Source organism: Streptomyces sp. DSM 116795, from assembly GCF_055792905.1.
Genome location: NZ_CM147707.1, coordinates 1774318 through 1831988, shown reverse-complemented (window position 1 = coordinate 1831988; position 57671 = coordinate 1774318). Strand labels below are relative to the sequence as shown.

At 70.8% G+C, this 57671-nt stretch carries 52 protein-coding genes and 3 tRNA genes (2 of these 55 only partly in view); 42 read left to right on the top strand and 13 right to left on the bottom strand.

Annotated elements, in window-relative coordinates:
* On the top strand, positions 1-698 hold the 3' portion of the coding sequence (locus ACSMXX_RS07755) for a proline dehydrogenase family protein (protein ID WP_473183291.1). The gene continues 232 nt to the left of window position 1, outside the view; 698 of the gene's 930 nt are visible here — the last part of the coding sequence; the start codon falls outside the window, past its left edge; its stop codon occupies positions 696-698.
* A gap of 41 nt (positions 699-739) precedes the next feature.
* The gene (gene pruA, locus ACSMXX_RS07750; RefSeq protein WP_473183290.1) at positions 740-2371 is read left to right on the top strand and encodes an L-glutamate gamma-semialdehyde dehydrogenase; all 1632 of its coding nucleotides are present in this window, start codon (positions 740-742) and stop codon (positions 2369-2371) included.
* 129 nt (positions 2372-2500) lie between these two features.
* Here pruA and ACSMXX_RS07745 read toward each other — a convergent pair whose 3' ends face one another.
* The gene (locus ACSMXX_RS07745) at positions 2501-3208 is read right to left on the bottom strand and encodes a nitroreductase family protein (RefSeq protein ID WP_473183289.1); all 708 of its coding nucleotides are present in this window, start codon (positions 3206-3208) and stop codon (positions 2501-2503) included.
* 326 nt (positions 3209-3534) lie between these two features.
* Between ACSMXX_RS07745 and ACSMXX_RS07740 the strand changes: the two genes are divergently transcribed.
* Positions 3535-3675, top strand: a complete 141-nt coding sequence (locus ACSMXX_RS07740; RefSeq protein ID WP_171904280.1) for a hypothetical protein — start codon at positions 3535-3537, stop codon at positions 3673-3675.
* Positions 3676-3768: 93 nt separating this feature from the next.
* Here ACSMXX_RS07740 and ACSMXX_RS07735 read toward each other — a convergent pair whose 3' ends face one another.
* A complete protein-coding gene (locus ACSMXX_RS07735) occupies positions 3769-4956 on the bottom strand; it encodes a cytochrome P450 (protein ID WP_473183288.1) in 1188 nt (395 codons plus the stop codon).
* Between the two features lie 297 nt (positions 4957-5253).
* Between ACSMXX_RS07735 and ACSMXX_RS07730 the strand changes: the two genes are divergently transcribed.
* The 5 genes from ACSMXX_RS07730 to ACSMXX_RS07710 all read left to right on the top strand — a co-directional run bounded on the left by ACSMXX_RS07730 (position 5254) and on the right by ACSMXX_RS07710 (position 12719).
* Entirely contained in the window at positions 5254-6291 is a 1038-nt protein-coding gene (locus ACSMXX_RS07730) for a 3-isopropylmalate dehydrogenase (protein ID WP_473183287.1), read from the top strand.
* Positions 6292-6522: 231 nt separating this feature from the next.
* Positions 6523-7626 (top strand): branched-chain amino acid aminotransferase, encoded by a 1104-nt coding sequence (locus tag ACSMXX_RS07725; RefSeq protein ID WP_473183286.1) that lies wholly within the window; start codon positions 6523-6525, stop codon positions 7624-7626.
* A 912-nt stretch (positions 7627-8538) separates the two neighbouring features.
* Entirely contained in the window at positions 8539-10149 is a 1611-nt protein-coding gene (gene cimA, locus ACSMXX_RS07720; protein WP_473183285.1) for a citramalate synthase, read from the top strand.
* A 679-nt stretch (positions 10150-10828) separates the two neighbouring features.
* Positions 10829-12463, top strand: coding sequence for an acyl-CoA carboxylase subunit beta (locus tag ACSMXX_RS07715; RefSeq protein WP_473183284.1), 1635 nt, complete (start codon positions 10829-10831; stop codon positions 12461-12463).
* Positions 12464-12494: 31 nt separating this feature from the next.
* Positions 12495-12719, top strand: a complete 225-nt coding sequence (locus ACSMXX_RS07710) for an acyl-CoA carboxylase epsilon subunit (RefSeq protein ID WP_473183283.1) — start codon at positions 12495-12497, stop codon at positions 12717-12719.
* A 160-nt stretch (positions 12720-12879) separates the two neighbouring features.
* Here the strand turns inward: ACSMXX_RS07710 and ACSMXX_RS07705 are convergent, their stop codons facing one another.
* Positions 12880-13062 carry a hypothetical protein gene (locus tag ACSMXX_RS07705; protein ID WP_473183282.1) on the bottom strand — a complete coding sequence of 61 codons (183 nt, stop codon included), beginning with the start codon at positions 13060-13062 and terminating at the stop codon, positions 12880-12882.
* Between the two features lie 607 nt (positions 13063-13669).
* Here ACSMXX_RS07705 and ACSMXX_RS07700 point away from each other — a divergent pair.
* The 11 genes from ACSMXX_RS07700 (at position 13670) to gltX (ending at position 31007) form a co-directional block, all read left to right on the top strand.
* On the top strand, positions 13670-17242 hold the full coding sequence (locus ACSMXX_RS07700) for a sensor histidine kinase (protein WP_473183281.1): 3573 nt from the start codon (positions 13670-13672) through the stop codon (positions 17240-17242).
* A 9-nt stretch (positions 17243-17251) separates the two neighbouring features.
* Positions 17252-17665, top strand: a complete 414-nt coding sequence (locus tag ACSMXX_RS07695) for a roadblock/LC7 domain-containing protein (RefSeq protein WP_028435354.1) — start codon at positions 17252-17254, stop codon at positions 17663-17665.
* Positions 17666-17739: 74 nt separating this feature from the next.
* Positions 17740-18150, top strand: a complete 411-nt coding sequence (locus ACSMXX_RS07690) for a DUF742 domain-containing protein (RefSeq protein ID WP_028435355.1) — start codon at positions 17740-17742, stop codon at positions 18148-18150.
* On the top strand, positions 18131-18751 hold the full coding sequence (locus ACSMXX_RS07685) for a GTP-binding protein (protein WP_420856152.1): 621 nt from the start codon (positions 18131-18133) through the stop codon (positions 18749-18751). The genes ACSMXX_RS07690 and ACSMXX_RS07685 overlap by 20 nt, the downstream gene beginning before the upstream one ends.
* A 384-nt stretch (positions 18752-19135) precedes the next feature.
* Positions 19136-22360, top strand: a complete 3225-nt coding sequence (locus ACSMXX_RS07680) for a sensor histidine kinase (RefSeq protein ID WP_473183280.1) — start codon at positions 19136-19138, stop codon at positions 22358-22360.
* A gap of 10 nt (positions 22361-22370) precedes the next feature.
* Positions 22371-22784, top strand: coding sequence for a roadblock/LC7 domain-containing protein (locus ACSMXX_RS07675; RefSeq protein ID WP_037975732.1), 414 nt, complete (start codon positions 22371-22373; stop codon positions 22782-22784).
* A gap of 135 nt (positions 22785-22919) precedes the next feature.
* On the top strand, positions 22920-23600 hold the full coding sequence (locus tag ACSMXX_RS07670; protein WP_473183279.1) for a DUF742 domain-containing protein: 681 nt from the start codon (positions 22920-22922) through the stop codon (positions 23598-23600).
* Positions 23581-24165 carry a GTP-binding protein gene (locus tag ACSMXX_RS07665; protein WP_028435360.1) on the top strand — a complete coding sequence of 195 codons (585 nt, stop codon included), beginning with the start codon at positions 23581-23583 and terminating at the stop codon, positions 24163-24165. Before ACSMXX_RS07670 ends, ACSMXX_RS07665 begins: the two co-directional genes overlap by 20 nt.
* A 394-nt stretch (positions 24166-24559) precedes the next feature.
* Complete coding sequence (locus ACSMXX_RS07660; RefSeq protein WP_473183278.1) at positions 24560-28009, top strand: NB-ARC domain-containing protein; 3450 nt, start codon at positions 24560-24562, stop codon at positions 28007-28009.
* Between the two features lie 702 nt (positions 28010-28711).
* Entirely contained in the window at positions 28712-29494 is a 783-nt protein-coding gene (locus ACSMXX_RS07655) for a fumarylacetoacetate hydrolase family protein (RefSeq protein ID WP_473183277.1), read from the top strand.
* A 1-nt stretch (position 29495) separates the two neighbouring features.
* Positions 29496-31007 carry a glutamate--tRNA ligase gene (gltX, locus tag ACSMXX_RS07650; RefSeq protein WP_473184683.1) on the top strand — a complete coding sequence of 504 codons (1512 nt, stop codon included), beginning with the start codon at positions 29496-29498 and terminating at the stop codon, positions 31005-31007.
* Between the two features lie 75 nt (positions 31008-31082).
* On the opposite strand, the gene ACSMXX_RS07645 is transcribed toward gltX, so the two are convergent.
* Complete coding sequence (locus ACSMXX_RS07645; protein WP_473183276.1) at positions 31083-31412, bottom strand: hypothetical protein; 330 nt, start codon at positions 31410-31412, stop codon at positions 31083-31085.
* 393 nt (positions 31413-31805) lie between these two features.
* Entirely contained in the window at positions 31806-32042 is a 237-nt protein-coding gene (locus ACSMXX_RS07640; RefSeq protein ID WP_473183275.1) for an alpha/beta fold hydrolase, read from the bottom strand.
* A gap of 129 nt (positions 32043-32171) precedes the next feature.
* On the opposite strand from ACSMXX_RS07640, the gene ACSMXX_RS07635 reads away from it, so the two are divergent.
* From ACSMXX_RS07635 to ACSMXX_RS07620, 4 genes are all read left to right on the top strand, one after another.
* Complete coding sequence (locus ACSMXX_RS07635; protein ID WP_473183274.1) at positions 32172-32402, top strand: DUF397 domain-containing protein; 231 nt, start codon at positions 32172-32174, stop codon at positions 32400-32402.
* 133 nt (positions 32403-32535) lie between these two features.
* A tRNA-Gln gene (locus ACSMXX_RS07630) sits at positions 32536-32607 on the top strand.
* Positions 32608-32656: 49 nt separating this feature from the next.
* Positions 32657-32729 (top strand) — tRNA-Glu (locus ACSMXX_RS07625).
* 32 nt (positions 32730-32761) lie between these two features.
* Positions 32762-32834 (top strand) — tRNA-Glu (locus ACSMXX_RS07620).
* A gap of 65 nt (positions 32835-32899) precedes the next feature.
* Here the strand turns inward: ACSMXX_RS07620 and ACSMXX_RS07615 are convergent.
* Entirely contained in the window at positions 32900-33547 is a 648-nt protein-coding gene (locus ACSMXX_RS07615; protein ID WP_473183273.1) for a MerR family transcriptional regulator, read from the bottom strand.
* 143 nt (positions 33548-33690) lie between these two features.
* Between ACSMXX_RS07615 and ACSMXX_RS07610 the strand changes: the two genes are divergently transcribed.
* Positions 33691-34161 (top strand): DUF4188 domain-containing protein, encoded by a 471-nt coding sequence (locus ACSMXX_RS07610; RefSeq protein ID WP_473184682.1) that lies wholly within the window; start codon positions 33691-33693, stop codon positions 34159-34161.
* An 89-nt stretch (positions 34162-34250) separates the two neighbouring features.
* On the opposite strand, the gene ndgR is transcribed toward ACSMXX_RS07610, so the two are convergent.
* Complete coding sequence (gene ndgR, locus ACSMXX_RS07605) at positions 34251-34970, bottom strand: IclR family transcriptional regulator NdgR (protein ID WP_070010751.1); 720 nt, start codon at positions 34968-34970, stop codon at positions 34251-34253.
* Positions 34971-35146: 176 nt separating this feature from the next.
* Between ndgR and leuC the strand changes: the two genes are divergently transcribed.
* From leuC to ACSMXX_RS07585, 4 genes are all read left to right on the top strand, one after another.
* Positions 35147-36571, top strand: coding sequence for a 3-isopropylmalate dehydratase large subunit (gene leuC, locus ACSMXX_RS07600; RefSeq protein ID WP_473183272.1), 1425 nt, complete (start codon positions 35147-35149; stop codon positions 36569-36571).
* Between the two features lie 15 nt (positions 36572-36586).
* On the top strand, positions 36587-37180 hold the full coding sequence (gene leuD, locus ACSMXX_RS07595; protein ID WP_473183271.1) for a 3-isopropylmalate dehydratase small subunit: 594 nt from the start codon (positions 36587-36589) through the stop codon (positions 37178-37180).
* Positions 37181-37318: 138 nt separating this feature from the next.
* Entirely contained in the window at positions 37319-37573 is a 255-nt protein-coding gene (locus ACSMXX_RS07590) for an SCO5555 family protein (RefSeq protein ID WP_028435369.1), read from the top strand.
* A 125-nt stretch (positions 37574-37698) separates the two neighbouring features.
* A complete protein-coding gene (locus tag ACSMXX_RS07585; RefSeq protein ID WP_473183270.1) occupies positions 37699-38370 on the top strand; it encodes an HU family DNA-binding protein in 672 nt (223 codons plus the stop codon).
* A 156-nt stretch (positions 38371-38526) separates the two neighbouring features.
* Here the strand turns inward: ACSMXX_RS07585 and ACSMXX_RS07580 are convergent, their stop codons facing one another.
* Together ACSMXX_RS07580 and cofC are read right to left on the bottom strand one after the other, a co-directional pair.
* On the bottom strand, positions 38527-38730 hold the full coding sequence (locus ACSMXX_RS07580) for a hypothetical protein (RefSeq protein ID WP_028435371.1): 204 nt from the start codon (positions 38728-38730) through the stop codon (positions 38527-38529).
* A gap of 171 nt (positions 38731-38901) precedes the next feature.
* Positions 38902-39570, bottom strand: coding sequence for a 2-phospho-L-lactate guanylyltransferase (cofC, locus tag ACSMXX_RS07575; protein ID WP_473184681.1), 669 nt, complete (start codon positions 39568-39570; stop codon positions 38902-38904).
* Positions 39571-39861: 291 nt separating this feature from the next.
* On the opposite strand from cofC, the gene ACSMXX_RS07570 reads away from it, so the two are divergent.
* The 3 genes from ACSMXX_RS07570 (at position 39862) to ACSMXX_RS07560 (ending at position 43048) form a co-directional block, all read left to right on the top strand.
* Positions 39862-40716, top strand: coding sequence for a lysophospholipid acyltransferase family protein (locus ACSMXX_RS07570; RefSeq protein WP_473183269.1), 855 nt, complete (start codon positions 39862-39864; stop codon positions 40714-40716).
* Positions 40713-41714, top strand: coding sequence for an NAD(P)H-dependent glycerol-3-phosphate dehydrogenase (locus ACSMXX_RS07565; protein WP_473183268.1), 1002 nt, complete (start codon positions 40713-40715; stop codon positions 41712-41714). The genes ACSMXX_RS07570 and ACSMXX_RS07565 overlap by 4 nt, the downstream gene beginning before the upstream one ends.
* A 197-nt stretch (positions 41715-41911) precedes the next feature.
* Positions 41912-43048 (top strand): D-alanine--D-alanine ligase family protein, encoded by a 1137-nt coding sequence (locus tag ACSMXX_RS07560; protein ID WP_473183267.1) that lies wholly within the window; start codon positions 41912-41914, stop codon positions 43046-43048.
* Between the two features lie 122 nt (positions 43049-43170).
* Here the strand turns inward: ACSMXX_RS07560 and ACSMXX_RS07555 are convergent, their stop codons facing one another.
* Together ACSMXX_RS07555 and ACSMXX_RS07550 are read right to left on the bottom strand one after the other, a co-directional pair.
* Positions 43171-43653, bottom strand: coding sequence for a DUF3515 domain-containing protein (locus tag ACSMXX_RS07555; protein ID WP_473183266.1), 483 nt, complete (start codon positions 43651-43653; stop codon positions 43171-43173).
* A 20-nt stretch (positions 43654-43673) separates the two neighbouring features.
* Positions 43674-43907: an Lrp/AsnC family transcriptional regulator gene (locus tag ACSMXX_RS07550; protein WP_473183265.1), complete on the bottom strand. Its 234-nt coding sequence runs from the start codon at positions 43905-43907 to the stop codon at positions 43674-43676.
* A 179-nt stretch (positions 43908-44086) separates the two neighbouring features.
* Here ACSMXX_RS07550 and ACSMXX_RS07545 point away from each other — a divergent pair, with 179 nt between their 5' ends.
* Both ACSMXX_RS07545 and thiD read left to right on the top strand, forming a co-directional pair.
* On the top strand, positions 44087-45115 hold the full coding sequence (locus ACSMXX_RS07545; RefSeq protein WP_473183264.1) for a thiamine-phosphate kinase: 1029 nt from the start codon (positions 44087-44089) through the stop codon (positions 45113-45115).
* Between the two features lie 121 nt (positions 45116-45236).
* Complete coding sequence (gene thiD / locus ACSMXX_RS07540) at positions 45237-46133, top strand: bifunctional hydroxymethylpyrimidine kinase/phosphomethylpyrimidine kinase (protein WP_473183263.1); 897 nt, start codon at positions 45237-45239, stop codon at positions 46131-46133.
* A gap of 109 nt (positions 46134-46242) precedes the next feature.
* Here the strand turns inward: thiD and rpmB are convergent, their stop codons facing one another.
* Positions 46243-46428 (bottom strand): 50S ribosomal protein L28, encoded by a 186-nt coding sequence (rpmB, locus tag ACSMXX_RS07535; protein ID WP_028435377.1) that lies wholly within the window; start codon positions 46426-46428, stop codon positions 46243-46245.
* 311 nt (positions 46429-46739) lie between these two features.
* On the opposite strand from rpmB, the gene ACSMXX_RS07530 reads away from it, so the two are divergent.
* The 9 genes from ACSMXX_RS07530 (at position 46740) to mutM (ending at position 57336) form a co-directional block, all read left to right on the top strand.
* Complete coding sequence (locus ACSMXX_RS07530; RefSeq protein ID WP_473183262.1) at positions 46740-48512, top strand: DAK2 domain-containing protein; 1773 nt, start codon at positions 46740-46742, stop codon at positions 48510-48512.
* Positions 48513-48644: 132 nt separating this feature from the next.
* Positions 48645-51764 (top strand): helicase-related protein, encoded by a 3120-nt coding sequence (locus tag ACSMXX_RS07525; protein WP_473183261.1) that lies wholly within the window; start codon positions 48645-48647, stop codon positions 51762-51764.
* Between the two features lie 156 nt (positions 51765-51920).
* On the top strand, positions 51921-52526 hold the full coding sequence (gene rsmD / locus ACSMXX_RS07520; RefSeq protein ID WP_473183260.1) for a 16S rRNA (guanine(966)-N(2))-methyltransferase RsmD: 606 nt from the start codon (positions 51921-51923) through the stop codon (positions 52524-52526).
* Between the two features lie 53 nt (positions 52527-52579).
* On the top strand, positions 52580-53059 hold the full coding sequence (gene coaD, locus ACSMXX_RS07515) for a pantetheine-phosphate adenylyltransferase (protein ID WP_070010738.1): 480 nt from the start codon (positions 52580-52582) through the stop codon (positions 53057-53059).
* Between the two features lie 126 nt (positions 53060-53185).
* The gene (locus ACSMXX_RS07510; RefSeq protein ID WP_473183259.1) at positions 53186-54388 is read left to right on the top strand and encodes an ATP synthase F0 subunit B; all 1203 of its coding nucleotides are present in this window, start codon (positions 53186-53188) and stop codon (positions 54386-54388) included.
* A gap of 198 nt (positions 54389-54586) precedes the next feature.
* Positions 54587-55141 (top strand): YceD family protein, encoded by a 555-nt coding sequence (locus tag ACSMXX_RS07505; protein ID WP_473183258.1) that lies wholly within the window; start codon positions 54587-54589, stop codon positions 55139-55141.
* Positions 55142-55143: 2 nt separating this feature from the next.
* A complete protein-coding gene (rpmF, locus tag ACSMXX_RS07500; protein WP_028433405.1) occupies positions 55144-55317 on the top strand; it encodes a 50S ribosomal protein L32 in 174 nt (57 codons plus the stop codon).
* Positions 55318-55336: 19 nt separating this feature from the next.
* Positions 55337-56170 carry a ribonuclease III gene (rnc, locus tag ACSMXX_RS07495; RefSeq protein ID WP_473183257.1) on the top strand — a complete coding sequence of 278 codons (834 nt, stop codon included), beginning with the start codon at positions 55337-55339 and terminating at the stop codon, positions 56168-56170.
* A 233-nt stretch (positions 56171-56403) separates the two neighbouring features.
* On the top strand, positions 56404-57336 hold the full coding sequence (gene mutM, locus ACSMXX_RS07490; RefSeq protein ID WP_473183256.1) for a bifunctional DNA-formamidopyrimidine glycosylase/DNA-(apurinic or apyrimidinic site) lyase: 933 nt from the start codon (positions 56404-56406) through the stop codon (positions 57334-57336).
* 135 nt (positions 57337-57471) lie between these two features.
* On the opposite strand, the gene ACSMXX_RS07485 is transcribed toward mutM, so the two are convergent.
* On the bottom strand, positions 57472-57671 hold the end of the coding sequence (locus ACSMXX_RS07485) for a CAP domain-containing protein (RefSeq protein ID WP_473183255.1). 595 nt of this gene lie beyond the right edge of the window; only the last 200 of its 795 coding nucleotides appear in the window; its start codon lies off the right edge, out of view; it ends in the stop codon at positions 57472-57474.

The following is a 57671-nucleotide window of genomic DNA, read 5'->3' as shown; positions in this document are numbered from 1 at the left end:
TCGCGCTCGCGCACGCGCTGGCGGCCGAGGGCATGGGCGCCCGTGCCGAGATGTCGGTGAAGCTGTCGGCCTTCGGGCAGGCACTGCCGGACGGCGGCCACGACATCGCGCTCGCCAACGTGCGGCCGGTCGTCGAGGCGGCGGCCGAGGCGGGCACCACCGTGACGCTGGACATGGAGGACCACACAACCGTGGACTCCACCCTCGCCGTCCTCTCCGAGCTGCGCGGAAGCTTCCCCCAGACCGGGGCCGTGCTGCAGTCCTACCTCTTCCGCACCGAGGACGACTGCCACGCCCTGGCAGGGGAAGGCTCGCGCGTACGGTTGGTGAAGGGGGCATACAAAGAACCGGCGTCGGTCGCACACCAGCAGAAGACCGAGGTGGACCTTGCGTACGTGCGCTGTCTGAAGATCCTGCTCTCCGGCAGGGGCTATCCCATGATCGGCACCCACGACCCGCGGATGGTGACCGTCGCGCAGGAACTGGCGCGGCGCCTGGGGCGCAAGCACGACGAGTTCGAGTTCCAGATGCTCTACGGCATCCGCGAGAAGGAGCAGCTGCGGCTTGCGGCCGAGGGCCACCGGATGCGCGTATACGTCCCCTACGGGACCGACTGGTACGGATACTTCATGCGGCGCCTCGCGGAGCGTCCGGCCAACCTCGGATTCTTCCTCCGTTCGCTCGCCACCCGCGGCTGAACACCCTGACAGTGCCCTCGTAAGAAGGAGATTCGGCAGCCATGGACGCTGTGACCCAGGTCCCCGCCCCGTACAACGAGCCGGTGCACACCTACGCGCCCGGCAGCCCCGAGCGCTCCCGGCTGGAGCGCAAGCTCAAGGAGCTCGCCGAGAACCCGGTCGATCTGCCCATGACCATCAACGGTGAGAAGCGGATGGGCGGCGGCGCACGCGTCGACGTCGTGCAGCCGCACAATCACAGCAAGGTCATCGGCACCTACGCGAATGCCACACGGCAGGACGCGCAGGACGCGGTGGACGCCGCCCTCGCGGCCGCGCCCGCGTGGCGTGCGCTGTCCTTCGACGACCGTGCCGCGATCATCCTCAAGGCGGCCGAGCTGCTGTCGGGTCCGTGGCGCGAGACGATCGCCGCCTCCACCATGCTCGGCCAGTCCAAGACCATCCAGCAGGCCGAGATCGACGCCCCCTGCGAGCTGATCGACTTCTGGCGCTTCAACGTGCACTTCGCGCGCGAACTCCTCGCGGAGCAGCCGCCGATGCAGCCGAAGGGCGTGTGGAACCGCCTCGACCACCGGCCCCTGGAGGGCTTCGTCTACGCGATCACGCCCTTCAACTTCACCGCCATCGCCGGGAATCTGCCCACCGCTCCCGCACTGATGGGCAACGTCGTGGTCTGGAAGCCGTCCCCGACGCAGACCCACTCCGCGGTGCTCCTGATGGAGATGCTGGAGGAGGCGGGCATGCCCAAGGGCGTCATCAACCTCGTCACCGGCGACGGCAAGGACGTCTCGGAGGTCGCGCTGCCCCACCCGGACCTGGCGGGCGTGCACTTCACCGGTTCGACGAAGACGTTCCAGTACCTGTGGCGGACGGTCGGCGAGAACATCCAGCGCTACAGGTCCTATCCGCGCATCGTCGGCGAGACCGGCGGCAAGGACTTCATCGTCGCCCACCCGACCGCCGACGCCGCGGTGCTGAAGACCGCGATGGTGCGCGGCGCCTTCGAGTACCAGGGCCAGAAGTGCTCGGCAGCCTCACGCGCGTACATCCCGCGTTCGCTGTGGGACGGCGGGCTCAAGGACGAACTCCTCGCCGAGACCGAGGGGCTGGCGATGGGCGACGTCAGCGATCTGTCCAACTTCATCGGGGCCGTCATCGACGACCGTGCCTTCGCGAAGAACAAGGCCGCCATCGACCGCGCGAGGCAGGACCCCACCTGCGAGATCCTCGTCGGCGGCGAATACGACGACTCCACGGGCTGGTTCGTGAAGCCGACCGTCATCGCGTGCACCGACCCGGAGAACGAGATCTTCTCCGAGGAGTACTTCGGCCCGATCCTCGCCGTGCACGTCTACGAGGACGGCACCTGGCCGACGATGCTGGAGCAGATGGAGTCCGTCGCGGCCTACGCCCTGACGGGCGCCGTACTCGCCAAGGACCGGGCGGCGCTGGCCGAGGCGAGCGAGAAACTCCGCTTCGCCGCGGGCAACTTCTACCTCAACGACCGGCCCACCGGCTCGATCGTCGGCCAGCAGCCCTTCGGCGGCGCCCGCGCCTCCGGCACCAACGACAAGGCGGGCTCGAAGTTCAACCTGCTGCGCTGGATGTCGCCGCGCGCCATCAAGGAGACCCAGGTGGCGCCGACCGACTACCGCTATCCGCACATGGGTTGAACCGCTGAGCTGCTGAGCTGCTGAGCCGGTGAACGCCTGAGCCGGTGAACGCCTGAGCCCCGCCCGCACCGGCGATCGCGCCCGTCACGTGTACGTCTGCACGTACATGTGACGGGCGCGTTCGCCGTGTCACCAGCCGTCCCGGTGGATGACCTCCTGGACCGGACGGCGGCGCACGGGCCCGAAGTTGCCCGCGGGCCGGCCCACGGGGATCACCGCGAAGGTGTTGACGTCCTTGGGTATGCCGAGCACCTGCTTCCACTCCCGCTCCAGCATCAGATGCCAGACGGTGATCGTGGCCGCGAGCCCCAGCCCGCGCGCCGCGAGCAGCAGGTTCTGAACGCCGGGGTAGACGCTGGAGGTCTCCGCGACGGTGCTGAAGACGCCGTTGGTCATCAGCCGCAGCAGTCCGCTCGTGCCGAGCGATCCGTGCAGGGCCTTCAGCCCGTCCATGTCGCCCTTCGGCTGGACGTAGCGGTAGCAGGGAATGATCAGCGCGGGGGTGTCGGCGAAGTGGTCCCGCTGGTGTTCGATGGCCGCGACCATCCGCCGGTACGCGCCCTCGTCCATGCTGGGCGGCGTCGCCTTGCCGGCCGAACCGAGATACGCGTTCACGCAGCGGCGCCACAGCGGTTCGAGCCGTGCGATCACATCCCGGTCGGTGACGACGACGTAGTGGAACTGCTGGAGATTCGAACCGCTGGGCGCCCATACGGCGGCCTGTACGAGCCGCTCCAGCAACTCCTCAGGCACCGGGCCGGGTTCGAGGCGGCGCATCGCGCGCATCGTGGACATGGTCTCGAAGAGCAGGGGCTCGGCTTGCTGATCATCAGTCATGGCCGCGGAGTCTAGGGCTCCGCTTCGACGAGCCGCACCGTCCGGAGGCCGGGCTTCGAGGGCGCTGTCCGGACGGCCGGTGGCCTGAATCGAGTGGTGTTCGTCTCAGATAGTAGGAAGGCCAACTAATTGGCGAGACATCACGGCGATCGGGTTCTACCTTTGTGGAGAGCCGAACGTCTCGCTCATCCAGCGAACGGCGGATGAGGCCCGGTGCACGAGCGCAGGTGATCCCTGCCGCACCGTTGCCGCCCCCGCCCATTCCGGCATCACGAGCCCCCACCTTCCCTTCTTGAGACCTTTGCGTGCAGAAGGAGTTGCTGATCATGGATGAGACCGCCCGCCGCCGAGCCCGGCACACCGCCCGTACGGCCCGCATCAACCGCGACGCCGACCGCCGGAACGCGGCCGCCGCCCTCCAGCGCGCCCTCGACCGCCGCGACAACGGCGGCGCCACGGGCCACTGAGGCCAAGCCCGCAGGCAGGGCGGGTGGGCCTCGACGGTCTGCCCGCTCCCGCGTGTACGTGCGCCTTTCAGCTGTTCACCGGCAGGCGTCCGTTCACCATTCGACGTTGAGTGCCCGGGGCCCGGAGTCGACACCGCCGCGGGCCCACGGGATGTCGTCGGCTCTTCCCTGAAGCCGTAGCCCCGGCAGCCGTCGCGCGAGCGCGCGCAGTGCGGCGCCGACCTCGATACGGGCCAGGGCCGCGCCGAGACAGTAGTGCGGCCCGTGTCCGAACGTCAGGGGCGGAGAGCCGGCCTTCCGGTCCGGTACGAACCGGTCGGGGTCGGTGAAGTGCGCGGGGTCGCGGCCGGCGCCTTCGAGCCGTACGAGCACCAGGTCGCCGGCCTTGACCGGCACACCGCCCAGTTCGAGATCCTCGTGGGCGTAACGGGGGAACGGCTCTCCTGTCATGCCTGCCTGCATCCGCAGGACCTCCTCCACTGTCGCCTCCACCTGGCCGGCGTCGGCCGACGCCAGTTCGTACAGCCGCCCCTCGGTCAGGAGCCGGAGCGTACCGACGGAGACGGCGTTGCAGGCCGTCGAATATCCGGCCGCGACGACGGTCGTGGCCATGCCGGTGAGTTCACCGTCGCCGAGGCGCCCGTCACCGGAGTGACGTACGGCGATCAAGGCGCTGAGCAGGTCGTCCGCTGGGGCTTGCCGCTTGGCGGCGACCAGCCCGGACGCGTACTCACCCAGGGCGCCCCACGCCTGAGCGGCTGCGGCCAGCTCCTCTTCTCGGCCGTGGGTGAAGTCGGCAGCGCCGGCGGCGTCGGCGAGGCGGCGGAAGTGCTCGCGCTCCTGGATCGTCACGCCGAGCAGATCGCTGATGACCGTGATCGACAGCGGGGCGGCGAGGTCCCCCACGAGATCGGCGGGCGGACCGGCCTCGGCGAGGGCGGCCACGTGATCGGCGGCCTGCTGCTCGATGCGCGGACGCAGGGCGGCGACGCTCCGGGGCGTGAAGGCCTTGGACACCAGGCGGCGGAGCCGGAGATGTGCCTCGCCGTCCTGGAAGAGGGTGTCGTTGCCCGGGGATGCGTCGCCGGGCGGCGCCAGCCCGAACCGGGGGTCGGCCAGCACCGCCGCGACGGCGTCGTAGGAGGTGACCAGCCATGCCGGCCGTCCGTCGGTAGCGAGTACCGGGGCGACGGGTGTCCTCTCGCGGAGCCGCGCGTAGTCCGGCGGCGGCTCCATGGGGTGGGGCCGGTCGAAGGGCAGGGCCGGTCGCTCGGTCGTCATCGTGGTGCCCTTCCGTCGGTGGAGCCGCCTCGGTGGAGTCGTGTCGGTGGAGCCGCCTCGGTGCCGTCGCCGGGCGGTGTCACGGCGGGACTGTCCGCGTACGGGCCGGCATCCGCGGCAGCGCGGCGAGTTCTCCCGTCCGCACGCTCACAGTGAAGACCCTGACGTCGCGTCAAGGTCAACTCGTGGCCGGAGCAGCGGCCCCGACCGGAGAGGGCCACGCGGGCCCGGCGTACGGATGTCCGTGATGTGGACGGGTCGTGTCATCCCCTGGGACCAGAGGTTATGGTCGCTGGCATGTCTCGCAGCATCAGCCTCGCAGTGATCCCCGGTGACGGAATCGGCCAGGAGGTCGTGGCCCAGGGCCTGAAGGTCCTGACCGCCGTCCTTCCCCAGGACGTGAAGCTGGAGACGAAGCAGTACGACCTCGGCGCCGGCCGCTGGCACGCCACGGGTGAGACCCTCCCGGACGCGGAGCTGGAGCAGCTCAAGCAGCACGACGCGATCCTGCTCGGTGCCATCGGCGATCCGAGCGTGCCCTCCGGCGTGCTGGAGCGGGGGCTGCTGCTCAAACTGCGGTTCGCCTTCGACCACTTCGTCAATCTCCGGCCGTCGCAGCTCTTCCCCAACACGGAGACGCCGCTGGCCGGCCGCCCCGCCATCGACTTCGTGGTCGTGCGCGAGGGCACCGAGGGCCCGTACGTCGGCAACGGCGGCAGCATTCGCACCGGCACCTCCGCCGAGGTCGCCAACGAGCTCAGTGTGAACACCGCGTACGGCGTCGAGCGCGTCGTCCGGGACGCGTACGAGCGCGCCCAGGCGCGCCCCCGCAAGAAGCTGACCCTGGTTCACAAGACCAACGTGCTGGTGCACGCGGGCCACCTGTGGAAGAACCTCTTCGACAAGATCGGCGAGGAGTACCCCGAGGTCACCACCGACTATCTGCACGTCGACGCCGCGACGATCTTCCTGGTCTCCGACCCCGAACGCTTCGACGTGATCGTCACCGACAACCTCTTCGGCGACATCATCACCGACCTCGCCGCCGCCGTCAGCGGCGGCATCGGCCTCGCCGCCTCCGGGAACATCAACCCGACGGGCAGCTTCCCCTCGATGTTCGAGCCCGTCCACGGCTCCGCACCCGACATCGCGGGCACCGGCAAGGCCGACCCCACGGCGACGGTGCTCTCCGTCGCCCTGATGCTGCGGCACCTCGGCCTGGAGGCGGAGGCCGCACGCGTCGAGAACGCGGTCACGGCAGACCTGGCCGAACGGCCCGCGGCCCGTACGACGGACGAGACCGGCGACGCCCTGGCGGCACGAGTATCCGGCTGACCCGGCGCAGCTTCATCGCCGGGCATCGGTGCCCGGCCGCTGTGCCAGTGGGGGGTCGGGGTGCCACCATCCATCCAGGGGCCGCCCACCCGGACTCCCTCCGGGGGCCTCCACGCGTGATAATCGGACGCGGGGGCTGACGCATGAGGGAAAGCTCGGACGTCCAAGCATCACGACGGAGGGCGTACGGGAGCGCGGTCCGCCACGACACACAGTGAAGGACGCGCTCACATGACGACGCCTCGAATCGACTTCGACCTCAAGCCTTCCTCGCAGCCTCTGCCCGCCGCGGAGCGCGAGGCGGTGCTGGCCAATCCGGGCTTCGGCCGTCATTTCACGGACCACATGGTCACGATCAAGTGGACCGAGGGCCGGGGCTGGCACGACGCACAGCTCCAGCCGTACGCGGCGCTGCAGCTCGATCCCGCCAACATGACGCTGCACTACGCGCAGTCGATCTTCGAAGGGCTGAAGGCGTACCGGCAGCCGGACGGCTCCGTCTCGGCCTTCCGCCCCGACGCCAACGCCCGCCGATTCCAGCGCAGCGCCCGTCGGCTGGCCATGCCGGAGCTCCCCGAGGAGACGTTCATCGAGGCGTGCGAGCTGCTCGTGCGGCAGGACAAGGAGTGGGTGCCGGGGAGCGGCGAGGAGTCGCTCTATCTGCGGCCCTTCATGTTCGCCACGGAGGTCGGACTGGGTGTGCGTCCGGCCAACGAGTACCTCTTCATGCTGATCGCCTCGCCCGCCGGCTCCTACTTCCCCGGCGGCGTCCAGCCGGTGTCCGTGTGGCTCTCCCAGGAGTACGTGCGGGCGGCGCCCGGCGGCACCGGCGAGGCCAAGTGCGCGGGCAACTACGCCGCTTCGCTCGTCGCGCAGGCGGAGGCCGCCGAGCAGGGCTGCGACCAGGTCGTGTGGCTGGACGCGATCGAGCGCCGCTACATCGAGGAGATGGGCGGCATGAACCTCTATTTCGTCCACGGCTCCGGCGCGGACGCGAAGATCGTCACGCCGTCGCTGACCGGCACCCTCCTGCCGGGCATCACACGCAGCTCGCTGCTCACACTCGCCGCCGACCTCGGGTACGAGACGGCGGAGACCCGTCTGACCGTCGACGACTGGCGGGACGGCAACGCGGACGGCACCATCACCGAGGTCTTCGCCTGCGGTACGGCAGCCGTGATCACCCCGGTCGGCGAGGCGAAGTGCGCGAGCGGCGCGTGGAAGGTCGGCGACGGGCAGCCCGGCGAGATCACCATGCGGCTGCGCGAGACGCTGCTCGCTGTGCAGACCGGCCAGGCCGAGGACCGCCACGACTGGATGCGCCCCCTGGCCTGACGGCGCCGACCACCTTGCGGCGCCCCCTGCCCGCCCGGCCGGACCGCCCCGGTCCGGCGGTATGTCCTGCGCGGACGACGGGGAGAGGCGCGACGTGCGGGGCGGGCGCGCCCACGCCTCCCGGCTCGCGCCTCGCGCTCCTGCCCCTCTTGTGTGGGCTTTGGCCGCTCGCGCAAACCCTTCGGGCCCGGTCGAATGTCCCCTTCGGACGACGGGGAGAGGCGCGCTCGGCTCAGGCCGCGCTCCCTCCCGAAGCGAGAGCTGGACCTCCCGTGTGCCGCCTCGGCCGCTCACGCGGCTTGCCCACCGCGCGGCTCGGGCGGGGCCTGCGGTGCCGATGGCTCGGGTGCGGCGACCGGGCGGTTCGGTTGCCGTGCGGTGTCCGCGTAGCGGCTTGAGCTGCCCGGCGCGCTCGCCGGCCGTCTGCCGGGCCGGGCTCCGGCGCCGATGGCCGGGCCCGACGCCGGGGCCCGCGGGGGCACGGCCCCGGTCGGCCGGCCCGGTCCGGCCGTCCGCCGGCCCGTCCGCCGTCCCGTACACCTCGGGGCCCCGCGCCGGCGGGGAACCACCCCGGCTCAGCAGCCGCTTTCCGCATGGTGAGACGCATTGCGGGCGCAGGGGCGGTTTGTGCGAGACTCCCTGCGTGTCCTCGTTCGCCATGATTATCGGCAGCAGGCGCGCCGGTCCTTCGTGACCGACTGCCGCAGGAAGACCCGTGCGGCAGCGGCCACCGTGTCCCAGACCCGCGCGCCAGACCTCTCGCACCCGCGAGAGGTTTTTTTGGTTTCCGGCCCACCCCAGCCGGAACGACGGGCGCGAGAAGGCAGCACAACCGAGGGACAAGCGGACCCCTGAATACGGATCTCCCTTCGCTCCCCATGAGCACAGCATCCACCAGGAGCCACAGCAGCCATGAGCACTGACGCCCCGGCCGCCCCGGACGACAACTTCCACATCTTCGACACCACACTGCGCGACGGAGCCCAGCGCGAGGGCATCAACCTCACCGTCGCCGACAAGCTGACGATCGCCCGTCACCTCGACGAGTTCGGCGTCGGCTTCATCGAGGGCGGCTGGCCGGGGGCCAACCCGCGCGACACCGAGTTCTTCGAGCGCGCCCGCGAGGAGATCGACTTCCGGCACGCGCAGCTCGTGGCCTTCGGCTCGACCCGTAAGGCAGGCGTGCGCGCTGCCGACGACGCGCAGGTCAAGGCACTGGTGGACTCCGGCGCCCCGGTCGTCACGATCGTCGCGAAGTCGCACGACCGGCACGTCGAGCTGGCGCTGCGCACCTCGCTGGAGGAGAACGTGGAGATGGTCCGGGACACCGTCGCCTACCTGCGCGAGCAGGGACGCCGGGTCTTCGTGGACTGCGAGCACTTCTTCGACGGCTATCTCGCCAACGCCCGCTACGCGAAGGAGGTCGTGCGCGCGGCGTACGACGCCGGCGCCGACGTCGTGGTCCTGTGCGACACCAACGGCGGGATGCTCCCCGCGCAGATCCAGGCGGTCGTACGCACCGTCCTCACCGACACCGGCGCCCGGCTGGGCATCCACACGCAGGACGACACCGGCTGCGCCGTCGCCAACACCCTCGCTGCCGTGGACGCCGGCGCCACCCACGTCCAGTGCACCGCCAACGGCTACGGCGAGCGCGTCGGCAACGCCAACCTCTTCCCCGTCACGGCAGCCCTCCAGCTCAAGTACGGCAAGCAGGTGCTGCCGCAAGGGGCGCTGGAGGAGATGACCCGCATCTCGCACGCGATCGCCGAGGTCGTCAATCTCGTGCCCTCCACCCACCAGCCGTACGTCGGCACCTCGGCCTTCGCGCACAAGGCGGGGCTGCACGCCTCCGCGATCAAGGTCGACCCGGATCTGTACCAGCACATCGAGCCCGAACTCGTCGGCAACACCATGCGGATGCTCGTCTCCGACATGGCGGGGCGCGCCTCGGTCGAGCTGAAGGGCAAGGAGCTCGGCTACGACCTGGAGGGCGACCGGGATCTGGTCGGGCGGATCGTCGAGCGCGTCAAGGAGCAGGAGCTCAAGGGCTTCACCTACGAGGCCGCGGACGCCTCCTTCGAACTGCTGCTCCGCGACGAGGTGCACGGGCGCGCCCGCCGCTTCTTCCGCCTGGAGTCCTGGCGGACCATCGTCGAACAGCGCCCCGGCGACGGCCAGGCCAACGAGGCCACGGTCAAGCTGTGGGCCAAGGGCGAGCGCATCATCGCCACGGGTGAGGGGAACGGCCCGGTCAACGCCCTCGACCGTGCGCTGCGCAGCGGTCTGGAGCGGCTGCACCCGGAGCTGGCCAGGCTCTCCCTCGTGGACTACAAGGTCCGCATCCTCGAGGGCGGGCACGGAACCGACTCCACGACGCGTGTGCTGGTCTCCATGAGCGACGGCCGAGCGGAGTGGTCGACCGTGGGGGTCGCGGACAACATCATCGCGTCGTCCTGGCAGGCGCTGGACGACGCGTACACGTACGGGCTGCTGCGGGCGGGCGTCGAACCGCACGAGTGAGACAGCCGCCCGGCGCCCGGCGCCTGCGCTCAGCCGCTCAGCCGCTCAGCCGCTCAGCCGCTCAGCCGCTCAGCCGCTCAGCCGCTCAGCCGTCGAGGCGCACCGGCTGTCCGGGTGCTGTGCCGGCGAAGCTCGCCGGCGGCGTCAACTCCTCCTCGGGCACGGCGAGTTCGAGACCGGGGCGGCGGCCCAAGAGCGCTTGGATACCCACCGGGTCGGCGGCAAACGGCTGGGCCCGTCCGGTGGGGCACGGAGGCCGGGTACGGCCTGGCCGCACGCGGCTTCGGGTGATCGCCAAGGACCGGCGAGCCGTTCGAGGTGACCTGGCACCGTCCCGTACCCGAGGTGCTCTCGGCCGGGGACGGGGGTGGAGGTTCTCGCCACCGGTCGCTCGCTGTGCCTGCGCGTGACGCCGGGTACGGCGGCGGCCAGCGTGAGTTGTGCGGTCCGGCTGCGCTGAGCTGCGGTTGTGCGGAAGCCTGAGCCCGCCGGCAGGCGTCGGCAGGGCACCGTGACCGGGCTGTGGGAACCCCACAGCCCGGTGGCGGTCACATGTGAGGGTTCACTGCCCTGACGCCGTGCTTCAGGGCAGTTCTGTCCAGCGCGACCATGAATCGTGCCCGGACACTGTCTGAATCTGACGACGATGAACAGGCCTGCTGTTTCGTAGGGTCTATACATGACCGATCAGACCCAGCCGTCGCAGCAGGCGCAGCAGACCACGGCGACCGTGGCCGCGCCCGACGCCTCGGGCCCTCAGGCGCAGGACGCCCGTGGGCGTGTGGCGGAGCTGCGTGCTCTGCGGGAGCGTGCTCTGCAGGGTCCCAGTGAGCGGGCGACGCAGGCTCAGCACGCGAAGGGGAAGCTGACCGTCCGGGAGCGGATCGAACTGCTGCTGGACGAAGGGACGTTCCGTGAGGTGGAGCCGCTGCGGCGGCACCGTGCCACGGGTTTCGGGCTGGAGGAGAAGAAGCCCTACACCGACGGTGTGGTCACCGGGTGGGGGCTGGTGCACGGGCGGACGGTGTTCCTCTACGCGCACGACTTCCGGATCTTCGGCGGTGCGCTGGGGGAGGCGCACGCCACGAAGATCCACAAGATCATGGATATGGCGATCTCGGCCGGTGCGCCGCTGATCTCGCTCAACGACGGTGCGGGGGCCCGTATCCAGGAGGGCGTCTCGGCGCTCGCCGGGTACGGGGGGATCTTCCAGCGCAACACCCGCGCGTCGGGCGTGATTCCGCAGATCTCGGTGATGCTCGGCCCGTGCGCGGGCGGCGCCGCCTACAGCCCGGCGCTCACGGACTTCGTGTTCATGGTCCGCGACACCTCGCAGATGTTCATCACCGGCCCGGACGTGGTGCAGGCGGTGACCGGCGCGCAGGTCTCGCAGAACGGTCTCGGCGGCGCGGACGTGCACGCGGCGACCTCGGGTGTGGCGCACTTCGCCTATGACGACGAGCAGTCGTGCCTTGAAGAGGTGCGGTATCTGCTGTCGATGCTGCCGAGCAACAACCGGGAGAACCCTCCCGCCGAGGAGAGCCACGATCCGGTGGACCGGCGCGGCGAGGTGCTCCTGGATCTGGTGCCGGCCGACGGCAACCGCCCGTACGACATGCGCAAGGTGATCGAGGAACTCGTCGACGACGGGGATCTGCTGGAGATCCACGAGCGGTGGGCGACGAACCTGATCGTGTGTCTGGCCAGGATGGACGGCCAGGTCGTGGGCGTCATCGCCAACCAGCCGCAGTCGCTGGCCGGGGTCCTGGACATCGAGGCGTCGGAGAAGGGCGCCCGCTTCGTGCAGATGTGCGATGCGTTCAACATCCCCATCGTCACGCTGCTGGACGTGCCGGGCTTCCTGCCCGGTGTCGACCAGGAGCACGGCGGGATCATCCGGCACGGCGCGAAGCTGCTGTACGCGTACTGCAACGCGACGGTGCCGCGGATCTCGGTGGTGCTGCGCAAGGCCTACGGCGGCGCGTACATCGTGATGGATTCGCAGTCGATCGGCGCCGATCTGACCTTCGCCTGGCCGACGAACGAGATCGCGGTCATGGGCGCGGAGGGCGCGGCGAACGTGATCTTCCGGCGGGAGATCAACGGCGCGGACGACCCGGAGGCGATGCGGGCGCGGATGGTCAAGGAGTACAAGGCCGAGCTGATGCATCCGTACTACGCAGCCGAGCGCGGCCTCGTCGACGACGTCATCGACCCGGCCGAGACCCGCGAAGTGCTCGTCCGCTCACTGCAGATGCTCCGCACCAAGCACGCGGATCTGCCCTCACGCAAACACGGCAACCCCCCTCAGTAAGGGCCTCCTCAGTAAAGGGATGAAGACTTCCATGAACCCGACCGACACAGCCGGCAGCCACCTCGTCCGCGTGGAGAAGGGCGAGGCCAGCGAGGAGGAACTCGCAGCCGTCACGGCTCTGTTGCTCGCCCGTGCCGCCGCGTCGGCCAGGCACGAGCAGATTCCGGCCGCACGCGCAGCTGGGAACGGCAAGGCGGGCTGGCGGCGGCTGGAGCGCGCGCGGGGCTTCCGCGCCCCGCACAGCTGGCAGGGCTGAGCACGAAGACGCCGCAGCGCGAACACAGCGGCGCGGCCGCACAGAGAACACAGCCGCACAGCGAATACGGCCACAGCGCGAACACAGCGAGGACGGCCTCCCGGTGAAGTCACGGGAGGCCGTCCTCGCTGTGCCGTCTACGCCGTCGCCTCTCGCATCGTCAGCCGGCGGGTGCGTCTTCGAGCACGGTGCGCTCGGGATTCGCGGTCTGCGCGGGAAGGCCGTCGAGGCTCTCGGCCTCTTCGGCGACGGCCGTCGTGGTCAGCTCGTCCGCGTCCTGGAGGTCCACCAGGGTGGTGCGGCGCGGGTTGGCTGTATTGCGCATGATAAGGGTGGTCTTCACGCTCGACCGTACCTCGCACTTTCCAATTGGCTTGTCTTTCCGCGGTGTTCTGTAAACAAGGCTAGGCCGCCATTTCCTTTCGTTACGTGACGCGGGCAACGCGGAGCGTGTGAGGTTCCTCACCGGAGCGCGGGCAAAAGGGACTTAGGTGATGAGCTGCGGCTGGGGCCGAAGCGGACATGAGGGCCAGACGTGAGGTTCCGGTTCCGCACCTGATAAAGCTGAGGCGTGAAGGGCCGCCGAAGGGCGGCAGAAAAGTCCGGAATCACGGGAAGTGCTCTGCACAGCACGTGACGGAGTCATGGCGGAGCGTCACTTGAACTCCCGGGTTTTCCACAGGCCTTGTTGGAGATCCGGCACTGTGCTGGAATTCCACGGACCGCTGCGGGAAACAACCGGCGCGCAGGGGCGCAGAGCAGCGCCGCGTGGCGGTCATGGGGACGCGCGCCGGTCACTTCACGACCGCCCGGGGGGCCTTGGGACCCCCACGACTCGATACCGTCCCGCCGTCCCAAGCGGAGGGGCGCCTGGTCCAGAGGTTGCGACGCTAGTGCAGGGACGTTTCAAGAGGGATGGCAGCGCTGCGGGGGATCCGGAGCCGCGCGGAATGACGGACCGCGGATCCACACCCCAGCGCGCCCAGCAGAGTGGACCGACGGCCGCCGTTCATGAAGAGGACGGCGCGTCGACGAAGAGTCCTGCCGTAAAGAGCGAGAAGAGCGCCGAGCAGCGGCTCAGGACGCCTCCTGGGCCGGGTTCGCGTGCCGCCCTGCGCAACTGGCGGATCAGTACGCGCCTCGTCTCGCTGCTCGCCCTGCCCGTGGTCGCCGCAACGACCCTGGGTGCCCTGCGGATTCAGGATTCGCTCGGCAAGGTCGACCAGCTCGAGAACATGAAGCAGCTCACGGAGATGACCGAGCAGGCGACCGAACTCGCCTCGGCACTCCAGGAGGAGCGCGACCGCTCGGCCGGCCCGCTGATCGCGACCGGGGATTCCAAGGACGACACCGTCGTCGGCCCGCGTGAGACGACGGACCAGTCCTTCCAGGCGTTCAAGGAAGCCACCGCGGACATCGACGGCAGCGACAGGGCGATGGCCGGCGTCCAGTCCACCGTTCTCGACATCACCCGTCAGCTGACCGCGATCAAGAACATCCGCGAACGGGCCTACGACACCCCCTCGTCGGTCTCGCAGACGGTCAACAGCTACAACCAGCTGATCGATTCGCTGCTCTCCCTGTCCCAGGACATGGCGCAGGCGACGAACAACTCCGAGATGATCCAGAGCACGCGTGCCCTGGCCTCCTTCTCCACCGCCAAGGAGTACGCGTCGATCCAGCGCGCGATCATCTCGGCGGGTCTCGCGCAGGAGGGCGGTCCCGAACTCTCCGAGAGCGACCGGCTCTACGCCAAGACGGCGGCCGAGAGCGAGAGCGCCTCCCTCGGCAGCTTCAACCAGATCTACGGCGAGGAGAAGGCCTCCGAGCTGACCAAGCCGCTCGACGGCGGTGTCGTCAACATCACCCTCGCGGACAAGTACCGCGACCGCGTGCTGAACAACCCCGACGGCATCAAGAGCGAGAACCGCTCGTACCCGGACTGGTACGACCAGGACCGCTCGAAGATCGACGAGATGAAGAAGATCGAGTCGACGCTGCTCTCGCAGATGGAGCAGCAGGCCCGTGAACTGCGTTCCGACGCCCAGCGCGAGGCGTTCCTCAACGGCGCCGTCATCCTGCTCGTCCTCGGCATCTCCCTCGTCGGCGCCTTCGTCGTCGCCCGCTCCATGGTCCGCTCGCTGCGGCGGCTGCAGGACACGGCCCAGGACGTCGCCCGCAAGCGGCTGCCGGAGCTGGTCCGTCAGATGTCCGAGTCCGAGCCCCAGGACGTGGACACCTCCGTCGAGTCCGTCGGTGTGCACAGCCGGGACGAAATCGGCAAGGTGGCCTCCGCGTTCGACGACGTCCACCGCGAGGCCGTCCGGCTCGCCGGCGAGCAGGCCCTGCTGCGGGGCAACGTCAACGCGATGTTCACCAACCTCTCGCGGCGCAGCCAGGGCCTCATCCAGCGTCAGCTCTCGCTCATATCCGAGCTGGAGTCCCGCGAGGCCGACCCGGACCAGCTCTCCTCGCTCTTCAAGCTGGACCACCTCGCGACCCGCATGCGCCGTAACGGTGAGAACCTGCTCGTCCTCGCGGGCGAGGAGCCGGGCCGCCGCTGGACCAGGCCCGTCCCGCTCGTCGACGTGCTGCGCGCCGCGGCCTCCGAGGTGGAGCAGTACGAGCGCATCGAACTGAACTCGGTGCCCGCAACCGAGGTCGCGGGCCGCGTCGTCAACGACCTCGTCCACCTGCTGGCAGAGCTGCTGGAGAACGCGACGTCCTTCTCCTCGCCGCAGACGAAGGTCAAGGTCACCGGTCACGCCCTGCCCGACGGGCGCGTGCTGGTGGAGATCCACGACACCGGCATCGGCCTCTCCCCGGAGGACCTCTCCGCGATCAATGAGCGGCTGGCGAGCCCGCCGACCGTCGACGTCTCGGTCTCCCGCCGCATGGGCCTGTTCGTGGTCGGCCGCCTCTCGCTGCGGCACGGCATCCGCATCCAGCTCCGTCCGTCCGACTCCGGAGGCACGACCGCCCTGGTCATGCTGCCCGTCGACGTGGCGCAGGGCGGGGCGCAGGGCCCGCAGGGATCCAAGGGCAAGCCCGCCGGTGCGGGCGCCCCCGGCGGCAACGGCCCGAGCGTCCCCAAGGGCGCCGGCCTCGCCGCCGCGCTGCAGCGCGGACCGGGCTCCGGCCCGGGCACCCGCCAGGTCGGCGGCGGCGAGTCACGGCCCGCACTGCCAGGTTCGGACGTCCCCGTGGGCGCCGGCTCCGGCCAGGGCGGCGGCGGTGGCGCACCGACCACGAACCTCTTCGGCGACAGCGGCCAGGGCAGGGGCCCCGGCCAGGACCGCCAGGGCGCGGGCTCCGGCCCGCCGAACCGTCAGACTCCGCCGCTTCCGCAGCGGCCCGGCCCGGCGGGTGCGCTGCCCGGCGGTGCGGGGGCCGGCGGCGGCCAGGGCGGGCCGGAGACGGCCGAGTTCGAGAGGCCGGCCGACGGCTGGGGCGGCTCCTGGGAGCGGGAGAGCCAGTCGACCGGTGAGTTCCAGCGTCCCCAGTCGCCTTCGGACACGGGCGAGTTCCAGCGTCCGCCGTCCCCCTCGGACACCGGTGAGTTCCAGCGTCCCCAGTCGCCTTCGGACACGGGCGAGTTCCAGCGTCCCCAGTCGCCTTCCGACACGGGTGAGTTCCAGCGTCCGGAGCCCGGCGGGCCGAGCGATACCTCGCAGTTCGCGCGCCCGGACCAGTGGAGCCAGCCGCGTCCGAGCTGGGCCACGGCCTCCGGCCCCGGCGAGGACGGCCCCCGCGGGCACGACGAGTCCGAGTCGAGCGACACCGGCGAGTTCGCCCGCCCCGGCTACACCGGCGCCTCCAGCGGCGGCCACGGCGCCGCCTCAGGCCGTGAGGAGCAGCAGAGCGAGCAGACGCAGGGCGGTCAGCAGCCCTCGTACGACCCGGACTTCGGCATACCTTCCGGTCCGCCGGCTGCGGCCGACGCCCCGACGCCGATCTTCGAGTCGATCGAGTCCAACTGGTTCCGCGCGGCGTCCTCCGCGCCTCCGCCTCCGTCGGCACCGCCGCCCCCGGCGGCACCGCCGGCTCAGCGGGAGTCCGCGGAGTCCGGGCTGCCGGAGCGGCCCTCGCATGCGCCCACACCGCGACCGGGGCAGCCGGCCTCGGCCGTACCACCGATGCCGCAGCGGCACGCTGCCCGTCCGTCCTCGGAGGGGGTCTCGGCGAACTCCACTCACTCCACCGCTGCTCAGCACGGTGCCGACACCGGCGCCCACTGGGGAGCCTCGCCCAACGACGAGCGCTGGCGCCGGGCGGAGCAGGTCCGCCAGCCCGCAGCGGGCGGAGTGACCACCTCCGGTCTGCCGCGCCGTGTGCCCCGCGCCAATCTCGTCGCGGGCACCGCTCAGCAGCAGTCCTCCGCACAAGCAGGACCGCAGGTCTCGCGTGCACCAGATGACGTCCGCGGCAGGCTGACCAACCTCCGCCGCGGCATCCAGCAGGGCCGACAAGCCGGTACGACGAACGGCCGCGGCATAGGCCCCCATTACCAGCAGGAGCGTTAGTTGAGTCCGATGAGCCAGGCGGCGCAGAATCTGAACTGGTTGATCACCAACTTCGTGGACAACACCCCAGGTGTGTCGCACACGGTGGTGGTCTCCGCGGACGGGCTTCTGCTCGCGATGTCCGAGGGATTCCCGCGCGACCGCGCCGACCAGTTGGCGGCGGTCGCCTCGGGGCTGACCTCACTGACCGCCGGTGCCTCCCGGATATTCGAGGGCGGCCCGGTCAATCAAACCGTGGTGGAGATGGAGCGCGGCTTCCTCTTCATCATGTCCATCTCGGACGGCTCGTCACTGGCCGTCCTCGCCCATCCGGAGGCTGACATCGGTCTCATCGGATACGAGATGGCGCTACTGGTAGACCGCGCAGGAACCGTCCTCACCCCTGACGTGCGCGCTGAACTTCAGGGGAGCATCCTCAACTGATCTGAAAGCTCCCCCTACATGAGCCACCTCAGTCCGTTACCCGACCCCGACCTCATGCCTCGTCCGGAGGAGCCATGACCCCGCCAGCCTCGCCCGGCCCGTACGGTGCCCCATACCAGCACGCACCGTACGGAGGTGAGGGCGACCAGCCGCTGGTGCGCCCATATGCGATGACGGGCGGCCGCACCAGGCCGCGCTACCAGCTCGCCATCGAGGCACTGGTGAGCACCAGCGCCGACCCGGTCCAGCTTCAGGGTCTGCTCCCGGAGCACCAGCGCATCTGCCATCTGTGCCGGGAGGTCAAGTCGGTCGCAGAGGTCTCCGCCCTGCTCGCGATACCGCTGGGTGTGGCCCGGATCCTGGTCGCCGATCTCGCCGAGGCCGGAATGGTGGCCATCCACCAGCCCGGCGGTGGCTCCGAGCCCGGCGGCGCGCCAGATGTGACGTTGCTCGAAAGGGTGCTCAGTGGACTTCGCAAGCTCTAGCCCGCAGACGGGCCAGATGGTGGGTTACGGAGCCGGAGCCCCTGCCCCCGGCCGTTCGACGACGTCCGCGAAGATCGTCGTGGCCGGCGGCTTCGGCGTGGGCAAGACGACCTTCGTCGGTGCCGTCTCCGAGATCAATCCGCTCCGTACGGAAGCGGTCATGACGTCCGCGTCCGCCGGGATCGACGATCTGACCCACACCGGCGGCAAGACCACCACGACGGTGGCCATGGACTTCGGGCGCATCACGCTCGACGACGACCTGATCCTCTACCTCTTCGGCACACCGGGGCAGGATCGTTTCTGGTTCATGTGGGACGACTTGGTGCGCGGCGCCATCGGCGCGGTGGTCCTCGTCGACACCCGCCGCCTGGCGGACTGCTTCCCAGCCGTCGACTACTTCGAGAACTCGGGGCTGCCGTTCATCATCGCGCTGAACGGCTTCGACGGGCACCAGCCCTACACCCCCGAAGAGGTCCGCGAGGCCCTGCAGATCGGCCCGGACGCTCCCATCATCGTCACCGACGCCAGGCACCGCGCCGAGGCGAAGAGTGCGCTGATCACGCTGGTCGAGCACGCCCTGCTCGCCCGTCTCAAGTAGGGCGCGGAGCCAACTCGGCGCGGATCAGGGCGAGTTGATTGCACAGCCGGGCAGGAGGATTCCTCCTCCCGGCTGTGTTCGCCGTGTTCGCCGCCGTCCGCTCCTTCAGGTTCATAACGTTTCGACAGTGAATTACGTCGCCGTGAACACGGCTGGCGAGCAAAAGGCTTCACTCTGCTCACAAATCCTGGCCCCTTTGCCTCCGTTGCCCCTGTATGCCCGATTTCACAGGCCTGTGGGGCACTCGTTCCGCCCTCTCCGAGGTGTTTGGCGGCCGTCGCACTGACGTGCTGAAATGCGCTGAACTCAGCAGTAGCGAGTTGGCACGTCGCCGACCCATGGACGTCGGATACGGACACCGAGGGTCAAGAGGTGAGGAGTCGCGTGAGGCGAAGCAAGACGGGCGCTGCGACAGGAGCCCGGGTGGAGTCGAGGGGCAACTTCACTCCGCCGTCGCGGGTTTCGGTCACATCCGACCTGCCCGACGGCACAGGCGGGCCAGGAAGCCGCTTTGCCGTACGCAACTGGCGTGTGCGGACGAGGCTGTACGCCATCCTTCTCATACCCGTGATGGTGGGACTGGTCTTCGGCGGCTTCCGCGTGAACGACGCCATCGGCACTTGGAACGAGGCCGAGGACGCCCAGCGCACCGCCGAGCTCGTGCGCTCGGCCGCCACCTACGGCAACGCCCTCCTCGATGAGCGCGACCGCACCGCCGAACCGCTTCTCCAAGGGCGCCGTAACGATCCGGCAGTGGAGCGCGCCCGCACCGTCACCGACCGGGCCAAGAAGGACTTCGACCGCGCCGCGTCCGCCATGCCGGACAAGCCCGGACTCGAGCGCCGTCTCGCCGTCTTCCGCAAGGTGGAACCGAAGCTCGGCGCCCTGCGCTCAGCCGCCTACAGCAAGCGCCTCGGGGGAGTCGAGACCGAGGAGCGCTACGTCGCCGTCCAGCACCCGCTGATGGAGTTCGCCAACGAACTCGGCTTCGGCACGGGCAACATCACCTCTTACGGCCGCACCGTCTACGCGGTGTCACTGGGCAAGGGCGCCCAGTCCCTGGAGCGCTCCATCGGCATGCATCTGCTGGTGCGGCAGGGCCCGGGCAAGGCGGACGTGAAGCGGCAGTACACGGGTCTGACCTCGTACGCGTACCTGGAGCGCATCGCCCTCGAGGAGTACGTCGGCGGCGGCCGCCCGCAGGATGTGAAGCTCCTCAAGCAGGAGATGGCCAAGGCCGAGGCGAAGGGCAAGCAGCGCCAGGCCAAGGCCGAGGCGGCCGCGACCGCCGCCGGCAAAGACTTCGTCCCCCCGCCGAAGACCGAGAAGGCGATCCCCATGATCGTCTCCGGCGCCGGCAAGGAGGCGCTCGCGGCCAAGGGCGTGACGCCGGAGAGCTGGTTCGCGACGACCACCGGCAAGTTCGACGCCTACCGCGCGGTCGAGAAGGAGCTCACCGAGCTGGCCGTCGACGAGACTCAGCAGATCTCGGACGACGCCGCCCGCGACGCCGTGATCAACGCCCTCATCGTGCTGGTGGCCCTGCTGATCGCGTTCTTCCTCGCGGGCATGATGGCCCGCTCGATGAGCCGCAGCATGGGCAATCTGCGCAACGCCGCATTCGACGTCGCCGAGCAGCGGCTGCCGATGCTCGTCGACCAGCTCTCGCGTACGGACCCGGGCCGCGTCGACACACGCGTCGCACCCATCCCCATCGGGAGCACCGACGAGATCGGCGAAGTGGCCCGCGCCTTCGACCAGGTGCACCGCGAGGCCGTCCGTCTCGCAGCCGAACAGGCGCTGCTGCGCGGAAACGTCAACGCGATCTTCACCAACCTCTCCAGCCGCAACCAGGGCCTCATCGAGCGCCAACTCGGCCTGATCTCCGACCTGGAGAACAACGAGGCCGACCCGGACCAGCTCGAGAGCCTCTTCCGCCTGGACCACCTGGCCACCCGCATGCGGCGCAACGGCGAGAACCTCCTCGTCCTCGCGGGCGAGGAGCCCGGCCGCAGCTGGAACGAGCCGGTGCCGCTCGTCGACATCCTGCGCGCCGCGTCGTCCGAGGTGGAGCACTACGAGCGGATCGAGCTCTCCGGCGTCCCCGAGAGCGAGATCCACGGCCAGGTCGTCAACGACCTCGTGCACCTGCTCGCGGAGCTGCTGGAGAACGCCACCTCCTTCTCCTCCCCGCAGACGAAGGTCGACGTCACGGCCACTCGGCTGCCCGACGACCGGGTCGTGATCGAGATCCACGACAAGGGAGTCGGCCTGACCGCGGAGGACTTCGCGGACATCAATTACAAACTGGCCAATCCGCCCACCGTGGACGCCAGCCTCGCCCGCCGCATGGGCCTGTACGTCGTCGGCCGCCTCGCCGACCGCCACGGCATCCGCGTGCAGCTGCGCCCCTCGGGCGAGCAGATCGGCACGACGTGCCTGGTGATGCTCCCGCAGGGGATCACACAGGGCGGCGGTGGCGAGGAGGACGCCTACGAGGACTTCACCGTCTCGCGCATCATGCCGGAGGCGCCCGCGCCCCCGGAGCCCCCGCAGTACGGACGTGGCCTGCCGCCCTCCTCCCGTACGGCGGGCGAACTCGGCTTCGACGACGGGCGCTACGAGGTCCCCGACGATCTCTCCTCGCTCGGCCCGCTCGACTCCGTCGGGCGCGCGCAGCTGCGCGACGAGCGCCGGGAGGCGCTGGAGCCCCGGCCGGGCGGGCAGGACGAGCCCGCTGACCCGTACCAGCCGCGTCAGCCCCAGGAGCCGCGGGAATTCCAGGAGCGCCGCCCCGAGCCGCTGGAAACGTGGCAGCCGCAAGGGCAGTGGCAGGACCAGCAGGAGTGGCAGGAGCAGCAAGGGTGGCGGGAACAGCAGGAGTGGCGGGAGCGACAGGAATGGCGGGAGGGGCAGGAGGAGTGGCTCGAGCGGCAGCGCGGCCGGCAGGAGCCCCAGGACCGGCCTCCTGAGCAGGAGCAATCGCGGCAGGAGCCCCGGTTCCCCTCCCGGCCCTCGGACCCGTACGGTGAGCAGCCGCCGGTGCGTCAGCCCCAACTGCCCCACCAGCCTGAGCAGTTGCCCTCCCAGGGCAGTCCCCACGCCGCTCAGGGGCCCGAAGCGGAATCCGGTACGGGCGTTCACGAGAATGGCCGGGACCGCGTAGGCTTCGACCGTCCGGGCCCAGCCCCGAGCAGTTACCGCACCACAACCGGCGCAGGCCTGCCGCGCCGGGAGGCGGGGCGGTCACAGCAAGAGGACGGTCCGGCCGAGCAACACCAGCAGCACCAGCCTCAAGCGGAACCTTCCGAGGATTGGCGTAACGCCAACGACGAGCGCTGGAGCCGGGCAGGCCGGCTGCGTGACCCGCAGTCCAGTGGTCTCACGCCATCCGGCCTTCCCCGGCGGGTGCCCAGGGCCAACCTGGTCGCGGGCACCGCCGATGCGAACCCGCAGGGAGGCCCTATGGTCTCCCGGGCACCCGAGGACGTCCGTGGCAGGCTCAGCAACCTCCACCGCGGCGTACGCCGAGGGCGCGGCGCGGGTGACGCCCCCCAGAATGACCGACAGGGCTTCGGCCCCGGCAGCACCTACGATCAGGAGCGTTAGTGTGAGCCCGATGAGCCAGGCGGCGCAGAACCTGAACTGGTTGATCACCAACTTCGTGGACAGCACCCCAGGTGTGTCCCACACGGTGGTGGTCTCCGCGGACGGGCTTCTGCTCGCGATGTCCGAGGGCTTCCCGCGCGACCGCGCCGACCAGTTGGCGGCAGTCGCGTCCGGGCTTACCTCACTCACCGCCGGAGCCTCCCGGATCTTCGAGGGCGGCAGCGTGAACCAGACGGTTGTGGAGATGGAGCGAGGATTTCTCTTCATCATGTCCATCTCCGACGGTTCGGCGCTCGCGGTTCTCGCACATCCCGAGGCCGACATCGGACTTGTCGGCTACGAAATGGCGCTCCTCGTCGACCGCGCGGGCACGGTCCTCACCCCGGATCTCCGCGCCGAACTGCAAGGAAGCCTGCTGAACTAGTTCTCAACCGGCAGACAGGCAGTGCGCGTTGCGCCCGAGCGCCATAAGGTGCTTTAGGTGCGGGGCCGCTGAGACAGTGCCGGAGCAGGACGGAACAATGTGTGGCCCGCACGTCCGTGAGTCGGAGGAGGAAACATGACAATGCCCCCAGGCGGCCCGTCGTCGTACGGCAGCGGTCATGAGAACGGGCGTCCTAAGCGCTTCAACTTCCCCTCCACTCCCAGCCGGCACGCCGCCGGGCAGCAGCAGCCCGGCTACGAGCAGCAGGGGCCCGGGCAGCATCAGCAGCAGCCGCCGCCTCCCCCGCCCTCGCGCCGGCAACCCTCCCGGTACGACGAAGGGCTGTACGAGTCCTCGCGTTACGACCGGCGGCAGGAGCGGCGCCAGTACGACCAGGGGCCACCGCCCCGCATCCAGCCGGTGCAGCCTCAGCCGCGCAAGGACCCTGCCAACCAGGGCGGCCGCACCGAGCAGCAGCCGCTCGTGCGCCCGTATGCCATGACGGGTGGACGGACCCGTCCCCGCTACCAGCTCGCCATCGAGGCGCTGGTGCACACCTCGGCCGAACCCGCAAGGCTCCAGGGCCAGTTGCCCGAGCACCAGCGGATCTGCCGCCTGTGCTACGAGATCAAATCGGTAGCTGAGATCTCCGCACTTCTCACCATTCCCCTCGGCGTCGCCCGTATCCTCGTCGCCGACCTGGCCGAAGCGGGACTCGTCGCCATTCACCAGCCGGGCGGCGACGACACCAACTCCGACGGCCAGCCAGACGTGACACTGCTCGAAAGGGTGCTCAGTGGACTTCGGAAGCTCTAGCGGCGGCGCTGCTGCCCGTTCCACCACCTCCGCGAAGATCGTGGTTGCTGGCGGATTCGGTGTGGGCAAGACGACCTTCGTCGGTGCCGTGTCGGAGATCAATCCGCTGCGCACGGAAGCCGTGATGACTTCGGCGTCGGCGGGTATCGACGACCTGTCCCACACCGCCGACAAGACCACCACCACGGTGGCCATGGACTTCGGCCGCATCACCCTCGACCAGGACCTGATCCTCTACCTCTTCGGTACGCCAGGACAGGACCGCTTCTGGTTCATGTGGGACGACCTGGTCCGCGGCGCGATCGGCGCCGTCGTCCTGGTCGACACCCGCCGCCTCGCGGACTGCTTCCCCGCGGTGGACTACTTCGAGAACTCCGGTCTCCCCTTCGTGATCGCCCTCAACGGCTTCGACGGGCACCAGCCGTACACGCCGGAGGAGGTGCGCGAGGCCCTGCAGATCGGGCCCGACGCTCCGATCATCACCACCGACGCCCGTCACCGCGCGGACGCGAAGAGCGCGCTGATCACCTTGGTCGAGCACGCGCTGATGGCCCGGCTGCGCTAGCACGCCGCCGCGCGCCCCGCGCCGCCCGTACGACGAAGAGCCGGACCGGGAGTCCGGCTCTCGTCGTCTCTCCTGCTTCCTGCCGCTGAGCCCCAGGGGCCGGACTCGTACGGAACGCGAAGCCGCCCCCTCCCTGCCACTGGTTTAATTCCCGGGAGAGGTGCGGACACGGGGAGCGCGCAGTGGCGGACGGAGCGGAGCAACCGTCCTCGGACGGAGCAGCGCGGCCGCAGTCACCGGGTGGCGGCGCCGTTTACAACGAGGTCGGCGGGACGGTCCACGGTCCGGTGCTGCAGGCGCGGGACATCGTCGTCAACGTCGGCCAACAGCCGCCTCCTGGAGGCCGGGTCCGGCACTCCGCCGCTCAACTCCCTCCGTCCAGGGCCCGTTGCTCATGGCGCCCGCCAAGACGCACCGGATCGTGCCCCGCCCCGAGCTGACCGGCGAGGTCATCGGACGCCTCTGTGCCGAAGAGGGGGACGAACTCGTCGCCCTCACCGCCGTGTCCGGCATGGGCGGCATCGGCAAGACCACGGTGGCCGCCGAGTGCTGCCGCGATCCGCGCGTCCAGCGGCGGTTCTCCGACGGCGTGCTCTGGGTGACGCTCGGCGAGCAGGCCGAAGGCGCCGAGCTGGCAGGCAAGATCAACGACTTGGCCTCCCAGCTCTCCGGCAGCCACCCGCTGTTCACCGATCCGGAGCAGGCCGGGCACCACCTCGGCCGGCTCCTCGCGGACACCCGCTGTCTGCTCGTCGTCGACGACGTCTGGCGAGCCCGGCAGCTCGCGCCGTTCCTGCTGGGCGGCTCCGGCTGCCGTCGGCTGGTCACCACCCGGGTCCGGGTCGCGCTGCCGGACGCCACCGAGCCCGTGCTGGTCGACGCCATGACGCCGGACCAGGCTTGGGAACTGCTGACCGACGGACTGCCCGCCGCCACGGAGGACGATCTGGCGGCCCTGTTCGCCGGGACGGGCTCGTGGCCCGTGCTGCTCCGGCTCGTCAACGGCGCGCTGCGCCGGCACGTGCGCAGCGGGCTCGCTCTGCCCGCTGCCGCCGCACGGATCGCGCAGCAACTGGCAGCGCACGGCCCCACCGCGCTGGACGTCACGGACCCGGACCACCGCAGCGCCGCCGTCGCCGCGACCGTCGAGGCGAGTCTGTCGCTGCTGGACACGGGCCGCTTGCAGCGCTACCTCGAACTTGCCGTGTTCCCGGAGGACTTGGAGATTCCCGAGCCGACGCTGGCCGCGTACTGGGCACACACCGGGGGCGTCGGCAGGGCGGAGACGGAGCGCCTCTGCCAGGACCTGGCGGACCTGTCCCTCATCGACGTCTCCGTGGCGGAGGTGACGGCTGCGGATGTGACGGCCGCGGATGGGACGCGCGCGGATGGGACGTCCGTGAACGGGACGTCGCCTGGCCCGCCGGTCGCGGACGAGGCCCTCGCCGTCCCGCCCCTGGCCCTCCGCCTGCACGACGTCATGCGCGCCTATCTCCGGCACCGGGCGAGCCCCCAGCTGCGCGACCTGCACCGCGCGCTGCTCGACGCGCACCGGGGCGCCCTGCCGGACGCGCCACAGGACCACCTCCCCGCCACGGATCGCGGCGCCCCGCCCGCCACACGCCCGAAGCCCCCCGGCCGGTCCGCCTGGTGGGAGCTTCCCGCCGACGAGCCGTACCTGTGGCGCCAGTTGAGCCATCACCTGCAACAGGGGGGCTTGAAGGACGAGTTGAACGAGGTCGTCTGCGACCCCCGCTGGATCCTGGCCGTACTGGACCAGCACGGCCCGGCGCTACTGGAGTCCGATCTGAGCCGTGCGACGGGTCCGCTCGCAGAGACGCTGGGCCAGGCTGTCACCCAGAACGCACATCTGCTCGCCCGCGCCGGGGCGGGCAGCGGACTCGGCAGCACGCTGCTCGCCCGGCTGAGCGGATACCCCTCGCTCGACGCCTGGCGGACGGCGGCTCAGCACTTGTTGCCGCAGCCCCTGCTGAACCCGGCCTGGCCGCTTCCGGATCCCCACCACCCCGCGTTCCGCCGGGCGTTCCACCACGACACCGACAGCTTCCGTGCGGTGGCGATCAGCCCGGACGGCAGCTGGCTCGCCTGCGCCGTCGGCGAACGGGCGGAACTGTGGACGCCGTCCGGCACCCGGATCGCCGAACTGCCCGGCACCGGCGAGTGGATGACCGATGTGGCGATCAATCCGGATGGCACGGTGGTTACTGCGTCGCTGCACCGCACCGTGCAGGTCTGGAACACCGACGGCACGCGACGCGGCACCCCCGTCGACGAGCTCGATCACCTTTCCCAGCTGGCCGTCAGCCCGGACGGCAGCTGGCTGGCAGCGGCCCACAGCGGTCAGGACCACTCGATCCATGTGCGGAACGCCGACGGCACCCCACGGGCCGTCATCACCCACACCGGCCGGGTGAACGACATGGCCGTCAGTCCGAACGGCAGCTGCCTGGCGGTCTGCGCAAGCAACTACAGCGGGTACGGACGCAGTTCGCGCTCCGTCAGGCTGTTCAACCCCGACGGCACCCCGCGCCGCACCATCGACGGCACCGGCGCCTCCCTCGCCGTTCTCGCGTTCTCGCCATGCGGCACTTGGTTCGCCACCGGAAGCCGCAACAACCTGGACACCGGGACGCCCATCCAGATGTGGAACACCGACGGCACACCGCGCGGTGAGATCGATGACACCAGCTCGGTCCTCTGCCTGGCGGTGAGTCCGGACGGCAGCTGGCTCGCGGCGGGCACCGGCCACGGCGCCGTGCACCTGTGGAACACCGACGGCGCGGCGCGGGGCGTCCTCACCGGACACTCCAGCGAGATCACGGACCTGGCGATCAGCCCGGACGGCAGCTGGCTCGCCTCGACCAGCCACGACAAGACGCTGCGGCTGTGGAGCGTCGAGGGCGCCGGGCGCTCCCCGGAAGGGATCGCCGGCCGGGTCGTCCAGGCGGCGATCAGCCCGGACGGAGGCTGGCTTGCCGCCGTGGACGACAGCCGCACCGTTCGGCTGCTCAGCGCAGCCGGCGGGGAACTCCGCAGCTTCGTCTGCGAAAGCTACGCCCGTTGGCTGCATACCGTGGCGATCGCGCCGTGCGGGACCTGGCTGGCCGTGGCGGGAGACGAGGGCTTCGTCGAGCTGTGGAACAGCGACGGCACCACGCGCGCCGTCATCGAGGACGAAGAGGCCAGCTGGATCAACCGCGTCACCATCTCCCCGTGCGGCACGTGGTTCGTCACCACGGCGGACGAGGCCGGTGTACGGCTGTGGCACGCCGACGGCACTCCGCGCACCGAACTCATCGGCCACGACGGCGACTTGGGCGGCGACGTCTGGGACGTGGCGATCGCACCGTACGGCACCTGGCTCGCCACCGCGGGCCAGGACGGCACGGTCCGGCTGTGGGACGCCGACGGCACCCCCCGTGCCACGCTCCAGCGGGATGCCGGCGGCACGCCCCGTGCCACGCCCAGCCGGGCCTCCGGCCGCGTCTACACCCACAGCGTGGCGATCGCACCGTGCGGCACCTGGCTCGTCAGCGCGACCGAAAACGGAGCCGTCCGGCTGTGGGACTCCGACGGCACGCCGCGTGCGACGCTCACCGGTCACGTGGACGACGTCGTGGGCGTCGCCGTCAGCCCGGACGGCGACTGGCTCGCCACCAGCGGCCGGGACAAGACCGTCCGCCTGTGGGACACGACGACGCTGCGCTGCGTCACCTACCTCCGCGTGGACTCGGCGCTGGGCTCTCTGGCGTGGTTCCCGGCGGGCGACCGGCTCGCGGTCTGCGGCGAACTGGGCCTGTACGTCTTCGACGTCCGCGCGTGACTAGCCTGGCTATGCCGAGGTCCGACGGCCCCACGATGACGGGGAGTCGGGGCCCGTCATGTTCGTGGACCGCTCGTGCGCCTCGGGCGCGGCGCCGCGCAGCCCGTCGCGTCGAGCGGGGCCTCGCGCCGTGCGGGGCCGGGGCGGAGTCCCGGATGGCGAGGCGTCGCGCGTGCGTTGTGCGCGGCGGTCGTGGCTGCGCGGCGTGGGGCTGCGGGGGCCGTCGTACCGGTGGGGTGCCGGGGTGGGTGGCGGTGTCCTGGACCGGGAGGCGTCGCGCGTGCGTTGTGCGCCGTCGTCGTGCCGGCAGGGCGCGGCGCCGCGCAGCCCGTCGCGTCGAGCTAGGGCCTCGCGCCGTGCGGGGCCGGGGCGGAGTCCCGGATGGCGAGGCGTCGCGCGTGCGTTGTGCGCGGCGGTCGTGGCTGCGCGGCGTGGGGCTGCGGGGGCCGTCGTACCGGTGGGGTGCCGGGGTGGGTGGCGGTGTCCTGGACCGGGAGGCGTCGCGCGTGCGTTGTGCGCCGTCGTCGTGCCGGCAGGGCGCGGCGCCGCGCAGCCCGTCGCGTCGAGCTAGGGCCTCGCGCCGAGCGGGCCCGGAGGCGGAGCCCCGGCGGGGAGGGTGGGGCGGCGCCCCACCGTGCCCCATCGCATACGCTGGAGCGTCGTCAACCCCGTCCGGCCAGACCTGAAGGGCAGCCCGAACCCGTGCGCATCGCAAGATTCTCCCTCGACGGAAACGTCGCATTCGGCGTCGTGGAAGGGGACGCGGAGACCGAAGGCGGCCCCGTCCTCGACATCATCAAGGGCCACCCCTTCGCGGAGTTCGAGCGTTCGGGGCAGAAGCTCCCGCTGGACAAGGTCCGCCTGCTGCCGCCCGTACTGCCCAACAAGGTCGTCGCGATCGGCCGCAACTACGCCGAGCACGCCAAGGAGATGGGCAACGAGATCCCGGACGCCCCGGTCGTCTTCTTCAAGCCGTCCACTTCCGTGTGCGGCCCCCACGACCCCGTCACCTACCCCTCCTTCTCCTCCGAGGTGCACTACGAGGCCGAACTGGCCGTTGTCATCGGCCGGTTGTGCAAGGACGTGCCACGCGAGCGCGTCAAGGACGTGATCCTCGGCTACACCTGCGGCAACGACATCACCGCCCGCGACATCCAGCGCGCCGAGTCCCAGTGGGCCCGCGCCAAGGGCTTCGACACCTCGTGCCCGCTCGGCCCCTGGGTCGAGACCGAGCTGGACGCCTCCGACCTCGGCGTGATGTGCACCGTCAACGGCGAGCAGCGGCAGCTCGGCCGTACGAGCGAGATGGTCCGCTCCGTCGAGGACCTGGTCGTCCATATCACCGAGGCCATGACCCTGCTGCCAGGCGACGTCCTCCTCACAGGCACCCCGGCCGGCGTCGGGCCCCTCACCGTCGGCGACGAGGTCGCCGTCACCATCGAAGGCATCGGCACTCTCACCAACAAGGTGGTCAAGCGTGACTGACGTGACCGCGACCGCGACCCCGAAGGACGTCCGCGTCCGCTTCTGCCCCTCCCCGACGGGCAACCCCCACGTCGGCCTCGTACGGACCGCCCTGTTCAACTGGGCGTTCGCGCGCCACCACGGCGGCACCCTCGTCTTCCGCATCGAGGACACCGACGCGGCCCGCGACACCGAGGAGTCCTACGAGCAGCTCCTGGACGCCATGCGCTGGCTCGGCCTCGACTGGGACGAGGGCCCCACGGCCTTCGACGCGGCCCACGGCGGCAGCGGCGGCCCGCACGGCCCCTACCGCCAGTCCCAGCGCACCGAGATCTACGCCGACGTCGCCGCCAGGCTCCAGGAGAGCGGCCACGCCTACCCCTGCTACTGCACCGCCGAGGAGCTGGAGGTCCGCCGCGAGGCCGCCCGCAAGGCCGGCAGGCCCTCCGGTTACGACGGCAAGTGCCGCGACCTGACCGCGGAGCAGATCGCCGCGTACGAGGCCGAAGGGCGCACGCACATCGTCCGCTTCCGCATGCCGGACGAGCCGATCACCTTCACCGACCTGGTGCGCGGAGACCTGACGTTCGCCCCGGAGAACGTCACCGACTACGGCATCGTCCGCGCCAACGGCGCCCCGCTCTACACGCTCGTCAACCCCGTCGACGACGCGCTCATGGAGATCACGCACGTGCTGCGCGGCGAGGACCTGCTCTCCTCCACCCCGCGCCAGATCGCCCTCTACCGCGCCCTGGCGGAGCTCGGCGTCGGCAACGGCGCGACGCCCGCGTTCGGCCATCTCCCGTACGTCATGGGGGAGGGCAACAAGAAGCTCTCCAAGCGCGACCCGCAGGCGTCCCTCAACCTCTACCGCGAGCGCGGCTTCCTGCCCCAGGGCCTGCTCAACTACCTTTCCCTGCTCGGCTGGTCGATCTCCGAGGACCGCGACATCTTCACCCTCGACGAGATGATCGCCGCCTTCGACATCACCGACGTCAACGCCAACCCGGCCCGCTTCGACCTGAAGAAGTGCGAGGCCATCAACGCCACGCACCTGCGCGAGATGCCGCTCGCCGACTTCGTCTCCGCGTGCGAGCCGTGGCTGCGCGCCCCGTACGCACCATGGCCGCCGGAGGCCTTCGACCAGGCCGCCTTCGAGGAACTGGCCCCGCTGGCCCAGACCCGCCTCACGGTCCTCTCCGACATCACAGCGAACGTCGACTTCCTCTTCCTGGACGAGCCTGCCGAGGACGAGGCGTCCTGGGCGAAGGCGATGAAGCCCGGCGCGGAGGACGTGCTGCGCACGGCCCGTACGAAGCTCGCCGACGCCGACTGGAAGGCCGAGGCCCTCAAGGACGCCGTGCTCGCGGCCGGCGAGGAGCACGGCCTCAAACTCGGCAAGGCCCAGGCCCCGGTCCGCGTGGCGGCCACGGGCCGCACGGTCGGCCTCCCGCTCTTCGAGTCCCTCGAACTCCTCGGCCGCGAGCGCACGTTGGCACGCGTTGACGCGGCACTGGCGAAGCTGGCGGCATAGCCGGCGGCAGAGACCATGCAAGACGAAGACCCGGACGAGAGTCCGGGTCTTCATCAGTGCCATAGGGGCAGTGGGCTACCACGCGTCAACAACGCACAGAGGAGCCCCGGTGGGCGTGTCGCCGCACACGGCGCGGGACAGGTTCGAGATCTTGGTCCACTCTCCCGCGTCGACCACCACCGGCAGCCCCCCGGCCGCGTGCTTGACGACATACGGGCGCTCGAACGTGAAGGCGTCGACATCGACCCCGCTCCACCATCCCCCTGCCGAGCCCGACTTGAGGGTGTGGTTCTGAGAGCAGTGCGCATCCTCGTGGTCGGGGATCATTCCGCCGCTCCAGTTCCACACCGGGCACTCCACGCTCCCGTTCTCTGGCCCTGCCCGAAGCTCCAGGGTGTAGGCCATGGGGGAGCCACTTGCATTGGACACCCCGCCGCACAGCGCGTCCCAAGGGCCGTTACAGGTACCACGGACGGAGACATCACGTTCCCCGCCCTTCCCGGCCGCCTGCGCCGACGGAGCCACCGTGAGTGCCCCGCCCACCGCAACGGCCGTAGCAGCTGCCAAGACCGTGATCCTTTGACGTAGGCGCATCGTTCCCCTCCTCCTCACGCCATCCCCCGAGGGGCGTGATCCCCGTAACCGCATCGCGCGGTCAGACCAGCAGAGTCCGACATCGCCATGCACCGGACAACCTTCTTCGGGCGAGCCCGAAAGTCTCACCGCGCACACCGCAACCGAGCGACAGTGCGCAAGTCCGTCCGGACGGGCGGCAGTCGGGGACGGACGCCGGTGCTGTCACCCGTCGAGGAAAGCTGCGGTGGCCGCCACGAACGCGTCGGCGTCGTCGAGCCACGGGTGGTGTCCGGCTCCGGGCTGTACGACCAGCTCGGCGTTCGGAAGCAACGCGGCGAACTCGCCCATCGTGGGCGCGGGAGCACCCACATCGACCTCCCCTGCCAGCAGGAACACCGGCGCTGCGAACCGGGCGAGCGCCGCGCGGGTGGCCTCGGGATCGAAAGCGATGGAAGGCAATGGGCACAGCACACTCATCGCAAAATTGGATGAGGTGAGTCCACTCGCTCATCGACATGCAATGATCAGTCGTCAGGCCCTCCGGCCGGAGGAATCCCTCGCGCTGATCGAGCAGTTGGCAGGTGAGCTATGAACGTCTTGACGTGGCGCAAGAGCAGTTACAGCGACTCCAGCGGCGGCGACTGCGTAGAGGTCGCCGTCGAGTGGCGCAAGAGCAGCTACAGCGGCCCGGGCGGCGGCGAGTGCGTAGAGGTCGCCGCCACCCCCGCCACCGTCCACGTCCGCGACTCCAAGCGCACGGACGGCCCCGCGCTCTGCCTCTCATCCGGCTCCTGGCGGGCGTTCCTGACCGGGCTGTAGCCGCCGGAACCCGTTTTGGAGCGCCGTCCGCGATCGGGTACTGTTCTTCCTGTCGCTGAACGGGGCGAGGCCGCGAGGCCCGACCGGAAGGCGGTCACCCGGACAAAATCCCCGGCAGGGGGTTGCGTTTTGGTGGGCTATGGTGTAATTGGCAGCACGACTGATTCTGGTTCAGTTAGTCTAGGTTCGAGTCCTGGTAGCCCAGCGCGATCTTGTTTTTGGCGCAGTTCAGAGGCGTAAGTCACAAGATCGAGGCCCCCGTTGTGTAGCGGCCTAGCACGCCGCCCTCTCAAGGCGGTAGCGCCGGTTCGAATCCGGTCGGGGGTACGGGTCCGTGATCGTTTACGGACCGAGCAAGGGCCCCCGTTGTGTAGCGGCCTAGCACGCCGCCCTCTCAAGGCGGTAGCGCCGGTTCGAATCCGGTCGGGGGTACTCGATCACAGAAGGCCCCCGCGGGACGCGGGGGCTTTTTCGTGTGCCCGCAGCCGAGTGGGCGCTCAACTCTCCGTACCGAAGCGCCTGTTGGACTCCTCCGCCTCCGCGAGCCGCCGCAGGCTCAGCAGCACCGGCTCGTAGAGCACCGTGCACGCCACGGCGGCCTCGATCTGTTCCTCGGCTTCGTCGTAGCCGGCGATCAGCTCCAGATCGGTCTCCGCCACCTGCCCGGCAGCCCGGGCGTAAGGGAGCAGGTTCTCCGTCGCGGAGGGATAGCCGAGCCGGCGCAGGGCGGCGATCGCGCCGACCAGCATCCGGTACGCGGGGGACGCGGACCCGGCGGCGTGCGAGAAACCCCAGCCCAGTTCTTCGAGCAACGCCTGGGCCGTACGGTCCGCGTCCTGCTCCTCCTGGCCCTCCGGTGCCGGCTGCGTGCCGTGCGGCAGGGCCCACACCGCGGAGCCGATGCGGCTGTGCTGGTCCAGGGAGCCGTCGTCGATGCAGGCCAGGACCTCGCGGACCGTCGCCACGGGAAGCCGGCCGACCTGCGTCAGGGCGCGGATGAGCCGCAGCCGCCGCAGATGCGGGTCGTCGTACTCGGCCTGAGTGGCGGAGACGCGGCGGCCAGGAGGCAGCAGCCCTTCGCGCAGGTAGTACTTGACCGTCGCGGTGCTGATGCCGCTGCGTTCGCTGAGTTCTGCCAGGCGCATCGCGTGCCGTCCCCGTCCCGCTGCTCGTTTTCTCGGTTTTCACTTGCGTGCGCTGTTGGAGAGTAGCACTATCTATATTGGATAGTGGAGCTATCCATTAGCGAAGGGAGTGCACCGTGACGGGAGAAGTGCAGAAGGAACGCATGACTGCGGCCGCCGACGGCGACGTGGTCGTGTTCCTGATCGGGATGCGCATCAACAAGCTGCGGGCGGTGCGGAGTTGGCTGCCCGTCTTCACCGCGATGCCGCGGATGCTGAAGGAGCTGTCTAAGGACGCCTCAAGCGGCCTGCTGGGGTTCCGTGTGATGGTCGGCGGGCTCCGCGAGATCACGGTCCTGCAGTACTGGAAGTCCGCTGAGGCGGTGTTCGCGTACGCGTCGGCGGCGGACAAGGAGCACCGGCCGGCGTGGGCCGCGTACAACCGCAAGGCGCGCAACGGCGGTGCGGACGTGGGGATCTGGCACGAGACCTATGCGGTCCCGGCGGGCCGGTACGAAGCGATCTACGGGAACATGCCGCCGTACGGCCTGGCGGCGGCACACGGCACCGAGCCGGTGAGCAGGCGCGGCGAGCGAGCCGCGGAGCGGATGTCGTCCGGCCGCACGACCGGCTGACGCACACAGGCGGGCGGGTGCGGCAGCCGCGGCGGCTCTGACCGCGGCCCGGCCTCGCGGGCGGAGCGTGAGGAGGCGAGCGCGCCCGCTCAGCCCGTCGTCCTGCGCAGTGCCTCGCTCAGCCGCGCTGCGGCGTCGACGATGGCTTGCGCGTGCATACGGCCGGGGTGCCGCGTCAGCCGCTCGATGGGCCCGGAGACGGACACGGCGGCGACCACGCGGTTCGACGGCCCGCGCACCGGCGCGGAGACCGAGGCCACGCCCGGTTCGCGTTCGCCCACGGACTGTGCCCAGCCCCGGCGGCGTACGCCCGAGAGCGCCGTCGCCGTGAAGCGGGCACCCTGCAGGCCGCGGTGGAGACGCTCCGGCTCCTCCCAGGCCATGAGGATCTGCGCCGCCGAGCCCGCCTTCATGGGCAGGGTCGAGCCGACCGGCACCGTGTCCCGCAATCCGGACAGCCGCTCGGCCGCGGCGACGCAGATGCGCATGTCGCCCTGGCGCCGGTAGAGCTGTGCGCTCTCGCCCGTGACGTCGCGCAGGTGCGTCAGTACGGGACCGGCCGAGGCGAGAAGGCGGTCCTCGCCCGCAGCGGCGGCCAGTTCGCCCAGGCGCGGACCCAGGATGAAGCGCCCTTGTATGTCCCGCGCGACCATGCGGTGGTGCTCCAGCGCCACTGCGAGCCTGTGTGCCGTCGGACGTGCGAGGCCGGTCGCCCCGACCAGCCCGGCGAGGGTGGCCGGGCCGGACTCCAGAGCGCTCAGTACCAGAGCCGCCTTGTCGAGAACGCCGACGCCGCTAGAGTTGTCCATGCGTCGATACTCGCGTCTCAAAGTATGAAACGCAAGTTCCTTTTCCGGCGCCACCCGCCACCCTGGAGTGGCGGCACACACACCACAAGCCCGGGTCGCCGGCGGCCGAACCACGGCCAGGTGTGCCATGGATCTCGACATGTGGGCCGGCGACGAGGCCGGCCGGAGGGAAAGCGATGGGACGGACACTCGCGGAGAAGGTCTGGGAAGACCACGTCGTCACGCGCGCCGAGGGCGAGCCCGACCTTCTCTTCATCGATCTGCACCTGCTGCACGAGGTGACGAGCCCGCAGGCCTTCGACGGTCTGCGCAAGAACGGCAGGCAGGTGCGGCGTACCGACCTCACCATCGCGACCGAGGACCACAACACCCCCACGATCGACATCGACAAGCCCGTCGCCGACCCGGTCTCGCGCACGCAGCTGGAGACGCTGCGCAAGAACTGCGCGGACTTCGGCGTACGGCTGCACCCGCTGGGCGACGTCGAGCAGGGCGTGGTGCACGTCGTCGGACCGCAGCTGGGCCTGACGCAGCCGGGCATGACGGTGGTCTGCGGTGACTCGCACACCTCCACGCACGGCGCGTTCGGCGCGCTCGCCTTCGGCATCGGCACCAGCCAGGTCGAGCACGTGCTGGCCACCCAGACGCTGCCGATGGCGCCGTTCCGCACGATGGCGGTCACCGTCAACGGCGAACTGCCCGAGGACGTCACGGCGAAGGACCTGATCCTCGCGGTCATCGCGAAGATCGGCACCGGCGGCGGCCAGGGCTACGTCATCGAATACCGCGGCGAGGCCGTCGAGAAGCTGTCGGTGGAAGCGCGGATGACCGTCTGCAACATGTCCATCGAGGCCGGCGCCCGCGCCGGGATGATCGCCCCGGACGCCACGACCTTCGAGTACGTACGGGGCCGCGAGCACGCTCCGCAGGGCGCCGACTGGGACGCCGCCGTGGAGTACTGGAAGACGCTGCGCACCGACGAGGACGCGGTCTTCGACCACGAGGTCGTCATCGACGGCGCGGAGTTGGCCCCGTTCGTGACCTGGGGCACCAACCCCGGCCAGGGTGCGCCGCTGTCGGAGTCCGTCCCCGACCCGGCCTCCTTCGAGGACGAGGGCGCGAGGCTGGCGGCCGAGAAGGCGCTGGAGTACATGGGGCTGAGCGCCGGACAGCCGCTGCGCGAGGTCGGCGTCGACACCGTGTTCGTCGGCTCGTGCACCAACGGCCGTATCGAGGACCTGCGTTCGGCCGCCGCCGTACTCCAGGGACGGCAGGTCGCGGAGGGCACGAGGATGCTCGTCGTGCCCGGCTCCGTACGCGTCTCGCTGCAGGCCGTCGAGGAGGGCCTGGACAAGATCTTCACCGCGGCCGGGGCCGAATGGCGGCACGCGGGCTGTTCCATGTGCCTGGGCATGAACCCCGACCAGCTCAAGCCGGGCGAGCGCGCCGCGTCCACCTCCAACCGCAACTTCGAGGGCAGGCAGGGCAAGGGCGGCCGCACCCACCTGGTCTCGCCGCAGGTCGCAGCGGCCACAGCGGTGCTGGGCCGGCTGGCCTCGCCCGCGGACCTGACCGACGTACGCGTGCCGGCCGGCGTCTGAGAAGGGAAGATCACCATGGAAGCCTTCACGACACACACCGGCCGGGTCGTACCGCTGCGCCGCAGCAACGTCGACACCGACCAGATCATCCCCGCCCACTGGCTGAAGAAGGTCACCCGCGACGGCTTCGAGGACGGGCTCTTCGAGGCGTGGCGCAAGCAGGACGACTTCGTGCTCAACCAGGAGGCGTACAAGGGCGGCACGGTGCTCGTCGCCGGTGAGGACTTCGGCACCGGCTCCTCCCGCGAACATGCGGTCTGGGCGCTGCAGAACTACGGTTTCAAGGCCGTGATCTCCCCACGCTTCGCGGATATCTTCCGCGGCAACTCCCTGAAGAACGGCCTGCTCACGGTCGTACTGCCGCAGCAGACCGTGGACGCGCTGTGGGAGGTGGCCGAGTCCGACCCGAGCGCCGAAGTCACGGTCGACCTCGTGCGGCGCAAGGTCATCGGGCCGGGCGTCGAGGCCGCCTTCGAGCTGGACGAGAACGCCCGCTGGCGTCTGCTGGAAGGGCTGGACGACATCAGCCTCACCCTGAAGAACGACGACGCCATCAGTGACTACGAGTCGCGGCGTCCCCCCTTCAAACCCCTTACGCAGCAGGCGTGACGCGTCTCTGAGCGCTCCCCGTCCGCACGGGCCACAACCGCATCACCGCTCGCGCCCCCCGCCCCTCGCGGCGTGGGGCGCGAGTGTGTGTTGAGAAGCCGGTATGCGACAACTCACCGCAGATGGCACAATCGGTGCATGGAACGCGACGGTCAACTCGATCTCTACGACCGGCTCGCCGCCCGCTTGAAGGAGGCGCACACACGAGTGCGCACACTGCAAGTCCCCGAGGGCGTACGGGTGGCGCTGCAGCGGAAGCTGCTGGTCATCACCGCGGCCTCGAAGCACGATCTCGCCGACGCGGAGCGGCGCGTGGACCGTCTGATGACGGATATCGACGAGGGACGCTTCCCCGAGGAACAGGCAGGCAAGCGCGCTGACGGAACTCGATGAAGGGCGAGTTCGTTGCGGCACAAGGGTGATTCGCCCGTTTCATGTTTGATTCGCGGTATATATCTGCCTAGCGTGCGAAAAAGCTTGAACACATTCGTTCCTGCAATAGTTCCGAAGGGGAAGACGTGAACAAGGCGCAGCTCGTCGAAGCAATCCAGGACAAGCTCGGTGGACGGCAGCAGGCCGCGGATGCGGTCGATGTCGTACTGGACGCGATCGTCCGCTCCGTTGTGTCAGGGGAGCGGGTCTCGGTCACCGGGTTCGGCTCCTTCGAGAAGGTGGACCGGCCCGCCAGGTACGCCCGCAACCCGCAGACCGGTGAGCGCGTCCGCGTGCGGAAGACCTCGGTGCCGCGCTTCCGCGCGGGAGCCGGCTTCAAGGAACTGGTCAGCGGGGCGAAGAAGCTTCCGAAGAACGATGTCGCGGTGAAGAAGGCCCCGAAGGGCAGCCTGATGGGCGGCACTTCCGCGAAGAAGGCGACGACCAAGCGGGCAGCGGCCAAGAAGTCCGCCGCGAAGCGCGGGGCCGCCAAGAAGACCACCGCCGCCAAGACCACCGCGAAGCGGATGCCGGCGAAGAAGACGGCGGCGAAGAAGGCCACCGCGAAGAAGACGACCGCCAAGAAGACCGCGGCGAAGAAGACGACCGCCAAGAAGACCGCGGCGAAGAAGACGACCGCCAAGAAGTCGGCGGCGAAGAAGGCCACGGCCAAGAAGGCCCCTGCGAGGAAGGCGCCCGGCCGCCGGACCGCCGCCCGCAAGACCACCGCCAAGAGGGCAACCGCGCGCAAGCGCTGAGCCCGTACGGCCCCTACGAAGAACACGCCCCGCAGCGCCGGGCCGGACTCCCGCCGGGAGTCCGGCCCGGCGGGCGTTTGAAGGGCTTTCGGCTCCACCCGGCCGCAGCAGGAGCAGGGGCGCCTGCCGCGCCCGCAGGAGGGGAGCTCGGAGCTCTCAAAGGGTCTGCAGCGTCACGAAGGTGACCCTGCGCTCGTCGCCGCTCCCCTCGACCTCGATTCGCAGGCGCTGCCCCGGCCGCAGCAGCCGCAGCCCGCCGGCGTCGAAGGCGGCGGCGTCGAAGGGCAGCGGTGTTCCGTCGTCGAGCAGCACGCTGCCCGTGCGCGTCTCCGGGTCGTAGGTGTACGAAGTGGCCTGCATGCCGTGAGCCTAGGGGGTGTTGTCGAAGTAGCGTCGTCCTCCCCCCGGCAGGCCAGGGGGAGGGCTGCGCCGACGACCGACAATGCTGGGGGCACGCCCCCTCGCTGCGCTGGGGACCCCCACCCGGACAGAGTCTGGGGAGGGACTTTGAGGACACCCCCTAGGGCAAGGTCACAGGCCGCTGTTGACGGGAGCGGCCCCCGCGCCTTCGCACGGGGTGTCCCGGCCGTGAACCCGGGACGTGAACGGGCCGAGCCCCAGCGAGTGTGCGGCCACCAGATCAGCTTCCGTGTCGACGTCCTGGCGCACGCTGTCCACGCCGGTCAGAACGATCTCCTCCGCACCCGAGGCGCGGTGCCTGGCCCGCGAGAGCGGACCGAAGTTCGGGCCGAGGGCGTGACCCGGCAGCGCGGACAGCAGCGTGGTGCCCGTACCGGCGGCGTCGGCGAGGAACGCGCGGGGAGCGCTTGCGGCGAAGTCCAGGACCCGGTCCAGTTCCTCCGGCCGCAGTGCAGGCAGATCGGCGTTGAGCGCGGCGAGAGCGGCATCGGGGCGGCCGGTGCGGACTTCGGCGGCGCCGTGTGCCAGAGCGGGGTTGAGACCCGCGGCAGGGGAGTCGGGCACGATTCGCGCGCCGAGCGCGCTCAGTTCCCGCGCCGCGCACTGATCATCCGTGACGACCACCACATCGCGTACGGACGGGCACGCCAGTGCCGCGGCCACCGTGTCCTGCGCGAACGCCAGCGCGAGGCGGGCGCGCACCGGGTCTCCCGCCGACGCGGCGAGCCTGCTCTTGGCCCGTGTCAGCGGCTTCAACGGCACCACGAGGGTCCATGCCACGGGCGTCACATGTGGCTGCATCTCCCTCATTCTCGCCCGCCGCCCGCGGAGCCGGGCAGGCGCCCGGCTACGGTTGCAGGGCAGACGCAGACGAACCGTGTGCTCGACACGGTGGGGGGTACGGGGTGAGACTTGCCCCTCGCGCGCCCGGGTGAACGCACGCCGGACGCGCCGGTCAGGCCCACGCCCGCCGTGCCGAGGGTCCCGCGTCCACCTCCGCGGCAGGCCCGTGCCCTGCCGCCGCCGGGACCCACGTGGCTGTTCGAACAGGCAAGAGGAGATGGTGTCCGGGTGTCCCGCCGCAGAATCGGCTTCTGGTACCGCCTTGCCGCGGTTTTGCTGAAACCGCCGCTCTTGGTGTTCTTCAAGCGGGACTGGCGCGGAATGGAACATATTCCGGAAAAGGACGGCTTTATCACCGTCGTCAATCACAACTCCGCCGTGGATCCGCTTTCCTATGCCCACTTCCAGTACAACACCGGCAGGGTTCCGAGGTTTCTTGCGAAGGTCGGTCTCTTCAGGAGCGGGTTCGTGGGAACGGCCATGCGCGGTACGGGTCAGATCCCAGTCTTCCGCGAGTCCAAGGACGCCATAGGAGCCTTCCGCGCCGCCGTGGAGGCCATCAACAAGGGCGAATGCGTGGCGTTCTACCCGGAGGGCACTCTCACGCGTGACCCTGCCATGTGGCCGATGAAGGGCAAGACCGGTGCGGCACGAGTGGCGCTGGAAACGCGGGCGCCTGTCATTCCCGTCGCGCAGTGGGGCGCGAATCTCGCGGTGCCGCCCTACCCGAAACGCGGCGACATCCGGCTTTTCCCGCGCAAGACGCTGATCGTGCAGGCCGGACCGCCCATCGATCTCTCGGAGTTCTACGGGAAGGAGCCCACCGCGGCGGTGCTCCGGCAGGTCACGGACCGCATCATGGATGCGATCACGGCGCAGTTGTCGGACGTCCGCGGTGAACCCGCGCCCGCCGAGCGCTACGACCACCGTGCCCTCGAACAGCAGGAACAGGTTCCGCCGCCACAACAGCCCGTGAGCGACCGGAAGACCGGACCGGCCCAGCAGGCCGAACCTACACAGCAGGCAGAACGAGCACGGCAGGACACGGCGCCCCCGGGTGGCGCCGGGGGAGAGAACGCGTGACGAAAGCCGCCGTATTCGGCACCGGTTCCTGGGGCACCGCCTTCGCGATGGTGCTCGCCGACGCGGGCTGCGAGGTGACCCTGTGGGGCCGGAGAGCGGAGCTGGCCGAGGCGGTCAACACCCGTCGCGTGAACCCCGACTACCTCCCCGGCGTCGATCTTCCCGCCACGGTGCGTGCCACCACGGACCCGGCCGAGGCGGCGGACGGCGCCGAGTTCACGGTCCTCGCCGTACCGTCCCAGACGCTGCGCGGCAACCTGGCCGGATGGGCGCCGGTGCTGCACCCGCGTACGGTGCTCGTCTCGCTCATGAAGGGCGTCGAACTCGGCACCGCGAAGCGGATGAGCGAGGTCATCGAGGAGGTCGCCGCGGTCGACCGCTCGCGCGTCGCCGTGCTGACCGGGCCCAATCTGGCGAAGGAGATCGCCGCACGGAGGCCGGCCGCCTCCGTCGTGGCCTGCACGGACGCTTCCGTCGCGCAGCGGCTGCAGGCCGCCTGCCACACCCCGTACTTCCGTCCGTACACCAACACCGACGTCGTCGGCTGTGAACTCGGCGGTGCGGTCAAGAACGTGATCGCGCTGGCGGTGGGCATCGCCGACGGCATGGAGCTCGGCGACAACGCCAAGGCGTCCCTGATCACCCGCGGTCTCGCCGAAACCACCCGTCTCGGGCTGGCGATGGGCGCCGACGCGCACACCTTCGCGGGCCTCGCGGGCATGGGCGACCTCGTCGCCACGTGCTCCTCGCCGCTCTCCCGCAACCACACCTTCGGCACCAACCTCGGCCGCGGCATGACGCTGGAGGAGACGATCGCGGTCACACGACAGACCGCGGAAGGTGTCAAGTCGTGCGAGTCCGTACGTGAACTGGCCCGTGTGCACGGCGTGGAGATGCCGCTCACGGAGACGGTGGTGGGCATCGTCCACGACGGCAAACCGCCGCTGGTGGCGCTGAAGGAACTGATGTCGCGCACCGCGAAGGCGGAACGCGTCTGAGGCGTACGCGGTGTACGTCCCTTCCCGCGTGTGCCCGCGGCGCGTCCCCGCAGGGCGCGGTGTAATCCCCGCCCCCGCCCGGCAGTTGGGCCGCACGGCCGTACCCGCCGAGCCCCGCGGGCGCCCGGGAGAGCGTGGCGACGCGGCGCCCCGCGGACCCTGACGGGTGTGGGCCCAGACGGTACAGTCGACGCGATATGAGCAGCCAGAGCCCCTCCCGCAAGCCCCGCGTCGCCGTCGTCTTCGGCGGACGAAGCTCCGAGCACGCGATCTCCGTCGTCACGGCGGGAGCCGTGCTCGGCGCGATCGACCGCGACAAGTACGAGGTGCTGCCCATCGGCATCACCGCCGACGGCCGCTGGGCGCTCACCGCCGACGAACCCGAGCGGATGGCGATCGAGAACCGCAAGCTGCCCAGCGTCGCGGAACTGGCCGACTCACAGCCCGGCGGCGTCCTGCTGCCCCTCGAACCGGGCAACCGCGAGGTGACGTACCAGGAGCCCGGATCGGTGCCCAAGGCGCTCGGCGAGGTCGACGTCGTCTTCCCCGTCCTGCACGGTCCGTACGGCGAGGACGGCACCCTGCAAGGGCTGCTGGAGCTGTCCGGAGTGCCCTACGTGGGCGCGGGCGTGCTCGCGTCGGCGGTCGGCATGGACAAGGAGTACATGAAGCGGGTGTTCGCCTCCTTCGGGCTGCCGGTCGGTCCGTACGTGACGATCCGTCCCCGCGAGTGGCGGACGGACCCGGGGGCGGCCCGCAAGCGCATCGTGGACCTCGCCGGCGAGCAGGGCTGGCCGCTTTTCGTGAAGCCCGCCCGCGGAGGCTCGTCGATGGGCATCACGAAGGTCGACGACATCGGCGGCCTGGACGAAGCCGTCGCCGAGGCACAGCGGCACGATCCGAAGGTGATCGTCGAATCGCTGCTACGGGGACGCGAGATCGAGTGCGGTGTGCTGGAGTTCGAGGACGGGCCGCGGGCCAGCGTCCCCGCGGAGATCCCGCCCGTGAGCGCGCACGACTTCTACGACTTCGAGGCCAAGTACATCGACTCCGCCTCCGGAATCGTGCCCGCGCCGCTCAGCCCCGAGCAAACCGCGCGCGTGCAGGAACTGGCGGTGCTGGCCTTCGAAGCGGCCTCCTGCGAGGGACTCGTACGTGCGGACTTCTTCCTCACGGACGACGGCGAGTTCGTGATCAACGAGATCAACACGATGCCCGGCTTCACGCCGATCTCCATGTATCCGCGGATGTGGCAGAAGAGCGGCGTCAGCTACGCGGAGCTGGTGGACAGGCTCATTCAGGCCGCCCTGACGCGCGAGACGGGCCTGCGGTAGAAGCCCGCGGGACCGCGCCGGGGGCGCCGGTCACCAGGCGCGTCGGCCATCGGCGGCGACGGCAGTGAGCCGCCCGGCGCGAGGCTTGACCGATCGGCATCGTGCGGGAGCCGGGACGCCCGTCAGTGGTGCTCCGGCACCGAAGTGCGTACAGCCTTCGCGAGATCCGTCAGCGCGTTGATCTCCGGTGCGTAGTCGTCGGGGACGGTCAACTCGACGTTCGCGGCACGGTCCGTGGTGGTGAAGCGGTAGCCGCTCGCGCGCTGTTCGAGCAGCCAGGAGACCCCGTTGACTTCCGCCGCCTCTGCCGTGGGGTTGTAATGTTCACTACCGGGCGAGAGCTTCTCGGGACGCGGCACACCACAGCGCAGTTCGATGGCCGGATCGCCCCACGCCGCGGTGTACTTCGAGGCGGGATCGAGCGTGATCCGCTGCTTCCCGTCCACGCGCTTCGGCAGCCGGTCGCTCAGCGACCGGCACGTCTCGGCAGCCTTGCCGGAGGGGCTGGGCACCGCCGGGCCGCCGTCGTCCGCGCCCGTGCAGCCCGCGGCCGCCACGACGGCGACGGTGACGGCGCAGGACGCCCGGCGGAGGGAAGTGCTCACCGGGCGAGCATACGGGGGAGCTAGAGATGAACGATCGGACAGGTCAGAGTCCGGGTGATGCCGTCCACTTGCTGGATCTTGGCGACGACCATGCGTCCGAGATCGTCGACGGTGTCGGACTGCGCACGCACGATCACGTCGTACGGACCTGTCACGTCCTCCGCGTGCAGAATGCCCGGAAGCTTCGCGATGACGTCGGCGACGGTCGATGCCTTCCCGACCTCGGTCTGGATCAGGATGTACGCCTGTACCACGGAACCTCCAGGGCGGCTACGAGGATCATGGGAGGAGAGGGATCGCCACGGTACCGCGTAGCCGCTACCGGGCGGGAGACCCCCAGCACAGCCGGTGACGGAGGATTGACGCCGTCGTCGCCGAGTGACAGCGACGGGGCACGCAGCGGGCAGAGGGAGACGGGCGAAAGGGCGCAGCGATGGATCTGAGCGGGGAGTACCGCCGGGGCCGGCCGCGGACGCCCGGCACCGTCGGGGAGCTCGGAGAGTTCGGCCTCATCCGGGAGTTGACGTCCCGGCTGACGACCACGCCCGCCGTACGCATCGGACCGGGCGACGACGCGGCGGTGGTGGCCGCGCCGGACCGCAGAGTCGTCGCGACGACCGACATCCTGCTGGAGGGACGGCACTTCCGGCGCGACTGGTCCACGGCGTACGACGTCGGGCGCAAGGCCGCCGCGGTGAACCTCGCCGACATCGCGGCGATGGGTGCCGTGCCGACCTCGCTGCTGCTCGGGCTGGTGGTTCCCGCCGAACTCCCCGCGAACTGGCCCTCGGAGCTCATGGACGGCATCCGTGACGAGGCGCAGGTCGCCGCCGCGGCCGTCGTCGGCGGCGACGTCGTACGGGGCGACACGGTCACCGTCTCCATCACGGCCCTCGGCGATCTGCGCAACAGAGAACCGGTCACCCGCTTCGGCGCCCGCCCCGGCGACACCGTCGCCGTCACCGGCTGGCTGGGCTGGTCCGCGGCCGGTCACGCCGTGCTCTCGCGCGGTTTCCGCTCGCCCCGCGCCTTCGTCGAAGCGCACAGGCGGCCGGAACCGCCGTACCACGCGGGTCCGGCGGCCGCGGAACTCGGCGCCACCGCGATGACGGACGTCAGCGACGGGCTGGTTGCCGACCTCGGACACATCGCCGAGGCCAGCAAGGTCCGTATCGACCTGCGCTCCGCCGATCTCGACGTGCCGGCGCAGATGTCGGACATCGGCAAGGCGGTGGGCGTCGATCCGTTGCACTGGGTGCTCACGGGCGGCGAGGACCACGCGCTCGTGGCGACGTTCCCGTCCGCCGCGAAGCTTCCCGCGCGCTGGCGCAAGATCGGCGAGGTGCTCGCACCGGCCGCGCAGCCCCAGGTGACCGTGGACGGCGCACCGTGGGAGCGGCCGGGCGGCTGGGACCACTTCGGCAGCGGAGGCGCCGGCGAACGGGGCGCGGACGGGAACTGAGCACGGGACTTGAACACGGGAGCTGAGGGCGGGAACTGAGCACGGGAACTGGGGGCGGGTGCCGGGGGTGGAGGCTCCTCGGCCTTCGTGCACAACCGGACGCCAGGCTACGTTTGTGGGCATGGAGACGACTCCCGCGCACTCCGCGCCGCCCCGTGTGCTGACCGTCGCAGGCTCCGACTCGGGAGGCGGCGCGGGCATCCAGGCCGACCTGAAGACGATGCTGGCGCTCGGCACCCACGGGATGAGCGTCGTCGCCGCTGTGACCGCGCAGAACTCCCTTGGCGTGCAGGGCTACTGGGAGTTGCCGGCCGAGGCGGTGCGCGCCCAGTTCCGCAGTGTCGTCGACGACATCGGCATCCAGGCCGCCAAGACGGGGATGCTGGCCTCGGCGGAACTCGTCGAGACGGTGGCCGGGCTGCTCGCCGGGGTGCGCGAGCCCGTCGTGGTCGACCCGGTCGGCGTCTCCAAGCACGGGGACTCGCTGCTAGCGCAGGACGCGCTGGACTCCGTACGCACCAAGCTGCTGCCGGTCGCGACCGTCGCCACCCCCAATCTGGACGAGGTGGCCCAGCTGACCGGCGTCCGCGTCACGGACGAGGCGGGGCTGCGGGAGGCTGCCGCGGCCGTGCTCTCGTACGGGCCGCGGTGGGCGCTGATCAAGGGCGGCCATCTTGCCGGTGGTGCGGAGGGCCGTGCTGGGGCCGAAGCTGTCGACCTGCTCACGGACGGCCACGAGGAGCACTGGCTGCGAGCCCCCCGCTACGGCAACCGGCATACCCACGGCACGGGCTGCACCCTCGCGAGCGCCCTCGCGGCGGAGCTGGCCAGGGGCCTGCCGGTGCCCGAGGCGGCCAGGTCGGCGAAGGAGTACGTCACGGGCGCGATCGCGGCGGGTTTCCCGCTCGGGACGGGGCTGGGGCCCGTGGACCACGGCTGGCGGCTGCGCGAGGGCCGAGACGGCACGGTCGGGGAGGGCACGATCCGAGGGGGCACGGTCGGAGAAGGCTCGGGCTGACATGCGTGAAGCCGGCCCGTCGTCACGACGGACCGGCTTCTACGGCAACCAGCTAGGTGGCCGCGCGGCTGCGACCCTCCGGGACCTGCAGGCCCAGGTGGGGGGAGCGTCAGCGCGAGACCTTGCCGGCCTTGATGCACGAGGTGCAGGCGTTGAGGCGCTTCGGCGTCCCGTTGACCACTGCACGCACGCGCTGGATGTTCGGGTTCCAGCGGCGCGGGGTGCGGCGGTGCGAGTGGGAGATGCTGTTGCCGAAGCCCGGCCCCTTGCCGCAGACGTCGCAGTTGGCAGCCACGGGTCACTCCAAAGACTTCAGATGCATGTACGGAAAATCCCGGCGACGCAGGCACAGTGATCGACCGGCACTGCCAGGGAGGTATTGACGCCCGATACTCATCAGGCAACCGGAGCAGCATACAACGCCTGCTCATGAACAGCGAAACCAGCCCTCGAGGCCTGCCCGGCGGCCAGGACCGCCCGGTCCCGGCCCGGCAGCCGGGTTCCCCTCCGCACGCTGCCGGTGCTCTGATCTAGCCTTCGGAAGCCGCATCCCTTCGTCGATCCCTTCGTCGTCGAACCAGTCCCGAACAGACCGGAGGTCCTCACGTGCCGCAGCCGTTCGACTCCACGGTGGTACGGGCATGGATCGCGCTCGCCCTGGAGGCCGTCGGCGAAGGGCGCGAGGAGATCGACGCGATCAACGTCTTCCCCGTGGCCGACGGCGACACCGGCACCAACCTCCAGCGCACCCTGGACGCCGCCGCGCAGGCCCTCGCCGCCGAGTGGGACGAGGACGCCCCGGCGGCACCGGCACTGCGCGCACTGGCGCGGGGCGCCCTGCTCGGCGCGTGCGGCAACTCCGGCACGATCCTGGCGCAGCTGCTGCGGGGCATGGCGGACGTGTACGGGGCTGCCGAGGCGGCCGGACCCCGCGGGGAGGCCGAAGTCCCGGGCGCCGGGCGGCTGTTGGCGGACGCGCTGGGACGCGCAGCCGAGTCCGCGTACGAGGCCGTCGCGCACCCCGTCGAGGGGACGGTGCTCAGCGTCGCCAGGGCGGCAGCCGAAGCCGCCGGAAGGGCAGCCGCCGACGAGCCGCATGCCGGGGCGCCGGCGGTCGCCCGCGCCGCACACGAGCGCTCGTGCGAGGCGCTGGCGGAGACGACCGGACAACTCGACGTGCTGCGCCGCGCCGGGGTCGTCGACGCCGGGGGCAGCGGTCTGGTCGCCGTGCTCGGCGCGCTGGCGGAAGCCCTCGGGGACCCGGCGCCGGAGGCCGCCTCGCGCATGCGCCGTCCGTACCGGGTGCCGAACAGCACGGGCGGCAGCGGGAGTTCGCCAGGAGCGCCCGGTCCGTCTGGTCCGTCCGGCGGGGGCGGCGGCGCGTACGAGGTCATGTATCTGCTCGACGCCGACGACCACGCCATGGTGGCCCTGCGCGAACGCCTCGACGGCCTGGGGGACTCGCTCGTCGTCGGCGGCGGCGACGGCTTGTGGAGCGTGCACGTGCACGTCGACGACGCGGGCGCCGCGGTGGAGGCGGGTGTCGGCGCGGGACGCCCGCACCGCATCCGCATCACCCACCTCACGCCGGGGGAGACGGGCGAGCCCTGCGCCCCGGGCACGGCCGGCGCCCCGGGCACGGCCTCGGCTGAGACTTCGGCCCAGGCCCAGGCTTCCGTTCCGGACCCGGCTCCCGTAGCCGCGCCGGGCGTCCGCGCCGTCGTCGCCGTCGTTCACGGGGACGGCCTGGCCGGACTCTGCGAGGACGCCGGTGCACTGGTCGTACGGGCCAAGGAGGCGCTCGGCAGCCCGGACGGGGAGTCCCTCAGCGCGGCCGTGCGGGCGACCGGCGCGACGGAGGTCGTGCTCCTGCCCAACGACGTGGATCTGCACGCCTCCGCGTCCCGCGCCGCCGACGCGGCGCGTGCCGGCGCACCCGGGCTGCGCGTCGCGGTCGTACCGACCCGTGCCGCCGTGCAGGGCGTCGCCGCCCTCGCCGTACACGATCCGGAGCGCCGCTTCGACGACGACGTCGTCGCCATGACCAACGCCGCCGGCGCCACTCGCTACGGCCAAGTGACCGTCGCCGACCGGCCGTTCTGGACCATGGCCGGCGTCTGCGCGGGCGGCGACGTGCTCGGTCTCGTGGAGGACGACGTGGTCGTGATCGGCCGCGACGTCGCCGGGACGGCCGCCGAGGTGCTGGAGCGGATGCTCGCGGCCGGAGGGGAGATGGTCACGCTGATCGTCGGCGAACACGCGCCCCAGGGACTGACGGAGCGGCTGGAGGAACAGGTGCGCAGCGGGCATCTCGCCGTGGACACGGTGGTTCATGAAGGCCGGCAGCACTCCTCGGTGCTGCTGATCGGCGTCGAGTGAGGCCCTCGCGCCGGCGACCCCGGAGTGCCCTGGCCCCGAACCTCTGACCCTGCCCCCGAACCGCTGACCCTGGCCCCGTCCCGCTCCGTCCGGTTGCCCCGGCCTGTCACCGTCATGGTGTGCAATGGGGACGTGTCCGCGCTCGACGATTCCCTGAAGAAGCACCTGGGCGGCAGCACCGCGAAGGTTCTGGCCGAACACCTGGGCCTGCACACGGCCGGTGACCTCCTGCACCACTACCCGCGGCGCTACGAGGAGCGGGGCCAGCTCACGCGCCTCGCCGACCTGCCGCTGGACGAGCATGTGACGGTCGTCGCGCAGGTCGCCAAGTCGAAGGTGCACACCTTCAACCGCGGCAGGGGCCAGCGGCTCGAGATCGTCCTCACCGACGGCAGCGGCCAGTTGCAGCTGGTCTTCTTCGGACGCGGCATCTTCCAGCCGCAGCGGGACCTGCAGCCCGGCACGCGGGCGATGTTCGCCGGCAAGGTCGGCGTCTTCAACGGCCGTCTGCAGCTGTCGCATCCGCAGTACGAGAAGCTCGGCGCGGGCAGCGGCAGCGAGGACGTCGACGCGTTCGCGAACAGGCTGATGCCGATCTACCCGGCCGTGGCCCAGATGGCGTCTTGGAAGATCGCCAAGTCGGTGGGGACGGTGCTCGCTTCGATGGAGGCCACCGGCTGGGACGGTCTCGCCGATCCTCTCCCGTCGGCGATCCGCGAGGAGCGGCGGCTGATCCCGCTGCCCGACGCGTTCGAGAAGGTGCACAGGCCCCGTACGAAGGCGGACGTCGCCGCCGCACGGGACAGGCTGAAGTGGGACGAGGCGTTCATCCTCCAAGTCGCCCTCGCGCGGCGCAGAGTGGCGGAGGCCCAGCTTCCCGCCGCGCCGCGCGCTCCCGTTGAGGGCGCCCTCCTGGACGCCTTCGACGCGAAGCTGCCCTTCACCCTCACCGAAGGGCAGCGCCACGTCAGCGGAGAGATCTTCGCCGACCTCGCCGAGGAACACCCCATGCACCGCCTCCTGCAGGGCGAAGTGGGTTCCGGCAAGGCCCAGCCGCTGGACGCTCTCGTACTGACGCCGGACGGCTTCCGCGAGATGCGGGAGATCGGGCTCGGGGACGAGGTGGTCACGCCCTCCGGGGAGCCGGCGCCCGTCGAAGGCGTCTTTCCCCAAGGGGAGCGCGAGGTATGGCGGTTGACGCTGTCCGACGGCAGCACCGTCGAGTGCGACGACGAGCATCTGTGGCTGGCCGGCACCGCGGAGGCGTGGCGGCGGGGCGAGCGGCCGCGGGTGCTGACCACGCGGGAGATCAGGAACGACCTGATGTCGCCCGCCGGTTCGCCGAAGTGGTATCTGCCGCAGGCGGTGCCGGTGGATCTCGGCGCTCCCGCGCAGGGCGCGGCGGATCCGTACGGGACGGGCCTGGAGCTCGGGCGTCGCGACGCCCATGGCCGGGTCCCGCAGGCGTGCAAGGTGGATTCGCTCAAGAACAGACTCGCCCTGCTCCAGGGAATCCTCGACGCGGCAGCGGACGACCCGTACGGCGGCCCGGCGGCGCCCGGCGGGCGGTCCGGTGTCGTCCTCCGCTCCCCGTCCCGTGCGCTGGTCGAGGACGTGGCGTGGCTGGTGCGTTCGCTCGGCGGGCACGCGCGCATCAACCCGGAGCGGCAACAGGCCGACCGGTACTCCGAGTCGGCCGAATCGTCCGTCACGCTGCTGCTGCCTCCGGAGCACAGCCCTTTCCGCTCGGAACGCAGGCTCGCCCGGTCGCCCGTACCGGAGACGGACCCGGAGTCGCTGCGCCGTTCCGTACGAGCCGCGGAGCCGGCCGGCCGCAAACCGGTGCAGTGCATCAGCGTCCGCCACCCCGGCAGCGCCTACGTCACCGACAACTTCACGGTCACGCACAACACCATGGTGGCCACCCGCGCGATGCTGACCGTCGTCGACAGCGGCGGCCAGGCCGCACTGCTGGCACCCACCGAGGTCCTCGCCCAGCAGCACCACCGCTCCGTCACGGGGCTCATGGGCGAGCTGGCGGAGGGCGGCATGCTGGGCGGCGCCGAGCAGGCCACGAAGGTCGTGCTGCTCACGGGCTCCATGGGGGCGGCCGCACGCCGTCAGGCGCTACTGGACCTGGCCACCGGCGAAGCCGGCATCGTCATCGGCACGCACGCGCTGATCGAGGACAAGGTCCGCTTCCACGACCTGGGTCTCGTCGTCGTCGACGAGCAGCACCGCTTCGGCGTCGAGCAGCGTGACGCCTTGCGTTCCAAGGGAGTTCAGCCGCCGCACCTGCTGGTGATGACGGCCACGCCCATTCCCCGCACCGTCGCCATGACCGTGTTCGGCGATCTGGAGACCTCCGTCCTGGACCAGCTCCCGGCCGGCCGTTCGCCCATCGCCAGCCACGTCGTGCCCGCCAGGGACAAGCCGCACTTCCTCGCCCGTACGTGGGAGCGAGTACGGGAGGAGACGGAGGCCGGGCACCAGACGTACGTGGTCTGTCCGCGCATCGGCGACGAGGAGGAGCAGACGGGCCCGGGGAAGCCCGGCGGCAAGCCGCCGAAGAAGAAGGTCCGCGCCGAGGAGGAGGCGGCGGGCGGCGAGGCGGAAGACGGCGGGGAGGACGACAGGCGGCCTCCCGTATCCGTCCTCGACACCGTGGCGCTGCTGCGCGAAGGCCCGCTGGCAGGGCTGCGCGTGGAGGCCCTGCACGGCCGGATGCCGCCCGACGCCAAGGACGAGGTGATGCGCCGCTTCGCCGCGGGCGAGGTCGACGTGCTGGTCGCGACGACCGTCATCGAGGTCGGCGTCGACGTACCCAACGCCACCGTCATGGTCATCATGGACGCCGACCGCTTCGGCGTCTCCCAGCTCCACCAGCTCCGCGGCCGCGTCGGCCGGGGCTCCGCCGCGGGCCTGTGCCTGCTGGTCACCGAGGCGCCGGAGGCGGGCCCGGCCCGCGCCCGTCTGGAGGCCGTCGCGGGCACGCTGGACGGCTTCGAGCTCTCCCGCATCGACCTGGAGCAGCGCCGCGAGGGCGATGTCCTCGGTCAGGCGCAGTCGGGCGTCCGCACCTCGCTGCGGATGCTGACCGTGATCGAGGACGAGGAGGTCATCGAGGCCGCGCGGCAGGCGGCGAACGCCGTCGTCGCGGAGGATCCGGAACTGGAGCGGCTGCCCGAGCTGCGTACGGCACTGGCCGCGCTGCTGGACGAGGAGCGCGAGGACTACCTCGACAAGGGATGACCGGCGTACCGCGGTGAGGAGCAGCTTGAAGCCCCGGCCCGCTGCCGGAGCCGGGGGCGGGCGTGCGTGGCGCCGCCGTGGGATCCTCGGTTGCGACGGCCGGGCCCGGGGCCGGCCCCGGCCGCACCGCACGAGAGAACGAAGGACACCCCCACCATGACCCGCGTGATCTCAGGAGCCGCCGGCGGCCGGCGGCTGACCGTGCCGCCGGGCCAGGGCACGCGCCCCACGTCCGACCGTGCGCGTGAGGGGATGTTCTCCAGCTGGGAGGCCCAGTTGGGCACTTCCGGCCCCGCCGCCTGGCACGGCAGACGCGTCCTCGACCTCTACGGCGGCTCGGGTGCCGTCGGCCTCGAGGCACTCTCCCGCGGCGCCGCGTACGTGCTTCTCGTCGAGTCGGACGCCCGCGCCGCCCGCACCATCCGGCAGAACGTACGGGCGCTCGGCCTCACCGGCGCCGAGGTGCGTCACGCGAAGGCCGGACAGACCGTCACGGGGCCGCCGCCCGGCGCTCCGTTCGACCTCGTCTTCCTCGATCCGCCGTACGCCGTGACCGACGACAGCGTGCGGGAGATTCTGCTCACACTCCGCTCCGGGCTCTGGCTGGCCGGCGAAGCGCTCGTCACCGTGGAGCGCAGCACGCGTGGTGGCCGCTTCCGCTGGCCCGGGGGCTTCGAGGCCCTCCGGTCCAGGCGCTACGGCGAGGGAACGCTCTGGTACGGTCGCGCCGCCGCGAGCGAGGACGCCCCCACACCATGCTGAACCCCGCGGACACCCCACAGACCCCCCGTCGTCCGGAGAGCGAGGAACCACCAGTGCGTCGCGCAGTCTGTCCGGGGTCCTTCGACCCCGTAACCAACGGACACCTCGACATCATCGCCCGCGCCTCCAAGCTCTACGACTCGGTCTACGTGGCGGTGATGATCAACAAGTCGAAGCAGGGCCTCTTCTCGGTCGAGGAGCGCATCGACCTCATCCATGAAGTCACCGCCGCCTTCGGCAACGTACGCGTGGAGGCGTTCCACGGGCTGCTCGTCGACTTCTGCAAGGACCGCGACATCCCTGCCATCGTCAAGGGGCTCCGCGCGGTCTCGGACTTCGACTACGAGCTCCAGATGGCCCAGATGAACAACGGCCTCTCCGGCGTCGAGACGCTCTTCGTACCGACCAACCCCACGTACAGTTTCCTCTCCTCCAGCCTGGTCAAGGAGGTCGCCACCTGGGGCGGCGACGTCTCCCACCTGGTTCCCGAGCCGGTGCAGCGTGCCCTGGCGACACGGCTCGCCAAGCCGTGAGCGGCCAGGCCGGTGCCCGGTGCCCCTCCCGGCAGGCTTTGCCCTGACGGGCAGACATCGCCGGTCACGGCACTGGTCGGGGCATCGGCTGTCGAGTTGAGTGCCACTGGCCGTACAGTCGCTTCCGTGGACGTTCAGGAGAGACTCGACGAGATCGTGAAGGCCGTGGACAGCGCTCGTGCGATGCCCATGTCGGCCTCGTGCGTGGTGAACCGGGCCGAACTGCTCGCCATGCTCGAAGAAGTGCGCCAGGCGCTGCCCGGATCGCTCGCGCAGGCCGAGCAACTGATCGGCGGCCGTGAGCAGATGGTCGCCGAGGCGCAGGCCGAGGCCCAGCGGATCATCGAATCCGGGCACGCGGAGCGCGGCTCGCTGGTCTCCGGCACGGAGGTCGTCCGCCAGGCGCAGGCCGAGGCCGAGCAATTGCTGGCCCAGGCCCGTCAGGACGCCGCGGAGATCCGCGCCGAGGCCGACGACTACGTCGACAGCAAACTCGCCAACTTCGAGGTCGTGCTCAGCAAGACCATCGGCTCCGTCGAGCGCGGCCGCGAGAAGCTGCTCGGCAGCGGCCCGGGTTCGGAGGAGTGGAACGAGGAGTACGCCGAGGACGCCCCTGAACGTTCCACCGACCCGCGGGAGTTGAGGGAACGCGCCGACAACTACGTGGACGCCAGGCTCGGTTCGGTCTCCGCGGTGCTCTCCAAGACGCTGGACGCCGTCGGCAGGGGACGCTCCAAACTGCTGGGACACGACCCGTCCGACGATCTCGGCGCCCACATGGCGGCCCAGGACGCGGCCGAGCAGGGCGTGCACACCAGCGACGCCGACTACATGGCCGACCTGGCCTCGATGAGCCAGAACCAGAACCAGAACCAGGACCAGGCTCAGCCGCGCCCCGCCCCGCTCGCGGCCCCGGCCGCCCCCGCCGCCCCGGTGACCCCCGTACAGCCGGGCTACCAGCCGGTGGCGGGGAACGGCGCCGACCCGTATGCCGCCCATGCCCAGCAGGAGGCGTACTACGGCGGTCAGGACGCCTACGCCTACCAGCAGCAGTACGCCTACTACGGGCAGCAGCCCGACCCGTACTACGCGCAGCAGGCACAGCTCCAGCAGAACCAGCCCTACGCGGGTCACCCCCAGGCCCACCCCGACATGCAGCAGCCGCAGCAGCAGTCCCAGCTCGACGAGACCAGCTTCTTCGACACGAGCATGATCGACCTGAACCAGGTCCGCGAATACGAGGCCCGCCACGGCCAGGACCACGAGCAGGGTCACGGGCAGGGCCACGGTGACCCCTACGGCCAGGGCTACGGCCAGGGTGGCCGCTAGGCCGGGACTCGATTGGGCCGCGGCGGAACGGTCCAGTATCCTGGCTCTTCGGTCACGCGCACATGGCGATGACCGCTGTCCGGATCTCACAGCCGGACGGCACCGCACCGTAGAAAGCAGGAAGCCCTGAACGCCCGCCTCGACCCCCGAGCCCCCCTCGTGTTCGACACACGGGAGCTGGGGCGGCGACCTGGCGCGATGAAGGAGCTGTCCCGCACGGTGAAGTCTCCCGGTGATCTCGGAGTCGAGGTCCTCGGGGTGCCTGACGGCGCCGAGATCGAGCTCGATCTCCGCCTGGAGTCGGTCATGGAGGGTGTGCTCGTCACGGGCACCGCCCGTGCACCGCTCAAGGGGGAGTGCGTAAGGTGTCTGGAGCCGCTTGAGCAGGAAAGCGTGGCGGATTTCCAGGAGTTGTTCTCCTACCCCGACGCCGACGACCGGAGCCGCCCCAGCGCGGAAGCCGGCGACGACGCCGAGGAGGAGGAGACCTTCTCCATCGAGGGCGACTATTTCGACCTCGAACCCGTGCTGCGGGACGCGGTGGTGCTGTCACTGCCGCTGCAGCCGGTGTGCTGGGAAGACTGCCCCGGGCTGTGCGCCACGTGCGGTGCACGTCTGGCGGACGACCCGGAGCACGATCACGATGACGCCGTCGACATCCGTTGGGCGGCATTGCAGGGACTCGCCGAAACCATGAAGGACGGCGAGAAGGACGCGCCCCGCGTAGCCGGGGATGACTCACAGGAGAAGTAGCCGTGGCTGTTCCGAAGCGGAAGATGTCGCGCAGCAACACGCGCCACCGCCGGTCGCAGTGGAAGGCTGCGGTCCCCACCCTGGTGAAGTGCGAACGCTGCCAGGAGCCCAAGCAGCAGCACATCGCGTGCCCCAACTGCGGCACCTACAACAAGCGACAGGTCCTCGAGGTCTGATCGGCTGGTGACAGGCTCCATGTCGGACACCCCGATCCCCGGAGGCGCCGGCCACCGTGGCGGAGGCGACCGGGCGGCAGCGGCGGATCTGGTGGATGAGGCCTCGTCCCACGCGATTCTGGAAGGGCGGCTCGGATACCAACTCGAGCCCGCCCTTCTGGTGCGTGCGCTGACACACCGCTCGTACGCGTACGAGAACGGCGGCCTGCCCACGAACGAACGCCTGGAGTTCCTCGGCGACTCCGTCCTCGGCCTGGTCGTCACCGACACGCTCTACCGCCTGCACCCCGACCTCCCGGAGGGCCAGCTCGCGAAGCTGCGCGCCGCCGTGGTCAACTCCCGTGCCCTCGCCAAGGTGGCGCGGGGCCTGGGCCTGGGGGCGTTCATCCGGCTCGGCCGGGGCGAGGAGGGCACGGGCGGGAGGGACAAGGCGTCGATCCTGGCCGACACCCTGGAGGCCGTGATCGGCGCGGTCTACCTCGACAAGGGCCTGGACGCGGCGGGTGAACTCATCCACCGGCTCTTCGATCCTCTGATCGAGCAGTCCTCGAACCTCGGCGCGGGCCTGGACTGGAAGACCAGCCTGCAGGAGCTCACCGCCGCCGAGGGCCTGGGCGTCCCGGAATACCTGGTCACCGAGACCGGCCCGGATCACGAGAAGATCTTCACGGCTGCCGCCCGCGTCGGTGGTGTCGCGTACGGCACCGGCACCGGCCGCAGCAAGAAGGAAGCGGAACAGCAGGCGGCGGAGACGGCCTGGCGCGCGATCCGTGAGGCGGCAGACGCCGCCGCCTCGGCCTCGTCCGGTCCGGACGCCTCCTCCGGCGCCAGAGCCTCGTCGCAGGGGGTCTGACGGTCCCGCCTGCGGGCGGCACGGGTCCCGCGCGGCCCTGGGGGGTGTCTGACAATCCCGCCTGGGCTGCGGGGTCTGGCACGCACGCTCTCCCCCACTTCGTGGGTGGGGGTCCCAGCGTTGTCGGCCGTCGGCGCGGCCCTCCCCCTGGGCCTGGCGGCCCGGGTGGTACCCCCGCCCTGGCGGACGGACGACACTCTTTGTCAGACACCCCTGCCCATGTGAGGAGAAGCGTGCCCGAGCTGCCCGAGGTGGAAGTGGTGCGCCGGGGCCTGGAGCGCTGGGCGAGCGGCCGTGCGATCACCGATGTCGAGGTGCGCCACCCCCGGGCCGTACGGCGGCACGTCGCCGGCGCGGAGGACTTCGCGGCAAGGTTGCGCGGGCACCGCTTCGGGCCCGCGCGGCGCCGCGGCAAGTATCTGTGGCTGCCGCTCGACGACCCCGGCGTCTGCGTGCTCGCCCACCTCGGCATGAGCGGGCAGCTCCTCATCCAGCCCGCCGGCGCCCCGGACGAGAAGCATCTGCGTATCCGCGTCACCTTCGCGGACCCCGCGGGGAGCGAGCTGCGCTTCGTCGACCAGCGGACCTTCGGCGGCCTGTCGCTCCACCCCGAGCTCGTCGTGCCGGACTCGGGCGCGCTGCCCGACGTGATCGCGCACATCGCCCGCGACCCGCTCGACCCGCTGTTCGACGAGAAGGCCTTCCACACGGCGCTGCGCCGCCGCCGTACGACCGTCAAGCGGGCGCTGCTCGACCAGTCGCTGATCAGCGGCGTGGGCAACATCTACGCCGACGAGGCCCTGTGGCGGGCCCGGCTCCACTACGAGAGGCCGACGGCGTCGCTGACACGCCCCCGCACCACGGAGCTCCTCGGACACATCCGGGACGTGATGAACGCGGCGCTCGCCGTCGGCGGCACGAGTTTCGACAGCCTCTACGTGAACGTCAACGGGGAGTCCGGCTACTTCGAGCGCTCACTCGACGCCTACGGGCGTGAGGACGAGCCCTGCCGGCGCTGCGGCACGCCGATGCGCCGCCGCCCCTGGATGAACCGCTCCAGCTACTACTGCCCCCGATGCCAGCCCCCGCCGCGTCCACGGCGCACCGTGCCCGTGGCGCCGGGGCGGGCGGTGACGCGGAACGCTCCCCGCCGACCGGAGAAGTGATGCGGCTCTGCCGCCTCGCCGCCGTGGGCGGAGTGTCCGGCCGCGGGCAGGTGACAGCCGGGACGTGACAGACGTGACAAGAAACGGCCCCGATACCGCCCAGGGGCTGTATCGGGGCTCTGACCTGCGTAGACCTCAGTAGCCGAAGTCCTGCGTCCACCACGGGCCGTCGTCGTCGATGTACTCGCCGACGCCCATCGTGCGGTATTCGCAGTTGAGGATGTTGGCCCTGTGCGAAGGGCTGCGCATCCAGTCGTCCACCACGGACTCGGGGTCCTCCTGGCCGCGGGCGATGTTCTCGCCGCCCAGGTCGAGGATGCCGAGATCCTCGGCAC

Bases quoted from the DNA above. Each gene is read 5' to 3' on its own strand.
- ACSMXX_RS07735 (WP_473183288.1), bottom strand. From the start codon at position 4,956: ATGACGACCGAGCGACCGGCCCTGCCCTTCGACCGGCCCCACCCCATG.
- pruA (WP_473183290.1), top strand. From the start codon at position 740: ATGGACGCTGTGACCCAGGTCCCCGCCCCGTACAACGAGCCGGTGCAC.
- ACSMXX_RS07615 (WP_473183273.1), bottom strand. From the start codon at position 33,547: ATGCGCCTGGCAGAACTCAGCGAACGCAGCGGCATCAGCACCGCGACG.
- rsmD (WP_473183260.1), top strand. From the start codon at position 51,921: ATGACCCGCGTGATCTCAGGAGCCGCCGGCGGCCGGCGGCTGACCGTG.
- ACSMXX_RS07740 (WP_171904280.1), top strand. From the start codon at position 3,535: ATGGATGAGACCGCCCGCCGCCGAGCCCGGCACACCGCCCGTACGGCC.
- ACSMXX_RS07730 (WP_473183287.1), top strand. From the start codon at position 5,254: ATGTCTCGCAGCATCAGCCTCGCAGTGATCCCCGGTGACGGAATCGGC.
- ACSMXX_RS07505 (WP_473183258.1), top strand. From the start codon at position 54,587: ATGAAGGAGCTGTCCCGCACGGTGAAGTCTCCCGGTGATCTCGGAGTC.
- leuD (WP_473183271.1), top strand. From the start codon at position 36,587: ATGGAAGCCTTCACGACACACACCGGCCGGGTCGTACCGCTGCGCCGC.
- ACSMXX_RS07695 (WP_028435354.1), top strand. From the start codon at position 17,252: ATGAGCCAGGCGGCGCAGAATCTGAACTGGTTGATCACCAACTTCGTG.
- ACSMXX_RS07675 (WP_037975732.1), top strand. From the start codon at position 22,371: ATGAGCCAGGCGGCGCAGAACCTGAACTGGTTGATCACCAACTTCGTG.
- thiD (WP_473183263.1), top strand. From the start codon at position 45,237: ATGGAGACGACTCCCGCGCACTCCGCGCCGCCCCGTGTGCTGACCGTC.
- ACSMXX_RS07690 (WP_028435355.1), top strand. From the start codon at position 17,740: ATGACCCCGCCAGCCTCGCCCGGCCCGTACGGTGCCCCATACCAGCAC.
- ACSMXX_RS07745 (WP_473183289.1), bottom strand. From the start codon at position 3,208: ATGACTGATGATCAGCAAGCCGAGCCCCTGCTCTTCGAGACCATGTCC.
- ndgR (WP_070010751.1), bottom strand. From the start codon at position 34,970: ATGGACAACTCTAGCGGCGTCGGCGTTCTCGACAAGGCGGCTCTGGTA.
- cimA (WP_473183285.1), top strand. From the start codon at position 8,539: ATGAGCACTGACGCCCCGGCCGCCCCGGACGACAACTTCCACATCTTC.
- ACSMXX_RS07545 (WP_473183264.1), top strand. From the start codon at position 44,087: ATGGATCTGAGCGGGGAGTACCGCCGGGGCCGGCCGCGGACGCCCGGC.
- ACSMXX_RS07590 (WP_028435369.1), top strand. From the start codon at position 37,319: ATGGAACGCGACGGTCAACTCGATCTCTACGACCGGCTCGCCGCCCGC.
- ACSMXX_RS07635 (WP_473183274.1), top strand. From the start codon at position 32,172: ATGAACGTCTTGACGTGGCGCAAGAGCAGTTACAGCGACTCCAGCGGC.
- ACSMXX_RS07670 (WP_473183279.1), top strand. From the start codon at position 22,920: ATGACAATGCCCCCAGGCGGCCCGTCGTCGTACGGCAGCGGTCATGAG.
- ACSMXX_RS07710 (WP_473183283.1), top strand. From the start codon at position 12,495: ATGAACCCGACCGACACAGCCGGCAGCCACCTCGTCCGCGTGGAGAAG.
- ACSMXX_RS07660 (WP_473183278.1), top strand. From the start codon at position 24,560: ATGGCGCCCGCCAAGACGCACCGGATCGTGCCCCGCCCCGAGCTGACC.
- ACSMXX_RS07715 (WP_473183284.1), top strand. From the start codon at position 10,829: ATGACCGATCAGACCCAGCCGTCGCAGCAGGCGCAGCAGACCACGGCG.
- leuC (WP_473183272.1), top strand. From the start codon at position 35,147: ATGGGACGGACACTCGCGGAGAAGGTCTGGGAAGACCACGTCGTCACG.
- ACSMXX_RS07580 (WP_028435371.1), bottom strand. From the start codon at position 38,730: ATGCAGGCCACTTCGTACACCTACGACCCGGAGACGCGCACGGGCAGC.
- ACSMXX_RS07700 (WP_473183281.1), top strand. From the start codon at position 13,670: ATGACGGACCGCGGATCCACACCCCAGCGCGCCCAGCAGAGTGGACCG.
- ACSMXX_RS07610 (WP_473184682.1), top strand. From the start codon at position 33,691: ATGACTGCGGCCGCCGACGGCGACGTGGTCGTGTTCCTGATCGGGATG.
- rnc (WP_473183257.1), top strand. From the start codon at position 55,337: ATGTCGGACACCCCGATCCCCGGAGGCGCCGGCCACCGTGGCGGAGGC.
- ACSMXX_RS07645 (WP_473183276.1), bottom strand. From the start codon at position 31,412: ATGGCCTACACCCTGGAGCTTCGGGCAGGGCCAGAGAACGGGAGCGTG.
- ACSMXX_RS07725 (WP_473183286.1), top strand. From the start codon at position 6,523: ATGACGACGCCTCGAATCGACTTCGACCTCAAGCCTTCCTCGCAGCCT.
- ACSMXX_RS07560 (WP_473183267.1), top strand. From the start codon at position 41,912: ATGAGCAGCCAGAGCCCCTCCCGCAAGCCCCGCGTCGCCGTCGTCTTC.